The organism is Breznakiella homolactica (genome assembly GCF_016616095.2).
GTDB lineage: Bacteria > Spirochaetota > Spirochaetia > Treponematales > Breznakiellaceae > Breznakiella > Breznakiella homolactica.
Window position 1 is genome coordinate 2,129,042 of record NZ_CP067089.2, and the last position, 57,671, is coordinate 2,186,712.

Here is a 57,671-nt window from a genome sequence, read left to right on the forward strand (position 1 = left end):
CAGACCCTTTACGACCACAACCCCATACACCACATGGAATCCCGGATTAAATCACCCCGGAGCATACTGGAAAAACTCAACCGGAGAAATATTCCCGTTACCATGGAGAATATGAAACGTGAAATTCTCGACATCGCGGGAATCCGGGTGGTGTGCAATTATACGGAGGATATCTTCAAGCTCGCGGAACTCCTCATTGCCCAGGAGGATATTGAGCTCGTATACGTCCATAACTATATCAATGAACCGAAGGAATGCGGCTACCGGAGTTTCCATCTGGTGGTAAAAGTACCGGTGTTTCTTTCCGTCGGGGCGGAACGTGTCCCCGTGGAAGTACAGATCCGCACCATTGCCATGGATATGTGGGCCAGCCTGGAACACGAAATACGGTACAAAGCGACCAAGGAAGTTTCGCCGGAGGCGGAAAAACGGCTCAAGCTGTGCGCCGACATCCTCGCCCGGACCGACATGGAGATGCAGGAAATTTACAAGGAATGCGTTAAGCGGGAAGAAGACGCCTCCGCGGAGCGGAAGTCTGAGGTATCCGCGGTGACGGGCCTTCACTGAGCGGCGGCCCGTTCGCAGGATACTTAGTAATACAGTCCGGGTTAAACCGGGCTTTTAAATAAATGACGCGTGCCGGAACCGGCACGCGTTTCTTTTTACTTCTTTCCGATATTCTCAAATCCGCAGTAGGGTACCAGGGCTTTGGGAATACGGACCGTACCGTCGGGCTGCTGGAAATTTTCCAGGATTGCCACCAGGGCCCGGGAGATCGCGATGGCGGTGCCGTTGAGCATATGGACGTAACGGTTTTTCCCGTCGCCGTCCTTGTACTTTATATTAAGCCTCCGGGCCTGGAAGTCCGTGCAGTTTGACGTGGAGGTAACTTCGCCCCATTCCCCGCCGTTCCTGCCGGGCATCCACGCCTCAAGATCCCACTTGCGGTAGGCCGGGGCGCCGAGATCGCCGGTGCAGGTGTCCACCACCCGGAAGGGTATTTCCAGACCGGAGAAAATCTCTTCTTCTACGGCACGGAGTTCGTCGTGGAACGCATCGGATTCCTCCGGCAGGCAGTACACGAACATTTCCAGTTTTGTGAACTGGTGCACCCGGTAGAGGCCTTTGGAAAACTGCCCCGAGGCGCCCGCTTCCCTGCGGAAGCAGTGGGAAAGCCCCGCCATCCTGAGGGGGAGTTTTTCCTTCGGGATGATAACATTGGAGTAATAGCCCCCCAGGGTTATCTCCGCGGTGCCCACCAGGCAGGTGCCTTCGTCTTCAATAGTGTATACATTGGACTCGGCTCCCCGGGGATTAAACCCGATGCCTTCGAGGATTTCCTCCCGGGCAATATCCGGGGTAATAAACGGAGTGAATCCCTTTTTCTGGAGCTTATCCAGGGCGTAGCGGATGAGCCCCAGTTCGAGAAAAACCGCTTCGTTTTTCAGATAATAAAATTTTGTCCCGGAAACCTTGGTCGCGGAATCGAAGTCAATGATATCGAGATCCTGACCGAGGGCGACATGGTCCTGGGGTTCGAAATCGAATTTGGTCGGTTCCCCTACCCGCTTTACCTCAAGGTTGTCCTTGTCCTCTTTGCCGATGGGCGCGTCGGGATGGGCCATGTTGGGAATGCGCCGGCCTTCGGCGTCGAGTTCCGCTTCCACCCGGGAGAGCTCCGCCTCGGAGGCCGCTATATCCTCCTTCAGCTTTTTGCCCTCTTCAATTAGCTTATTCCGTTCATCCGCTTCAAGCTTCCCCTTCATAGCCGCCGCGTTGGCGTTCCGCTGCTGCTGAAGGGACTGGAGGGCGGTGGAAAGTTCGGTCCGCCGGCTGAAAAGCCGGACCACCAGATCCGCGTCGGCGTTCATACTGCGGTTTACAATATTCTGTTTAACCGCGTCGAGATTCTCTGCAATAAAACGGTAATCTAACATGATAAACCCAGTGTACCCGGGCGCGCGGGAATGGACAAGAGGTATGAGGGGGAGCACAGAGACTGACAATCCGGAAAGCACCCAGGGAGTACCGGTGCCGCGGGGCCCGTCAGATAAAAAAGGGTATGGCTCCGTGTCGGCCTTCGGCCTCGAAAGTCGTTCTGTCCAGGGACCCGGCGTTACCATCACGGCCGGGTGCTTTCCGGCTTAACCGGCTCGGCGCTGCCCGGTCAGGGGGGCTGCTCCCCCTCGCTGCAGCCTTGCCGAACCGGCTGTGGAGTTTTGCGGAGCAAAACTCCTAAAAGACTTGACGCCCCAGGCGGCAAGTCTTACGCTACCCCCACTCCGGGTTCCTCGGTATCAATATACCTTAAGTTCGCCGGTGATGAATGAGATGGGTTCGGTTCCGCCCTGGGGGATGATGCGGATTTCACCCTCCGGACCGATACCGGCCAGAATCCCCTGTACGAGTTCCTCTGACCCGGCGGCGCCGGGGATAAAGGCGACAGATTCGCCTCTGCGGTAGAGCCGTTCCTCAAGCCCGGAACGCCAGGTTTCCCCGGCATCGGGGGAGAGGACTTCAGCCAGCCGGAAGAGTATCCGTTCCAGAAGGGCAAAGCGGCTTTCCGGGGAAGGCGGTTCATGGGAACCGCTCCCCAGACCGGCCATGGCGGCGCGCAGGCTTGTGGCCTTGTCCGCCAGCTCTCCGGAAAATTCTTCCTGGCAGACATTCACCCCTATGCCGATAAAGACGTGCCTGCCGTCCCCTTCGACGAGAATACCGGTTGTTTTTTTTGAACCGGCCATCACGTCGTTGGGCCATTTGACGGACACCAGACTGCCGAGCGCCGGGAAGACATCAACGATAGCCCGGGAAACCGCGAAGCCGGTCCTGAGGCTCAGGGCCTTCGGAATGGCGTCCAGTCCGGGGTATTCGAGAAATAGGGTAAAGAGAAGGTTTTCCCCGCTCCGGGATTTCCAGGAACGGCCCGGGGTCCGGCCCCGGCCCGCGTCCTGGAAATCGGCTGTCACCGCCGTCCCCGGGGGAGCCCCCCGGGACGCCAGGCCGCGGCTTTCCGTCATGGTCGAGGAAGTCCGCTCCAGATGGTATACCGGAGCGCCGAATGCATTGGGAACCGCGATCTTCTTCACTAAGGAACCGCTATTTCAGGGAATATACGACCTGGACGGAGGAGCGTATTTCCGCTTCCCCCGGGGAAACCGTGCCGTTGTCCGCGGCATAGGCCGCGCTCCGCGCGCTCATAAGCATCATCGGCGCAGGAGAATAACCGTCGGTTTCGGCGATGGAAACCACCGCGCCCAGCTTCCGTCCTGCGGCGCCCGCCAGGGTAGCGGCTTTTGCCTCGGCGTTTTTGATTGCCTGTTCCCGGGCTTCCTGCTCGGCTGCCGAGGAATCGGAGACATAAAAACTCACCCCCCAAAGCTGGTTGGCCCCCGCCTCCACCGCCGCTCCGATCAGGGAACCGATGGATTCACTGTTTCTGACCGTCACGGAAATACCGTTGCTTACCCGGTAGAATCCTTCACGCTTGGTCTGGGGATCCGCGGAATAGGGTTCTTCATAAAAAACCGAATAATTTACCGTGCTGATATCACTTTCCTTAATACCGAAACCGAGGACCACCGACCGGAGATTAACCATGGTTTCCCTGTTTTGGGCAAAGGCATCCTTGACCGAAGGGGAACGGGTCTCGATTCCCAGCTGGACCACCGCCGTATCGGGAACCGCCGTAACAATCCCCTGGGCAAACACGGTAATCGTGTCGGCCCCTTTCTCCGACGAGCCGCCGGCGAAAACCGGCATGGCAATACATACCGCTAAGGCGGCAAAAACAAACACAGATAATTTCTTCATAACAACCTCACAGTCGGATCGCCTCCCGCCGTTTGACGGCGGGCTTGCGGTTCCATTTTGTATTCTACAAAAGAAACCTCCGAAGAGGAAGAAGTGTTACACTTGGGCAGCATCTTTTTAAGCGGCATCCCTGTCAGAGAGGAAGGCACCGGGATACGGAAGAAATCCGTATTCCGGTGCCCTTTGCAGGAATGGATCATCTTTTTTTAACTTTTCTTAAGAATATACTGGCAGTCCGGGAATCCATCTATCACCATTTTCCGACTATTTGTAGTTTTTTACACCCGAGTGCTGAAAAGCACCTCCGCCAGAAGCTGCGAAGCGGTAAGATATTCCGCGATAACCAGGTATTCCCCGGTACTGTGGATTTCATGCATTCCAACCCCAAATACCACGGTACTGATTCCCTGGGCGTTAAGATTGTTCGCATCCCCGCCGCCGGCGGACCGGATCAGCTCCGGCTCGATATTTTTCGCTCCGCAGGCGGTGCGGAAACGCCGCACAACGGGCGCCTCCGGCGGGACATCGTAACCGTCGTACAGGTGTTCCCAGATAAGTTCTGCGGAATATCCTTCATCGGATTCCGGCGGCGTGCAGATGCCGCCGATGAGATTTTTCATTTCATTAAAATGACCTTCCGAAAAACTCCGGAGTTCCCCGGTAAAAGAAGCTTTGTCGGGAACCACATTGGTCTGGCCTCCGCCGCTGATGCTGCCGATGTTCATGGTGGTTTCCCCGTCGACCCGTCCCTGGGGAAGCGCCAGGATAAGCTGAGCGGCGTACCGTATGGCGTTCCTGCCGAGCTCCGGTTCCAGGGCCGCGTGGGACGACCGGCCGCGGACGTCGCAGGAGAAACGGTCCTTGTATGGCGCCGCGGTAATGATGGACCCCGGCGGGGTTTCGCCATCCAGGTTGTAGCATGTCTTCGACCGCAGCTCCGGGAACCCGTGGTCACGGGACCCAAGGCAGCCGATTTCTTCCTGAACGGTAAACAGAATCTCCAGGGACGGCCGTGCTTCCGCGGGCAGAGCCAGGCAGAGATCAATCATTTCCAAGGCCAGGGCAATACCGGCACGGTCGTCACCGCCCAGGATAGTGGTTCCGTCGGAACGGAGCACACCGTCTTTTTCGAGGACAGCGATGGATTCGGTTTCCCTGACCGGGACCGTATCCATATGGGCGCAGAGAAGAAGCGGCTCCGTATTGCCGGGGATGGTCATGAGGATATTCGCCGTGTCTCCGTCTCCGGGGATGGCGGCTGATTCCTTCCAGGTCAGGCCGGAGTCCCGGCGCTGGCTCCAGTATGCGTGTACGTAATCACGGACAGGCCGTTCCCGGCGGGAGGGAGCCCTTATGGCGCAGAGCTCCTTAAGCCGGGTTACAAGCCGTTGGGTGTCAATCGCTGAAGCCATCAGAATTCGTGTGCTCCCTGCTGGTACAGTTTATACATCGCCTCCAGGGCTGTTCTGATCGTATGGGACTCGCCCTGGCGGTAGAGGATTTCCTTTTCCTCAATCGTGGGCTGGTTCTCCAGCCAGATATTGGAATCCGTGGAAACCACCGCGCCGGTTTTAACTCCCCGTTTGCTGCCGATGATGTATAAAATAGCGGCTTCCTGTTCCGCGGCCATAACGCCGGCCTCGGTGAGCAGGGCGTTGAGATTCTGGTCCTGCACGTAATAGGCGTCCCTACAGTATCCGACCCCGGCCCGGTAGGGAGTACCGCTTTCCTTAAGTACGGCTATCATGGCATTGGTCACATCCAGATCCGCCACGGCGGGGAATTCCGCCGGGAGATACACCTTGGAGGTACCTTCACCCCTGAAACTCGCGGTGATGACCACCGGTGTGCCGATGGGAATATCCTTCTGCCTGCCGCCGGCGGAACCGACCCGGATGAAGACCTTAGCCCCCAGCATGATGAGTTCCTCAAAGGCGATTGAACAGGCGGGCCCGCCGATTCCGTGGGAACAGACCGTAATGGGTGTACCTTTGTAGGTTCCGGTATACACCGTGTACTCACGGTTTTCCGCGATGAACTCCGCGCTGTCCATGTGCTCCACTATCCGCTTAACCCTGGCGGGATCTCCCGGGGTAATAACGTAGGGAGCAACATCCCCCATTTTACACCGGATATGTTTGAGTATTTCGTTTCCCTTCAGTTCACGTGCTTTTCCCATCTGATTATATCTCCCGTTCAACAATTAACTTTTCCGGAACAATGCTGAATACCGTCCGGTCCGCTCCTTCGGCCAGGGGTTTTCCCTGGACCACCGCCCGCAGGGAATAGTCCCCGGTGTGCAGGGCGTACTGGGTGGTGTTGCCCTGGTAGTTCGAAAAATCGATGGAAGCTTCCAGGGCGTTCTGGCCGGGCTTTTCATTTACCTGTGTATCATCGGGACGGAAGAAGAGGGAAACCTTTTTCCCCACGTCGCTCTGGTCGATATGGGGCGACGGCCGGCGGCTGATGAACTCGGTACCATTTACGTCGATGGCGGCCTGCTGGTCCGTCAGCTTCACCAGGGTTCCGTCCAGTTTATTGTCGAATCCCACGAACCTGGCCACAAAGGGCGTGGCGGGGTATTCGTAGATTTCCTCCGGTGTCCCCGACTGTTCGATTTTTCCCAGGTTCATAACGATGATCCGGGAGGAGAGGCTCATGGCCTCGATCTGGTCGTGGGTGACGTAGATCATGGTGATCCCCAGCTGGTGCTGGAGCCGGCTCAGTTCCGCCCGCATCTCGTCCCGGAGTTTGGCGTCCAGGTTTGAAAGGGGCTCGTCCAGGAGCAGCAGCTCCGGCCGGATGACGATGGACCGTGCCAATGCGACCCGCTGGCGCTGGCCCCCGGAGAGGTTCGCCGGGACCCGGTCCTCAAACCCCGTGAGGGACACGAGCTTGAGGATGTCCATGACCCGTTCCTTGATCTCGTTCTTCGGTACGTGCCGGCGGCGCAGGCCGTAGGCCACGTTGTCGAAGACCGAGAGGTGGGGAAACAGGGCGTAGGTCTGGAAGACCAGGCCGATGTTGCGTTTGTTCGGCGGCAGGTTGGAATAATCCTTGCCGCCGACGAAGACCTTGCCTTTCTCGGCCATAATAAAACCAGCGATGGTTCTGAGGGTGGTGGTTTTTCCGCACCCCGAAGGCCCGAGCAGGGAGACCAGTTCCCCCTGCTCCACCGTAAGATTAAAATCCTTGAGAATCGGCTTGCCCTTTTCGTAGCCCGCGTCAATTCCCTGCAGTTCAATAAATGCCATGGCGCCGTTCTCCTTTAAACGTATTTCGAAATTCCGAGCAGCTTCTCGGCGGTCTGCACAATCACGATGGTGATGACAATGATCACCGTGGACAGCGCCGATATGGTCGGGTCGTAGTATTGTTCCATATAAACCAGCATCTGGATCGGGAGGGTCGCCACCCCCGGCCCGGTGAGGAACAGCGATACCGGCACATTGTTGAAGGACGTGATGAAGGCCAGGATAAAGGCCGCCACCAGCCCGGACTGGATATTCGGGAGGACCACCGAGAAGAACGACAGGAACCGGGACGCCCCGAGGCTCACCGCCGCTTCCTCCACATCGACGCTGAAGTTCCGGAGGCTCGACGATACGACCCGTACGGTATACGGGAACAGTATCGCCGTATGCCCAAGGTACAGGCCGATGATGATGGGCATGTCCGACACGTATACAAAAAACCTGAGCAGGGCGAAGCCGATGATCATCCCTGGCACGATGGCGGGGGAAGAGAACAGCAGGTCCACCAGGGGCTTGGCTTTATATTTGTACCGGATATTGGCGTAGGCCACGGGCACCCCCAGAATGAGGGCCGTGGCGGTGGCGGCGATGCCGGTCTGGAAACTGACCCAGAAGGTGGTCCGGAACATCCTGATACTCAGGGCCTTCTTAAACCAGTCCAGGGTAAATCCCTTGGGGGGGAACCGCATGATCTGGTCGGTGCTGAAGGCGGTGAGGAAGATCATGATAAACGGCCCGATCAGGAACACGAAGACCATGATGGTGATAAGGATGATTACCTTTGAATTCTTTTTCATGCTTGATTCCTCGGTCTGAACCGGCGCAGCACCGACTGCAGCACCACCGTGGTAATAACCATCACCACCGCGATAACCGTGGCGCCCTCCCAGTTCATCAGAACCAGGGACTGCTGCCGCATCAGGGTTGCCAGGGTAAGGTTGGTACCCCCCAGAACCGCCGGGGTCACGTAGGCGGTAACGCAGCCGGTGAACACCAGGGTTACCCCCATGACCAAGCCGTCAAAGGACAGCGGCACAATGACCCGGAAGAAGGTCCCCAGCCGGTTCGAACCCAGGCTCAGGGCCGCCTCCTCCACTTCGGAGGGCACGTTTTCCAGGGCGCTGGTGAGGTTGAGGATCATCACCGGCAGGAACAGCTGGAGCAGCCCCACCACGATGGCACCTTCGGTATAAAGCAGCCGCATGGGTTCGCTGATCAGTCCCAGCCCGGAAACGGCCTGGTTCACGATACCGTGGCGGCCCAGGATGACGATCCAGGCGTAGGTCCGCGCCACGGGGCTCGTCATCAGGGGCAATATAACCAGGGACGTGAGGATGCCCTTGGCGGTGGGCTTGAGGCGCATCATCAGGTACGCCGTGGGGTATCCCATCAGGGCCGCCAGGGGTGTCACAATAAGGGAAATCTTGAGGGTCCGCAGGTAGGCGTTGATGAACTGGCGGTCCGTCAGCTGTTCAATGTAGCGGGAAAAGGTGAATCTTCCGTCGGTGCCGATAAAACTTTCGGCGAGAACAAAAATCAGGGGGATCAGGAAGAATACAATCAGGAAGACTGCCCCCGCGCCGAGGAGCATGATAAGAGCTTTCGTCTGGGTTCTGCGACCCATAGGCGTCTCCTTCCATTGCCGCCGGGGATTATCCCCGGGACCGGATTACCGGAAAATGGACATGCCGGCCGAATATCAGCCGGCATGCGGAATTACAAAGGATTACGTTGGCCGGATATGCTTACTTTGAGAAGATCCGGTTCCACCGGGCAACCCAGTCGGCCTTGTTTTTCGCCACATCTTCTTCATTATAGAAGAAAAGGTTGGAAATGAGTTCATCGCCGTAGGTCAGCTTGGCCGCGATGTCCGCGGGCAGCTTGACGTCGGTCCGCACCGGGGAATCCACCAGGTCCATGGCTTCGGAGTACTGGACGTCGTAGGAAAGGAGGTGATCGATAAAGAGGTGGGCCAGCTCAACGTTGGGGGAGCCTTTGACGATGCTCACCACGCTGAAGGAACCCACCAGGCCTTCCTCGGGGATGGCGCTGGCCACAGGCAGTCCGGAGGCTTCAATCTGCCCCCAGGAGAAACTGGTATAGGGCGCCGCGTAGACCTCTTCCTGGATGATCAGGGAGTTGAGTTCCGACGACGTATTGTAGGCGGTCACCAGGGACGGGGCCAGTTCGGCCACTTTTGCCCAGCCCACCTCAGTGTTGTTGACGTCGCCGCCCCAGGCCTTGCTGAGCATATAGATGAGCCCGGGGCCGTAGGTAGTGGTGATTCCGGGAATCGAGAGGAAACCCTTAAGTTCCGCCCGGGAAAGATCTTTCCATGAAGTTATGGGCGCGGTCTTGTCGGACCGGTAGAAAAGGCCCATGTGGGAAAGGGAATATCCCACGGCGTAGCGGCCGCCCAGGGGATCCACCGCGGAGGGAATAATTTCCTTTAAGTTGGGGATCTTGGCGGGATCGTAGGGCTGGAGCAGATCCTGCTTCATGGCGTCATAGGCGAAGTTGCCGGCAAAATACGCCACATCCACAATGGGCTTGTCCTTCCGGGCAACGAGTTTCGTCAGGCGGTCCGCGTTGTTCCCGGTTTCGGAAACGATGGTAACGCCGTATTTTTCCTCAAAGGGCCTGATATAGTTTTTTTCCAGGAGATCCATGTTGTATCCCCACATGGACAGCGTCAGGGTCTGTCCTTTGTAGGGTGATTCGGCATCTCCGGTTTTTTTGTCCGAATCTTTTGAACATCCCACAGACAGCAGAACAATCACTGCAGCCACCGCGGCAAATAAAACGCTTCTTTTTTTCATCAACTTTCCTCCAATTTTTGGCTCATCCGCGCCAGGGATCCGGCAAGGATTCAATGAGTTAAAAACTACTATAGGGTGAAGCCCAAAGCATGTCAAGAATAGTTAGGATAGTGAACCTGCATAATATTAATTAGTAATTAACAACGAAACATAAGATAATTGGCCAAGGGGTCCTGCCAGGGGATATGGGGTATGGCGGCGCGTCGGCCTGCGGCCTCGAAAGCCGCTCATACCCCATATCCCCTGGCACCCCGTGTTACCATTATGAACCATGTTTCGTTGCCTTTTTACTGTATATTATGCAGGCTCCCTGTCTTGGAGGGGTTGCTGGGAGGTGAGAGATATTTCGTTATACCCCAGGAACCAGAAGTGGGGGTGGCGTAAGACTTGCCGCCAAGAACGTCAGGTCTTTACATAATGCGGCAAGGCTGAAGCCAGGGGGAGCCGCCCGCCAGAAAAGACAAAACCCGGCAAGTAGAGGCAGCAAGCATTTAGGTGTAAGGGTAACGCCGGGTGTCTGATGAAAATGGGAATGAGCGACTTTCGAGGCCGCAGGCCGACGAGGAGCCATTTTCATTTTTATCAGACAGGACCCGCAGATACAGTTTTCCTGTATGCTTGCTGCATATACAGCACTGTGCTTCCCCTACTACCGCTCTCCATGGTATGGTTCGGCTTGAGGAGTTACTATGAGGATTGTGTGTCTCGACCTGGAAGGGGTTCTCGTTCCCGAAATATGGATCGCCTTTGCCGATGCTACGGGAATTCCCGAACTGCGCAGGACCACCCGGGATGAACCGGATTACGACAAGCTGATGCGGTTCCGCCTGGATCTGCTCCGGGAGAAGGGGCTTAAACTCGGGGATATCCAGCGGGTCATCGGAACCATGGAACCCCTGGAAGGCGCGAAGGCCTTTGCCAACGCGGTGCGGGAAAAGACCCAGCTCATTATCCTGTCGGATACCTTTGAGCAGTTCGCGAAGCCTCTGATGGCGAAACTGGGCTACCCCACCCTGTTCTGCAACAGCCTCACGGCCGAAGCCGATGGGACGGTTTCGGGGTATACCCTGCGCCAGAAGGACGGCAAGAAACACGCGGTTTTGGCGTTTAAATCCATCAACATGGAAATCTTCGCCGCCGGGGATTCATTCAATGATCTTTCCATGATACAGGAAGCGGACAGAGGATGCCTGTTCAGGGCACCCGATTCCATCAGGGCGCAGTGCGGGGATATTCCCTGGGAAGACAGCTATACCGGCCTGCTGAACCGGATAGACGATTTCTTGAACCAATAGCCGCGGGCGGACCTGCGCCGGCCCCCGGAACATGCGGTACCATACTCCTGTGCCGAACAGTAATAATACTCAGAGCACCCGCAGTATACAGAACTATAGAAAAGGACCGATATTGATCGGTTTTTCCCTATAGGATAGTAATATCCCCAACTGCAGGCCCCGCACCATACCAGACATGGTCTCGTATACCCAGCACCTTCTCACAGCAGGGCCTGCGCAGTAGTACGATAGCAGATACAGGAGTATGGGGTAATCAAGGCTGCGCGGGGTGTCGGATGAAAAGAAATAACCGCATGCGGATATTTTTTTCATTCGACGGGTCCCCCGGAACATGCGGTACCATACTCCTGTGCCGAACAGTAATAATACTGCGCGTGCCCTGGCGGCTACCGGTCCACCAGGCGCCGGAGCAGTCCGTCGTTGTGCCGCCAGTCCCGGGACGTTTTAACCCGCAGGTCCAGATCGATTTTCCATTCAAAAATACTGTCCAGGTCTTTCTGGGCGGCCACACGGATGGCTTTGATCATCCGGCCGTCCTTACCCACGACCATCCCCTTCTGGGATTCCCGCTCCACAATTATGAACGCCCGTACCCAGAGCCGGGTATCGTTATCCTTAAGTTCCGCGTCGGCCACATCCACATACAGCGAGTGAGGCAGCTCCTGCCGCAGACGGTTAATGGCTTTTTCCCGGATGATTTCGGCGATCCGGAACCGGACATCCTGGTCGGTGTAGTATTCGTCGGGATACAGGGCGTCCCCCTGGGGGGCCATGGAGAAAAGCAGGGACAGGAGTTCTTCGGCGCCGGTTTTTTCCAGGGCGGAAACCGTAACACAGCGTTCCGGCGGCAGGGACGGCAGCGTCCGGGTCAGGTAGTCCCTGGTCCCGGCAACATCCGCTCCGGGAAGATCCGCCTTGTTGACCGCCGCGGCGGTACGCTCGGCCATGGGGGCAAGTACCGCGGCGATGGCGTCCTCCTCCGGTCCCGGCAGCCGGGACGCGTCCAGTACATACAAAATGAGATCCGATTCCCCGATAGCCCGGTCCCCGACTTCAATAAGTTTTTTGTTCAGTTTTTTTTCCGAAGCGTGGCGCCCGGGGGTATCGACAAAAACGAGCTGGCCTTCGGGCCGGTTCACTATTCCCCGGATAGCGTTCCGGGTTGTCTGGGGCACCGCGCTTACAATGGCGACTTTCTGGCCGCAGAGAAGGTTGACCAGGGTTGATTTGCCCACCGATGGCCTGCCGATAACGGCGACAAAGGCGGCTTTTTTGAGCGTATCCATACGCTTCAGTATAACAGAATAAATAAACTTTGACTCGCCATAAAAAGGGATTTATACTGGATCCGGCGCCGTTCCGGCGGAACCCGCACGGGAAACGGCGGCCTGACAGGACGGCTTATGGGATATCCTGATGAAGATGAAAAAAACGACGGACCGTACTTCACAAAACCGCGCACGCCCTTCCGGCGGATTGTATATTTTCCTGGTTTTTCCGCGGTCCTTGTGTTTGTTTTTGGTCTTGTCTGCGGTATTCTCGCTGCCGGTTTTTTCTTTGCCGCAGGAACCCGCCGGGAACGGGACGAACTCCGGGAACGAGCTCTCGCGGCTTATCGGGATATCGACGAGGCTCAGCGAGCTCAACGAGACGCTCAGGAACGAGCTCGAAGACTCCAGGAAGAGCTCGGCCGAATTGCTGAATACGCTCGGGAAATCGAAGGAGGAGCTCGACGGACTGAGGAACGAGCTGGAATCCTTGCGGGTTACCTCGACGGAGCTATTGAACAGAGCGGAGACCTCCAGTCGGGAATCGGCAGAGCTCAGGGAAGCATTGAGGAAAGCCGAAATCTCCTTGGCGAGCTTGGAACAATCCTTTGGAGCCTACAGGATAGCGGCGGAAGCCAGGATTGAATCCCTGGACCGGTCCCGGCGTTTCCTCAAAACCGCATGCATTGCCGCCGCCGCTTTTGCCTTGGGAGGCTGGGTCGCTTTCGGGATCGCCGTAAACTGATACGAAGACTCCCGGGAACGGTACCTCCAGTTTCTGCGTCTGACTCCTTTCCGCCGCGGCTCTGCTATTCCTTCACCACCATTACCTTACGGATCTCGTCGATATCGGGGCCTACTACCCGGATAAAGTACATCCCCCGGGCAACCGCCCGGCCTCCGCGGTTTCTGCCATCCCAGGAATCTATATAGGTTCCCGCGGAACGGCTTCCCCGGTGCAGGATCTGGACCAGGGTACCGTCCATGGTGAACACCTGGATCGTAACCCGTCCGCTCTTGGTCAGGGTGGTATTGAGATAGGTTTTTTCTCCCTTTGTCGGGTCTATCACATTGTTGAGGATCGTCACGCCGCTTCGCTGCTCAGTGATATCCTTGACATCAAAACCAAAGGGTTTTACCTTCCGGTACCAGTTGGAAGGAATAGCCCCGCCCGCCGGCATGTCCAGGTAGCCGATGCTGAGATCCGACGGGGAACCGGTAAGTTTAAAGAAAAATTCCAGGGAAGCCTGATCCGCGTAATTGCTTTTTAATAGAGCAAAATCGAAAAGCCCGCTTCCCACTGAAGTTCCCGTCACCGGACCGGTCACCGGCGCCGCCTTGGGAACCAGATTAAGGCCTTCCGGAAGCCACAGATCCTCGGAGCCGTTCCGCTCTGAAGCCCGGTAGGAACTGGAGATTCCGCTTCCCAGAACAGCGGACGGAATCATGGCGGCGCTGTAAATATCGGAATTAACCTTAGCTTCCAGGGTTATATCGGTATACCTGAGCCGTTTCGTTCCGTTAAAATCACGGATGGTTCCGACCTCATCCCCGCCGCCGACCAGATAGCTGCTCTGGTCCCGGGCCCATACGGGCCATACAAAATACCGGGTGTCGCTGCTGCTGGAAGGCGGGATTGAGACGAGGACATCGGTTATGCGGTGGGCCGCCGCCGATACGGGTACGGCCTTATCGAGATAGTTGGTTCCATTGCTAATATAGGTGCCATAGGTCTCATCCACGGGAAATTCCGGAGGATCGTAGTCGAGGTCAATGAAAGCAAACTCCCCCCGCCTGTCATAAACCAAACCCGGAGCATTCAGCTGGAAACCGCCGGTTCCCACTGATAAAACATGAGGCGAAAGCCCCTGGTCAAGCCGGAGGATGAATTCCCTGATCCTGCCGCTTTCGGAGCTTACCGGGGTCATGGAAATTACCGATGGCGTAACTCCGGTGATATTGAAATCAGCGGCACCCGTAAGGCCGCTTACGGGTTCGGTCATCTGTACGAATACTTCCCGGTGGCTTTCATCGGGGAGCATCAGGCTGTAGCTGATCCGCGGCCATACCGTATCCGCCGGAATCATGGACGCTTCATCGTAGGTTTTGAGCAGGGTCGTTCCGGGATTATAATCCGTCAGGGTGGTATTGGATACTATCCGCCATTCAGGCGTCGCGTCCCCGTCGGGGTAGCCCTTTTCTTCAAGAAGAATATAGATGATATGGTAATCCGTGGTGTGCCGCTGATACCCCTTAACGGTGTACCCGTCCACTTCCGCCGTAAACCCGGAGAAATTATTCCCGACCTCGGTGGAAGCCTGCACCCGGATACGGTCAATTCTGCCGTTGCCGGTGGTATCCTCGGTAAAGCTGTAAGTAAAGAGAATACCGTCAATCCACCGGAGGTTGAAATGGGAGTTGGCCGGATACCCGGGATCGTAATACGGAATGGCGTCGACCCCACTCCGCACCGGAATGGTACGGCCTATGGCGTGGGAATAAGTAACTCTGACATTGGATAATTCCGCGTAGGCGCTGCTGCTCAGATTGAGATCCCAGAAAAGGTAAGCTTCGCCCGGCAGGGACGGACGGGGAGTGCTGGGATCGCCATTCGCCGTAAGTTTCGTCAGAAGTATCGGCTGCGCCGATGATGATGAAACGACCCTGAAACTGTGGGCCACCGAATGGCTTGCGGGGTTGTTGGCAAATCTGATGGTGGCCCCATTCCGTTCAGCCACAAAATCGTACCACGTAGTGGACCCGCGTATCTCCACCGCGAGACCGGTAAAGGTGACAGTCCCCTGCCGGGCCTGAAAGGTTCCTCCGGTTTGGTCCCAGTTACCGCCCAGGGTAATGGGATAATTGCTGGTATTATCCACATCCAAGGTTGCGCCGGCATTAACAGCGACATTATTTTTTACGGTAAGATCAAACCCCAGGGTCGCCGAACCGCTGCCGTTAACCGTGAGGCTGCCGATTTCGCGGACAACGTACAGGGTCCCGGAACCGTTCATAACAAAGGTTACGGCATCCAGCGCGCCGGTGGTGCTGTCGTCAATGGTTATATTGCCCGACGCGGTTACCGTTGGGGTCCCGGTAGCCGTTACGGTAAAGGTGCTTTCCGTAATAAAGTTGCCCCCGCTGATGCTTCCGTCATTCTGCATGACCAGGGTATTGAGGACGCCCCTGAACCCCGAAGTATAGGTCCCCGAACTATCCATGAGCCAGCCGAGGCTGCCGAGGTTGAGGCCGCCCTGGCGTATTATTAAAAAATTACCCCGCTGGGCGACGGAATTTCCGGTGAGGGAGACCGAAGTCCCTCCGGTATGGCTGACGAGAACATTATATATTTCGTTACTGCCGGGATTAAAGGTTTGATTTACACTTCCCAGAAAAACAAGCCAGCCGTTGTTATGGGTATACGTGCCAAGTGCCGCCGACAGGCCGCCGAACCCTATAAGGGTATTGGCGGTGTTCCCGGCCAGGGTTCCGGATCCGCTGTATGCGCCGCCGAAATAGACCGCGCAGTTAGACGCGGCGGGGTCACTCCCCGCAGGGTTGAAGGTTACCGACGGCCCCGCGGTGATGGTTCCGTTGTTTACCGTGCCGCCGCTGACGGAAAACCGGCCCTGAGCCTGGATAGCCTTTCCAACGGCAAGAGCCAGGTTACCATTGGCGTTGGTGACGGTTATAGTCGTATCGGAGTATATACTTTCATTGGCGTTGACTGCCGTTCCGGAGGCGGTGCCCGTCAGTGCAACGGCGCCGGAGGTATGGATTTCACCGTTCAACGTTATAATGCTGCCGGTAACCGTGAGGGAACTGAGCTTGGCGGCATTCGTCCCTATCCCGGCGAGGCTGGCAGTCCCTGTCCCGGCGCTTACGGTAAGGGCTCGCCCTGTACCGCTTACGGCTTTGGAAAGGGTGACCGCCCCGGCGCCGGTACCGCTGTTCAGGGTAACGTTGTTGGAAATAGTTACTTCGCCGGCAAAGGAAATAGCGTAGTTTGAGGCGGTTATATTTCCGCCGATGGTACTGACCCCATCGGCGCCGCTTTGGGTAAAGCCGCGGGATGCGGTAATGGTACTGGCGGAAGTAAAGCTGCCTCCGGTTGTAAGGGTTACAGTCAGGCTTCCGGAAAGGGAAACCGTACCGGATACCGTTACCGCACCGGCCCCGGAATTCAAGATCAGACTTCTGTTGGTATTGGTGGAAGAAACAGCGGCGGACAATATGATGGGCCCCCCACCCCCGGAACTGTTAAAGGTGACCGTACCGTTATTTGCTGTGGTAATGGTTACCCCAGTGGCGAAGCTGATAGCCGTTCCTGAGGTCGTCGTAATACTCTGCCCGACACTGCTGGGTCCGGCGCCGTTCTGTTCAAAACCGCCATCCGACGAAACGACCCCGGTGGTTCCTTTCGTAAAAGTCCCAGTGTTGGTGACGGTAATTTTTCCGCCAGCATCAAGCGCGCCATTAATATTGAGATTCTGCCCGGTAAAATTAAAAGCGCCGGAATAGGTCTGGCTGCCCGAGAACGTTGTGATCTGGCTGGCGACGGTTCCGGCGGCAGTGGTCTGGGTAAAACTCGCGGCGTTTACGGTTCCGGTAAAGGAAACACCCCTGGCGGAGCTTACGGTTATGGCGCCCAAAGCCGTACCGCTCCCAACATTCCCGCTTATAGTAATATCCGCCGACCCCGCGTCCAGAATCAGATCATGCGATCCTGAGCCGGAAGCGGAGATCCCCGAGCTGCCGATGGTTATTCCGCCGGTGGCGGTGATGGTTCCCGTGGTAAGGTCGTTCAGGGTGAAAGGGCCGCTCACCGTAAAAGCGGCGGTTCCGATATTAACCGCCGCGGTGCTGCCGTTGCCATCGAGGACGACCCCGCCGCTGCCCGAATTGAGAATCAGCCTTTTATTGGCGGATACGTAGCTTTCCTTTATATATATAGCCGCGGTGCCGCTGTTGATCACCGTAAGCTCATATTCGATGGCTGTGCCTGATCCGATATCTCTGACGGTAATATCCGCCTGATGGGATGTATGGCCTATGGTGAAGGATCCGGCATAAATCCTGCTCCAGCCGGAATTATACCAGACATCCGCGATTGAAGTATCCGAGGGACTGAATTCAATCGTCTGGGTATTGGTATGGGGAACCAGCTGTACATCCCCGCCGGTGTTTTGCGAAGGGCCGGCGAGGACCGTATTGTTGTTGGTGCTTAAATCGAGCCCATCCACCCGGAGCAGGATGTCTCCGGAAACGGCCGACGTGTCCAGGGAAACATTCGAACCAAGAATGAGCCTCTCGGTGTCCACCGACAGGGCGTACCCGGTTTTCGGACTGTATCCCGTAGTAACATTGCCGTTAAACGTAACGGTACCGGTCCCATGGGTTGTTACGGAAAAATTCTTGGAACCCGTCACCGCCCCGTTAAAAACAATATTTCCGTTATTGGCGTTTGTCTCGATTCCTGTACCTGTCCCGGCTCCCGCCAGGGCAACCGTATCGGCTGTCGTCGTCCCGAACTGGATATTCCTTCCGCTGGTAATCGCGGAAGTCCCCGAGGGCACATTGATAGTAACGCTGCCGGAAAGAACCGTAGAGGTGTCACCCGCCCCGATGGTCACCGTGTTGTTAAAAACCGTGTTCCCCGAAACCGTGATCCCGCTGCTGGTACCCAGGGTACTGCCGAAGGTTGTGGTTCCGGTGGTGCCCGTGACCGCGATCGCCGCCCCGGTGCCGGTTCCCACGGAGCTGACCGCCCCGGTAAACGTTACGGTCCCGGTTCCCGCGGTTACGGTAAGATTCTGCGCGCCCGTCAGGGTCCGCTGAAAAACGATATTTCCCGCGCCCGTCCCGGAACTTACGGTTATACCCGCCGGGACTGTACTGAGAGCAGCAGGACTCTGGAAAACCACCGCGTCCCCGGAACTTACATTTATCGCGGAAATATTGTTGGCCAGGGTCACCGTGAGGGTTCCTGAAGAACCGGCCCTTAAACTGACCGGGCCGCCGTCAGCAGAAACACCGGTGGCGGCGGTGCCCGCGGTAAAGGCGGTGCTGTTGACGTATTCAATCGATTTTGGATCCACCGTACCGGTAACGAGAATGCCCGCGGCGTTGGAAGTATTCGTCAGGGTATACTCCGCGCCGGTTCCCCCCAGGGAAAGGGTTCCCGCGGTTCCCGGGGCGGAAATTACGGCAGCCGCGTCGGGTTGGATAACTACCCCCTGGGCGGACAGGGTAATGGTCTTATCGGAAGCGGTCGTTGTTATGCCGTTGACCCCTTCAATGGAGGATATGGTGAATCCGCCGCCGCCTTTCGCAACCGAAATATCATCGTCGCTTTCTATGGCCAGGTTCGAAATCGAAGACTGGAGTGAAAGGGTTACACCGCTGGCGGCCTGGACGGCGAGATTGTTGACGTCGGCACTTCCGACGCCGCCGATATTGTCCGCACCGGTGACACCCGCCCCGGTGCGGAGAACCAGGGTTTTAATCGCGGTATTTGTGCTCAAACTGCTGTTCACGGTGATAGTTCCGGTAACCTGGTACGTACCGGTGGTTTTGCTTCCCACATCCACCACCACAGCGTTCATCCGCTGGAGTTCGTCGTTTGATATATCGCCGGTTCCGCCGATCGAAATGGCCGCGTTCGCGGTTCTGTTTTTAAGCAGAATTTTACTGCCCGTCCCGGTCCCGGCGCTGAAATTTATGCCAAAGCCTCCGCCTGCGAAATTCATCTGGTCAGCAATCACTGTAATACTGTTGTTAGTGGTCTCCACGGCATTGTCCGCCGCCGATACCGCCGACGCGATTATCCCCCCCGTAAGGGTAACGGTCCCGCCGGTTGACTTGATAGTGTTACTGCCGCTGTTGAGGTCTATACCGTAATCGCCGTTCATCGTAATATTGCCGGCACCGGAAAGAAAGGATCTCCCATTCAGATCAATGATATAGCCGGCGGTAAACTCAATGGTTCCGCCGCCGGTGCTGATGTCCTGGGCTGACCCCGAAATATTTATTTCATTTGACGCATTCAGGGTTATATTCCCGGCGCCGGACGCCGCGGTGGAACGCAGGTAGGAATTACCAGCCAGATTTATATTAGAGCCGGCGGCTGCCGCTGTAAGACTGATAGTACCGGTTGTTGTTACCATTGACGATGAAGTGTTCGCTGTTATATTCGCGCCGGAATTTACGGTAATACCGCCGCTTCCGGTTTGGATCGCGGCAGTGTTGTTTAGTGTTATGGTACCGCTGTTTGTTTCAAGAGTAACGGAACCGCCGGTTGTTGTAATACCGGTATTGTTGTTCAGAGTTATGGTACCGCTGTTTGCTTCAAGATTAACAGAACCGCCGGTTGTTGTAATACCGGTGTTGTTGTTCAAAGTTATGGTCGTATCCGCGTCAATAGTTACCGTTCCGTTCTGAGCCTGAATCACCGTAGTGGTACCGGAACTGGTGAACGGCCCGTTGGTTACATTCAGATTGATCGCGCCGTTGCCGGATTTTATTGTGGTATTATCGTTCAAGGTTGTGGCGCTGGTTGCGTTAAACGTTATTGTACCGGTACCGCCGGTGGCGTCTACGGTGGAAGTTCCATGGGTATCTACCCCAACACCGCCGGTGATTGTAATATTGCCGCCGGCGGATGTTATTGCCGTGGTATTGCCTGAGGTACCGATATACACAGAACTGCTTGAAGAAACGGAAACAGCTCCGCCGCTGGACTGTATCCCCGCGATTCCGATCGTAACGTCGGTGGCAACGTTATTTTCTATTGTTACGGCCTGGTTTGCGGCATTATTCTGAGCGGTTACGGCGAGGGGATTACCCAGTGTTTTTTTGTAGACAAGACCGCCGGCGGTGGAATTAAACAGATGGATGTTCCTGATACCGTTTGTCCCGGAAAGGTTGATTCCGTTTGCGGCATTGATTGTTACAAGACTAGTGGCGCTGTTCAGGGTGCCTGCGGTCTGATTGATATAACCGGAGGCGGCGATTGTAAAGGCAAGGTCACTCACCGGACTGAAGGTTCCGCCGGACTGAATGAAATTCCGTCCCACGGAAACAGTATTCAGTATGACACTGTTTTGGACATTAACGGTCCCACTGGTCTGGGTGTAATCGTAATTAACCGAAAGCCCGCCGGCGATGGAATAAATGCCGCTGGCGCTCATGGTAAGGCTCCCGAAGGCCTTGCCGCCGGTGGTAATGGTCCCGGCGGTTCCGTTGAATAGGACCGTGGCGGTATTCGCGGTAAAGTTCGCGGAGCTGTCTACCGTCCAGTTCCTGCCGATGGTAAACTGGGCCGCATTCCCCGTTGTTAAGGATGCCCCGGAAGCAACGGTAAAATCGCTGCCCACTGAAAGCTGAAGGCTGCTATTCAGGGTAAGGGCGCCGTTTACCGTGAGGTTGTTTCCCACGGTATATGCCGTACCGCCCGACAGGATTGAGTAATTCGCGGATCCATTGATTGTCAGATTGTAAAAGTTGTAACCCGTATACATCCGGATGGTACCGCTGCCGGTAAAGGCAACCGTTGAAGTATTGGCGGTAAAGTTTGCCACGTCCCAGTTTCCGTTTACCGTCAGGGTATTCGTACCGGTTATTATAAGATTACCTGAGCTGCTTCCGTTTACGTTGGCATTGATAGTCGTATTACTATCCGGGGTGAATGAACCACCGGTAATGGAAACGGCGGCAGCGGTGATGGAGCTTCCCGCCGGAGAGGAATGGCTTCCGCCGCTGACAATCAGATCGCGGCCGATGGAAGTACTGGCAGGAAGAGTTCTGGAACCGCTCCGCAGTTCAGCATCGTTAAAAACCGTTATCCCCGCAAGGGTCGTCCCGGTACCGGAAAAAACCACCGATCCCGTTCCGGCTGTATGGTTCAGCGCCGTTCCAACCACAGGATCATCGGTGATACGGAGTTCCCCGTTGTTATTGAACGCCGCGGGAGGTCCCGCCACAGGCGCCGCTATGGAAACAACATCCAGGGCGGCTCCGGCGCTGATCGCCAGGGTACCCGTAACGGCTATCGCAGCGCCGAGGGTACTCGTTCCGCCGCTGATGGTCAGGTTGTTGAATGCGGTTAATCCCGCCAACCCGGTATTGGTAGCGGTGAATTGGACAGTGCCGCCGGCTCCGTTAAATGAAGTCAGGGGAGTAAGCGTCTCGCCGCCGTTGAGCCGCAGGGTTCCGGCATTGGTAAAACTTCCCGTCAAGGTAATATTGTTGCCGGCCATACTCAGTACCGTACCCGTTCCGGATATTACCAGATCACCGGCTACGGATATACCATTATTGGCGGTGCTCGTCCCGGCACTGAAGGTAAGATTGTTAAACGCCGTTATCCCCGCAAGCCCGGTATTGGTCCCGGAAAAATTGACGGTTCCGCCGGTGAGGCTCGCTCCGAAAACCGAACCGCCCGAGGGAAGTACCAGGGTGCCGGCGGTCATCGAAAGGGTACCGGTCACAGTCAGGGAACCCGCCGCCGTATGGATTGCGGTGCTGCTGATGGTCAGATTGGCAAAGGTGCTGATCCCGGCGAGATTTGTCGCGGCGGTCCCGGAGAATTCCACCGTCCCGCCGGTGAGGCTCGTTCCGGCAACCGAACCGCCCGAGGGAAGCACCAGGGTGCCGGCGGCCATCGACAGGGTGCCGGTCACGGACAGGGCTCCCGGCGCCGTGTGGGTACCGCCGGTGTTTATGGTAAGGTTGCTGAACGTTCTTATCCCGGCGAGATTCGTCACGGCGGTCCCGGAGAATACCGCGGTACCCCCCAGGGAAGTAATTGTCCCCAGGGTCTCGGTGCCGGTGAACTGAACAGTCCCCAGATTACTTACGGTGGTTACAGAGGCGACAGAACTGCCGTTCAGGTTGAGGGCCGCCCCCGCGGAAACAGACAGAGTACCGGTTACGGTTATCGGTCCCCCAAGCGGCCTTATTCCGCCGCTGATGGTTAAATTAGCAAAGCTGGTTAAGGCCGGAAACCCCGTTCCGCCATTGTATAACACCACGGTCCCGCCGGAGGCCGTTACTCCGGTAAGGGTTTCACCGCCCTGCAGCCGCAGGGTGCCGGAATTGGTGAGGCTTCCCAGGGTTATACCGTAACCTCTGAGATCCAGGGTCGATCCCGTGCCGATGCTCACCGAATCCGCGGAAGCCACCGCGGAGAGGTTTACCGTAAAGGCCCCCGCCGGAATAACCGCGTCATCACCCACACCGGGGACCGTTCCGTCATCGAGGTCCCAGTTCCCCGGCTCGGCCCAGTCGCTGTCGATGCTTCCGGTCCATGTATACGTTGCTCCCCAGACAAATTGAGCGCAGACCAGGAGTATTCCTATTATTGTCCAGGTTTTCTTCATTAATATCTCCATCACACAGGGCGGCGGCACGGATCAGCCGCGGAAAATTCACCTACACCTTAAAATATATCATTTTTTTCGCATTTCCCAAGCCCGGCAGCAATTATAGCCCGGAATCGGAACGGAGGTCATTATAGTATCGGCGGGTTTGCCCGGGGAGTTCTGCAATTCCGCTTGTTTGGCGGCGGAATCTTTTCTATATTTAAAGAAACACAAAAGAAACAAGGAATAGGTATGATTCCGCAAAAAGTACTGGATTATCTGCTTTATTTTGCCCTGATGTCCTTTGTGGGCTGGATTCTGGAAACGTGTTTCCGTTCGTTTAAGGAAAAACATTTCGTCAACGCGGGCTTTCTTTCGGGCCCCTTTGTACCGATTTACGGCTTCGGCGCGGTGATTATCACCATGATCAGCGTGGAAGCCCGGACCCTGCCGCCGGTTCTGGGCTGGATCGTGATGCTCCTCTCCCCCACGGTGCTGGAATACGTCACATCCTGGGCCATGGAAAAGCTTTTCGGCCTTAAATTGTGGGACTATTCCCATAATAAATTCAATATTAACGGCCGGATATCCCTCAAATTCTCAATCTGCTGGGCAGCCCTGGCGGTAGTTCTGGTGGCTGTAATCCAGCCGGCGGTGTTTACCCGGATCAATCTCCTGGGCCCGTACCTTTCCCATTTCCTGGCCGGGGCCTTCCTGGCGTATTTCGTCACCGATGTAATCCAGTCGGTCAAATCGGTGTACAACTTCAAACAGTTCCAGGCTGACCTGGCTAAGCTCATCGAAAAAGGCAGGGAATTCAAGCCTTCCTTCGATATCCCCCGCCGGGAAGGCAAAAAGCAGAAGCTTCCCCCGGAAATCCGCCGCATCATGAAGCCCCTGTCGGCCTTCCCGGCCCTGCGGAAAAACTTCAAACCCAAGTTTTCGGCCTTTCCCGACTGGATCAGGGAACGCCTGGAGGAACGGTTCGGCAAAGACACGGACGATACCAAGAAACCGGACTAAAAAACGCCGTCAAACCCCGGGAAAAACACTCCCGCGGTTTGACCGGCCGCCGGTGCATCCATCCGGTTACGGCGTTTTTCCTTCAATATTTTGTTATCTCTGAATATACGATACCTCAAATACGCGTCTCCGCCGGTTTTTCATTATTACTTTAATAATCAAATTTGGAGAAATTAACGAAATTTAACAACCGGAGGTGAGAAAGCCGGGAAAAAAGGACGAAAATTATAAAAGGCATTGCGCACCATTTGTATCGGTCATACAAACATTATTAAAAAACAGGAATTATATATGGAAGCACAGATATCGCAGAAGCCGGAACCCATTGACTGGACCCAGGAACTTTCCATGGGGGTGCGGAAAATCGATGATCAGCATAAAAAACTGGTGTCCCTGGCCAACGACCTTATAACCCATAACCCGGGGGATGAGGCCTCGGAGAAAGAGTATTTAAAAAAGATTCTGAAAGAACTGGTGGATTACGTAAAAATCCACTTTTCCACGGAAGAAGAGCTCATGGCGAAAACGAAATTCAAGGGCCTGGATGAACACAAGATACAGCATGAAACCTTTGTGCTGAAGGTCACCGGCAAGGTCAGGGATTTTACCGAAGGCCAGCCCTTTGACCGGGAGAATTTCACCGTATTTCTCAAGAACTGGATTACCAACCACATTGCCAAAACCGACAAACTCTATTCGGTGTACTTCAAAGAGATCGCCACCCGGAAGTCCGACGGACGGCTGACGGTGACCGAGACTGACGTAGCGAAAATGTAAATCCCGCCGGGAGGTTACTTCCGGCCCAGAGCCTGGTTCCCGGTTTTCGAGTATACCACGGTTTCCGGCGGCACCGACTTGGTAAGCCAGACATTGCCGCCGATGGTACTGCCCCGTCCGATAACGGTTTCTCCGCCCAGAATGGTAGCCCCTGCGTATATGGTGACATCCTGCTCAATAGTTGGATGGCGTTTGGTATTGGCTTCCTCTTTTCTCACCGACAATGCGCCCAGGGTCACGCCCTGGTAGATTTTCACGTTTTCCCCGATCACCGTGGTTTCGCCGATGACCACACCGGTGCCGTGGTCAATGAAAAATGACTCACCAATGGCCGCGCCGGGATGGATATCGATACCGGTTCTGCTGTGGGCTATTTCGCTCATAATCCGGGGAATCAGGGGAACCTGCCGGCTCCAGAAAAAATGGGCCAGCCGGTGAACCGTGATGGCATCCATACCGGGATAGGACAGGATAACTTCCTCGATGCTCTTTGCCGCAGGATCACCCTTAAAAGCCGCCTGTACATCCGCGGCCAGGGTCTTCCGTATCATGGGAAGTTCGTCGAAAAAATCATCCACAATGAGTTCCGCCACCGCGTGGCAGCCGCCGTGGCCGCAGGAAAAGAATCCGCTCCTGGAGGAAAAGGATATACTTTTCTCAACCTCGGTTATCAGTTTCCGGGCGGTCCGGTAAATCCGTTCCGCGGCGATGAGTTTCAGCTTATCGTGTTCCAGGTTTTCCTTTTCCCGGAACCCGGGATAGATCACCTCATCGAGATCGGAAAGAATATCCGCGATACCTTCCCGGCTTGGGAGATTGGCCCCGCCGGTATAGTTGACCAGTCCGTATTCTCCGTAACTCGAAACCAGGGCGTTTATGCTTCGGTCCAGCCTATGCAAACAATCCCTCCTTACCGGAATCCGCCGCGGGTTCGGTGCTGCAGATTCCGCATTCCCGGTATTTGGCCCGGGCAAAATACGCGCCGATACCGGACCCGAAAAAGGCGTTTACCGCTTTCCGGTTCTCCTGCACCGCCTGCGCTCCAAGGTCGATTATTGATTGTATCCGTGAAAAGGAAAAGGGGGTCTCGTCGCCCGACGCGCGGATTGTCAGGTCCGCCCGGGGTTCTTCGGTATGCCGTATATTATGCAGGGCCACTTCCATGGACCGGTATATGATTTTCGGACCGGTCTTCATGCTTTCCATCGGGAGGATCTGGAATCCGCCGACATCCACCGCGAGGACCCGGGGGATTCCTTCCAGCCTGGGAATAAAAACAGGCATATTGTTGGCCAGGCCGCCGTCCACCAGGTAGTCGTCCCCTTCCTGAAAGGGTTCGAAGAACGCGGGAAAGGAAATGGACGCCCGGATAGCCCGGGCCACGGAACCGGTTTTGAGCACCACTTCCCGGCCGGTGATAAGGTCCACCGCGTTGCACCGGAAGGGAATCCGGGTGTCATCAAAGGTTTTGCCGCCGGTAAGTTTTTCCAGGAGCTGCAGAATCATCTGGCCCGAATCGATTCCCGGCCGGGTCGCCAGGTTGCCGATGATCTGGCCGGTCTGGAAAACCCGGCCCACGATACCGTTGATCTTGAATACGAAACTGTCGAGGTGTTCCTCTAATTTGAATTCCTCCAGGGCGAAGCGGTTTATTTCTTCCGGGCTCATGCCGCAGGCGTACAGGCCGCCCACGATGGCCCCCATGGAAGTACCGATAATCATGGACGGTTCCGGAAATCCCATTTCCGAAAACGTTTTGAGCACCCCAATATGGGCAAAGCCCTTCGCGCCGCCGCCGGACAGCACCAGCGCCCATTTCAATTTTTTATTAATTTTCATCTATCTTAAATATACTAGCGGGACCCGCCGCCGGGCAACAGCAGAGTTGTTCGATAACCCGGTTGGTTATTTCACAGCTCCTGTAAAAAACCCGCCCCATTGGGGCGGGTCTGTTTATAAGAAATCAGAACAATCAGCAGCCGCTGCAGCCGTCACATCCGGAAGAACAGCCTCCCCCGGAGACGGAACCCACCAATTCCTTTTTGGATCCGCCGTCGGCCTCATTAAAGCCGGCCTCTTCTGCCGAAAGGGGGACACCGGCTACGGGTTTGCCGCCGGAACTCCCGTTCCCGCCGTCGCCGAAGTTGGCGTTGTGGCTTCCCGCCTTGTCGATGAGGCTCGAAAGGTCGTTCCCGCCTTTGAAGCGGAGCACATTCACCATAAAGATGTTGAGCTTGTTGACGATGTTCGGGGGCAGCAGGTTACCGTCAACCTCCACCGAAAGGATCGGGTAATTGCGTTCCCGGGCCCAGGGAGTAAAGAGGCCTTCGATAACCCGGCCGATGAGGCAGGCGAAGGGCGAAATGTTGACGATGCCTGAATAGCCGTGTTCCATGGCCGTGGCCGCCACTCCGGAGGATACGGCGATTTCCGAGTTGAGCTCCAGGTTGACAAAGTGTTCCTGGGTCTTCTCCATGATTTCGTGCATATCGTGGGGTGTCTCGGGGATAAGCCCGGTGGGGCCGAGGATGGAGATAACCTTCTTTTCGATAGAATGCTTCCACCATTCTTCAATCCCGAGTTTCTTGAGATCCCAATAGGGCTTGGAGAACAGCCGTTTCGCCGGCTTTTCCAGCTTGATAAGTTTTTTGAGGGCGTATTCCCGGACAAAGTCCAGGTAGTGGATCCATTCGGAAATACCCGACACCTTAACCACGATGCCCCGCTCGCTCATGAGGTCGATAAGCTCGCCCACGGCGAAGTCGTCCCGGCGTACGTAGATTTCACCCACGATGAGAACCCGGGGACAGTCGGCGACTTTTTTCTTGAGGGGTATGGTTTTGGCGAAATCGGCGACCTTCTGCAGCTCGTTCCAGAGTTCCTTCGGATTCTTCTCAACCGCGTCCATCACGGGCCGCCAGGATTTGTTGAAGTCCTCCACGGCCTTTTCGGGGTTTACCGCCACCGCCTTGAGGGAGGTCTGCATATCCTTGATGTAGTCCGAAACCACTAAGCCCTTCCACATTTCCTTTGCAAAGTTGGGGCCGAGTTCGGTGTAGGAGTTGTCCGCTGACAGAATAAACACCACCACGTTTTCCAGCCTGAGATCCCGGAAGAGGTTCTCGTAGTACACAAAGTACTGACCGGTCCGGCAGGGGCCGGTGGTGATGGGAACGAAGAGCATGTACAGCTCGTCCTTCCGGTATTTGTCGCTGGCGAAGAACTGAAGGGCGCTTCCCAGAACGAGGTGGCTGGGCACGCATTCCTTGCCCGATGCGTGAGCACGGGCGACCTGGAGGGTCTTGCTGGTGGCCACCGGCAGGGATTCGGCGTTGATTCCGAGGCTCCGGACGGCCGCGCCCATGTATTCCGTGGCCACGGCGCCCATATTGGAAAGCAGAATTTTAACCCGCTTGTTGTTGCGGATCTCCGCTTTTTCTCCGGTCTTGCCGTTGAACAGGTGCAGGTCATCCGGACCGTTGTTCACGAACTTCCAGCCGTTGTCGTAGCGCTCCGCTTCGATTTCGGTTTTCTTTGACCGGTAGCCGTCGATGATGTCCAGGAAGGCTTCCACCCGGGTATCCACCCCGGCGTCGGCGGAGTGGGAGTCCAGCTCCAGCACGAGGAAGGGCTTCTGGCCCATCACCCATTTGAGGTAGTGCAGGATAAAGGAGTCCGGCGCGCAGGAGAAGTTGGTGATAAAGGTTACGTAGATGTTATCTTCGTTCTTGAGCAGATTTGACGCCTTCATGTCCTGCTGCCCGTAGTACCAGTACATATTGGGGAATATCTTCTGGTCCTCAAAGGGCAGGATGTCGAAGGGAACAATCGAGTAACCCCGGGTGGTGAATTTCCGGGGGATGCCCATGTTGGCTTCCGGGGTAAAGGCGTTGTAGGGCCGGCCCAAAATGGCGATCACCGGCCGGTCCGCCTTGCGGGCGTCAGCCAGGGCTTCCTCGCCGAGCTTGCGGGCGGCGGCGAAATAGTCCTTCTGCTTGTTCAGGGCCTTCTCAAAGGCGGCCTTGGTTTCCGCTTCGCCGATGCCGAGCCGTTCGGTCATCACCGTAAAGAGTTCCAGGGCTTTCTTGTCCCCGAACTTGAAACTCACCACCAGCGGCAGCAGCCGCTTCTTGTCAACATCCGGGAACGCCTTTTCGATATAATACGGAAGGCTCTGGGTGATGGGGCAGAAGTTGGCGTGCACGTCCTCCTCATAGGAGGGCATGTCCCGGAAGTGGGGAAGCAAGATGTAGTCGGCGCCTTTGTCCAGACAGTCCTGGACAGCGCCGTGGGCAATTTCAGCGGGGAAGCAGTAGGTGCTTTCCGCCCGGGCAACCCCTTCGTGGGCAACCTCGGTGGAAAGCAGGGTTTTGATTCCCAGTTCATGGAAGAACCACGAATAGAGGGGATACAGCGTATGGGTGGAGAACGCCCGGGGGATACCCACGGTATAGTCACGCTTCGGTTTGAACTCCGCCGCGGGGGCGGCGTAATCCTCAAAGAGCAGTTTCTGCCGTTTTTCCACGTAATCGAATACGGGAACGTCCTTGACGGATTTCCGCATGTTTGTGTACTTGTTGCACCGGCCGCCGAACATGTACTTGTGTCCGTTGACGTTGAGTACCTGGATGGGGCAGTAGTTGTCGCAGGACTGGCAGGTAAAGACCCGCTCGTATCCGATTTCCCGGGTCAGGAGTTCGTCGATATCCACAACCTGTTCGTCCAGGAGGCCGTCGGCCTGCTTGCGCTTGGCCAGGAGGGCGACCCCGAAACAGCCCATGAGTTCCGGTGAGGGGGGAACCAGGATTTCCTTGTCCAGCATCATGGCGAACGCCAAAGGGACCGCCACGTTTTTGGCGACCCCGCCCTGGAGGAAGACCTTGCCGCCGATGGTCCGGTTGCCGACAACCCGGTTGAGGTAGTTGGCAACGATGGAGCAGACGATGCCGGCGGTGATGTTTTCCTTGGTGGCGCCCTGCTGGACCGCCTTGCGGATATCCGAGTTGATAAACGCCGAACAATGTTCCCCGAACTTGAGGGGCGCGTCGGCGTTGAGCGCGATGGGACCGATGTCCTTGGCGCTGTGTATTGAAAGGTCCCCGGAGGCGGACTCTTCCAGGAACGAACCGGTCCCGGCGGAACAGGCTTCGTTCATGGCGTAATCGATGGGAACCCCGTTTTTAAGGAGTACGTATTTGGCGTCCTGGCCGCCGATCTCGAAGATGGTTTCCACTTCGGGATCAAAGAAGGTGGTACCCACGGAGTGGGCGATGATTTCGTTGTAGACACCGGGAGTTTCCAGGAACACCCCGAGGATTTCCCGGGATGAACCGGTGGTGGAGACCAGCCGGATGTCCACCTTCGTGTCCCCGGTATCTTCCTTCACCTTATCCTGGACAATCTTGAGGCATTCCTTAAGGGCCTTCACGGGATCGCCGTGGGTCCGGCCGTAGTGGCTGGCCACGATCTCGTCGGTTTCCATATCCACCAGGGCAACCTTGGTGGTGGTGGAACCGCCGTCAACACCGAGGATGTATTTTCTTCCGGCTACGACTTTGCCGTCGGGTTTGTCAAAGGTCTTTACCTTGCCCGCCCAGTCCTTGAGGGCGCCCAGCGTCCCGAAGCGGATCTCATTGGGCTTAAGGAGTTTATCCGCCGACGGAAGGGGGCTTCCTGTCTCCGGCGCAAGAATCGCCGCACCGAAGGCTTCAAAAACCGGGGCGGTCTCGGGAATGATGAATTCAATCTGGGGAGCCTTTTCCCGGATAAAGCGGATAATATGGCGGTTGAGGGTAATACCGCCGGTGAGCACCACCCGGCCGGAGGTGACCTTGGCCCGCTTGAGGAAGTCGATAACCTTGACGGCCATTACATCCGACAGGGACAGAACGATATCGTTTTTGGTAGCCTCCCGCTTGTTGAGCCGGTGGGTACAGTCGCTCTTCATAAATACCGAACAGCGGGTTGAAAGGGAGTATACCTTGGCGTCGTCCGGCACTTTGTCGATGTCCGCCAGGGTCATGTCCATACGGGCAAGCTGCTGCTTGAGGAATTCCCCGGTGCCCGAGGCGCATTTGTTGCCTGAAAAGTTGTTGATGATTTTTCCGGTTTTATCCAGGGAATACACCACCAGGTCTTCACCGCCCATGGAAACCACGGCGTTCGCGGAAAGGCCCAGGGCCTTGAGGGCGGATTCCACGCAGAGAGGTTCCAGGGTTCCGGCGGCGTCAAACATAAACCGGCCTTCGTTGCCCGTAACCAGCGTAGGGGTTCCTTCGGGAATATTTCCTTCCGCCAGGAGCTTCCGGACGACCGCGCCGAAATCGCCCTCATGGGGAAGAACGGCGCTCCAGACAGGGACTTTGTCCTCTGCCAGAACCATTTTTAAACTGGTTGATCCAATATTGATTCCTAATGATTTCATAGTACCTCTCAAATCATGAAAACTTCATATAAAATATATTATATATAGCTAATACAATATTATTGCAACAGGCAGCCCTTTTCAGGGAACCCGTCAGTACCCCCTATCATACCAGGTGCCTATAAACCTTTCAACAGGACAGAATCAAACTATGAGTATTTCAACAAAAACGCAATATCCGCGAAAGAAGCAGGAATGGTATACTCGGCAGGTTTTAATCTTGAATTCTGCAATGATTCCGAATTATCTCCCGTAATGAATAAAATACTAAAAAATGAAAATAAAGGGAAGGCTGGTCTGCGGGGCGGCGATAATAAAAAAATGAGATCATACTGCTTTGGACAATGTATTAATAAGCTTTGCAGAATAGCGGAATTGGACGCAGAAATTTTTATTTATGAAATCCATGGAAAAACAAACTGGCCCGGAACGGATGAATCGACGTAATATTCCGGCCAGCCGCAGGGGCAGCTCTTTCAAAATAAAAATTTTGAAAGAGCCGCGGCTTAGCAACTACTTATTTGGAATAGGCCGTTGTCTTATTAAAAACAAAGTACCATTTTGTTACGGAGAAGACCTGCTTGCCCGCAGCTTCGGCAGCTTTCACCGCAGCGTCATAATCGGCATACCCTGAGTCAACAATGCCCAAAATAACCATGTATGATCCTAACTCAGTGGCGCCATCAATTGTATTGGAAGTGGCGCTGTTCCCCGTAAACAAACCATGGGGATCGCTGGTTCCGCCGATTGAGCTTCCGGTCGCGCAGCTAGCAAGTGAAAAACCGATTACCGCCACCAAAGCGATAATCCCGAGAATTTTAGTAAAGTTCCTCATAAAGAACTCCTTTTAAGTGATTTCCCGTTTGGCAGGAAATCATATATTCAGCCGTCCATATAACGGCTTATTACCCGGCAATCAATTTTGCGCCAACCCTTTCGGCCCGGACAAAATTTCTCATTCCAAAAAACAAAATTGCCATGCGCGCGGAAAATGCAAAAAATTACACTTAACGGCACCGCAATACCAGAGATAAAACAATCAGTTCGGGAAAAGAACGGCAGCCGTTTGTTTCCGGGGCATACTTCACCTGCCGCTACTTAAATCCATATCACAGAAAACGCAATAAAACCAATAAAATTGAAAAAAAGACATTCAGAACTTTACAAAAACATTTTTCCGCCAGATAGCCGCCCGATCCAGGCTGCCGCCAGCGTCTTTTCTCCTGGTATTATCACCGGTGTCCGGAATAAAGATATGGGGAATGCCTGAAATCCCGGATAAAGGAACCAGGCACGGGCAACAATACCATACTTACGGACCAGCTGCTAGGGGAAATACCGAAAAAGCACGGCAAAAAATGAGCGGGCCGCAGTACGGCGCCGCCGGTAATGCAGCGCCAATCTTCCTGCCGGTCCATATTTTCGCGTCTGCGCTTTTTTTAATATCTCCAAAAAAATTTATATGGTATTAATGTGAAAAACAATAAATATGATATATTACGTTTGTGACACACCGGCGGCGATAAACAGCGAATTTTCAATATCCGCGGAGGAATGTATGAAAAGCACCTATCAATTAATCGGCGCGGGGCTGGTGTTATTGCTGATGGCCGTGACGGCCTGTTCATCTCCTGCCAATTCGGATCCTGATCCAGGCACACAAAAGCCCGGATCACCGGCGGCTCCGGTGATTGGGAGCGTTACCCCCGGAGAGCGGCAGCTTACGGTCGCATGGTCCGCGGTTGAAAACGCCGGGTCCTATTCAGTCTGGTACAGCAGAACGGATAATTCCGCGGGGGCAGTCAGGGCGGCGGATGGGATTACCGGAACCCGGGCGGTTGTTTCCGGTCTTAAGGATATCACCGAGTATTACGTATGGGTCAGGGCGAGAAACAATGCCGGAGACGGCGGCTTCAGTGCGTCCATGCGGGAAACAACCTTTTCGGCGTCCGCCCTATACCGCGCCGATGGCGGAAACAAGACGCGGGTTGATGTCCCCGGAGACCGGAGGAGCGCAAGCGGACTATTCGAATTATTTATGGATGAAGCCCGGGACGGTGATGAGTTTATACTGGAACTGGGCTCCGCCGGAGATGACGACCCGATCCCTGCCGGCTGTGACCTGAGGCTGCCGGCGGGAGTGGCAGCTTCCATAAAGCTTACCGGAAAAGACGGGACCGCCGTGCTGCAGACAGGCAGCGGCGGCGGATATGCGTTTTTTCTGTGGAAGGGAGTAACCCTCACCCTTGGGCAGGGGATTACGGTAAAGGGAACGCAATCAAATGGAACGTCCTTGGTGCATGTGTATGAAAACAGCACGCTTATTATGGAAGCGGGATCAAAAATAACCGGGAATACTACCAATGGAACCAGCGGCGGTGGAGTGAGTGTCGTCAATACCGGAACGTTTATCATGGAAGGCGGCGAAATAAGCGGGAACGGTTCGGCGGATGTGTTCGGCGGCGGCGTATACACCGCCGGCAGCTTTACCATGAACGGGGGGAAAATCAGCGGCAATTCCTCCGCAGACGGCGCCGGGATACATGTCGACGTGACAGGGAATTTTACCCTGAACGGCGGCGAGATCACCGGCAACCGGGCGGCGTCAGCGGCGGCGGGTTTTTCGTTTACCGCCGGAGGCGGTGTCAGTACCAGTGGGACCTTCACCATGACGGGAGGAACCATCAGCGGCAACACAGCTCCGGGCAGCGGCAATACTATTCCGGGTTACGGCGGCGGCGTATTTATCGGCCCCGGAGGGACCTTTTCCATTGAGGCGGGAACTATCGGAAACAATTCCGCTTCCAGCTACGGCGGCGATATATTTGTCTGGGGCAGTCTCAATCTCCGGGGAGCGGCGCCCGATACTATCGGAATCGCGCTCGTAAAGGATACGTATATAAACCTCACCGGGCCCCTGGGGGGGACCGGAACGGCGGCCATTGTTCTCCCCGGAATTTTTAACAGCATTCCTTTTTCTCTGGATCTTGAAGAGGCAAAGGATAAACCGGTTCTTGCAAACGGAGGGATCGGCGGCGGATTCACTGCCGCCGTGAGCCGTTTTGGACTGCACGGGGATGCCGCGGGATATACCGTCGACAGCAGCGGCATTCTGCGGAAGCTTCCTTAAGACAGCGGAGATAAAACTGAATTCCGGCCCCGATAACCGCTGCCGGAATTCAGCGGCCGGTCATACTCCGGAGATCCGGTCTTCCGACCGCGCCGCTTCTTCTTCCAGAAAAATGGACCGGAAAATCTCCGCCGACCGGCGGTAGGCAGCGTCGGCCTCGGTACTGTTATTCATTTTTGCGTATACATCCCCCAGAGCCCGCCAGTCCATCCCCAGGCCATGGGAATTTTCCGCCCGCCGGTCGTACCGGACGGCTTCCCGGAGGGCTTCCAGCGCGCTGGAATAATTGCCCGCCACCGAACGGATTGATGCGATGAGGTACCAGTCGTAGGCGGCCTGTTCCAGGTAATTATCCTTCCCGTGGATATCCAGGGCTTTTTTCACCGACGCTTCCGCGTCCGGATAGCGGCCCATGGCCTTCTGGGCCATCCCGGCCACGGTCCATCCCAAAGCGGTGTACTGCCGGTTTTTTATCCGGCCCATGGCTTTTTCCACTACGGTAAGGGTATCCCCGGCGGATGCCGCGCTGAGCCCGGCGGAAAGCAGCCGGGAACGGGCAACGTAAATTTCAGTAAGCGCCGCGAGTTCGTCCTGGTCTTCCCGGAGAGCCTCCGCTCCGGCGGCGTTCCACGCGGCGGCGGCGGCGTCATGCTGCCCAAGATAAAACAGCACGTTCCCCAGGGAAAGGTTTACCCTGATCCGCAGGGCCGGATCATCGGTGGCTGCTCCCAGCCGCTGGACATCCCCCAGAATTCCCAGGGCGCCTTCGTAATTCCCCCGGTCGGCTTCCCGGTTTGCCTGCTCAAGCTGGGTGTCCGCCATGTTCCGCACCGTAAAAACCTCCGCCGGGCGTTTCGGGGCGGAGGAACAGGCGGCCAGGGAAAAGGCGGCAAAAAGCAGGAACCCGATTGTTTGTATTCTGCACGGTTTCTTTTTCATTCTTCCCCCACCCTAAAATGAAAGATCCCGGGGATTGGTTCCGCTTGAACCGCTGTGAACCCGGTCGGGAATCCCCTTCCTGAGCAGAGGATTGTTCGTCAGGGCAATGAGTACATCCTCGGCGCTCTGCAGGGCCGTCCGGACCTCGCTGATCAGGCCGGGCACCTGTGAGGGAAGTATCGCGGTGGTTTTATCCAGATTATTGAGAATCGCCGAAATCGACGCGAGGGAATCCTCCAGGCTGGTATACAAAGTGCCGTCCCCGTCCACAACGGTGGACAGGATACCGTCTTCGTTTATCCGGACCATGAGGGTATTCGCTTCGTCGAGAATACTCAGCAGGGATTCTTCCAGCGGGCCGGTAATCCCGTTTACATCGGCGATGGTCTGCTCCACTCCCCCGAGGATGCGGCCCAGGGCGGTCTGGTCCGTGCCGGCAAAGCCCTGCTGCACCTGCACCAGCACCGCGTCGAGGTCATCCAGGAGGGTGCTGACCTTCCCGAGAAGTTTCGCGATGCTGTCCTCATCCCCGCTGAGGGTTGAGAGGCCCATATCCATGAGGGCGAGACCTTCCGGGGATCCCACCGAAGGGATAAAGGCGTTTTCGTACAGCTGCATGGTCCCGCGGCCGGGATGGAAAAGCAGCTGGTTCCCCAAGCCTATGGGACTTACCACCAATTCTATCAGGGACCCTTCCCGGGCCCGGTCGTTGTAGGTGTCGTAAATAAAAAAATCCACCATCACCCGGTCGTCAACGGTGAGCTCCACGGATTTTACCTTTCCAATGGGAAAGCCCTTGTAGTTTAAAGCCATGTTGCTGCTCAGGCCCACCCCTGAATCGAAAAATGTCTGGTAGTTGTACTTCCGGGAAAACCACTGCTGCCGGTTCCCCAGCATAATTATCACGAAGATAACGATTAAAACGGCGAGAACAACGAAAAACCCGACAATATAATCGGCGAACCGGATTTTAAATTTCATGAAGATATACCCTTTTCCACTATTTTCGCAACATTCCTGTCGGCTTCCATTTCTTCCCCCGTGACCTGCAGGGAGAGCCGCCCGTCAATGACCATTACCACATATTCCGCAAGTTCCTTGATTATTTCCAGATCGTGGCTGATAAAAAGAATCGTATTGTTATCCGCCTTCCGCCGCCGGACGATTCCGACAAGCCGCCGGGCGGCTTCGTCATCCAGGGATTCGGTCCATTCATCCAGAAACAGTATCGAAGGATTGCAGAGCAGTGCCCGGGCGAATGAGATAAGTTTCTGCTCGCCCATGGACAGGAGCGCCGGCCTGATATGGAGCGCCCGCTTGTACCCGACCGCCGCGGTTACCTCGGCAATACGCGATTCCCGTTCATCCTTATCCATATCGGGATAATGGATTTTCAGCGGAAGTTCCAGAGTCTGGAACAGAGTCTGGTTGGCCCAAAGGGCGGAATCCTGGAAAACCACGGCGCTTTCCCGGCGGAACGCGAGGGTCTGGGGCCTTCCCATGGCCGAAATATCCTGTCCCCGGAACAGGACTTTCCCGGATGTGGGCAGCAGAAGGCCCGCCGCGAGTTTAAGGACCGTGCTCTTTCCGCCGCCGGAGGGTCCCACCAGGGCGGTGGTTTTGCCCCCCTCAAAGTCGTAGGAAATATTGCGGACCACGTCCATATTCTGCGCCGAGAAGGATACATCTTTCAATTCTATCACAGGCTCTGCCATGGCGTTCCTATACTAAAGACGTATAATACAAAACCGAAAGAACTATATCCACCACGATACACCACGCGAAGGCCGAGCTGACCGCCCGGAGCCCCGCCACGGGAATCTCGGTGCTGGCCCGTTCCACGGAAAAACCCTGGATCACGGCCACGGTGGAGATAATCATACCAAAACTGATGCTTTTGACAATAGAAATAAGGATATCCGACAAAGTCAGCGCCTGGAGCAGGTTGTCAAAATAGACCGATGCCGACATGGTATAAAAAAACTGCATTACCCCGAAGGAACCCGCCAGCCCGAACACGGAGAAATAGATATTCAGGAGAAACATGGAAATGGTAACCCCCAGAAACCGGGGTACCGCCAGATGTTCGATGGGATCAACCCCCACGGATATGTACGCCTCTACCTCATGGGAAATCACCATGCCGGCGATTTCCGTGGCAATCGCCGTGGCCGACCGGGCTATGATAATAAAAGCCGTGAGCAGCGGTCCGAGTTCCCGGGTAATAATAATGATCAGAAGCGGATAAATGAAGGATTCCTGGGAAATACTCGACAGAAAGGGTATGCCCACACTGTTTACCACCGCGCCGATTCCCAGGGCCAGAAGGGTCGAAAGCCCCAGGGCTTCCACAAAGGTAAACAGAATCTGCATGATCAGGATTTTATACGAGGCTTTGCCCCGGGTTATAAACGCGAAGGACCCTTTCAGAAGCCGGGCAAAAAATCCCAGTCCGTACATGAGGGAGTCAATTTTTGTCTTAAGACCGGTCAGAATTACGTTCGGCATACAACATCCGTACCGCAGTACAGCCTACAGTATAATATAAAATACGGTTACCGGACAGGGCAATCAAAAAGGTTGAGTTTTTTTACGGGCCCTCAGGATTTTCCCTCAAAGGCTTTCAGGACTTCCCCTCCGTGGCCTTCGGGCTTTACCTTGGGAAACACCTTTTTGATGATTCCGTCGGCGCCCACGGCAAAGGTCGAACGGAGAATTCCCATATAGGTTTTCCCGAACATCTTTTTCTCACCCAAAGCACCGAACGCCTTTATAACCTCCTTATCCGGATCGGAGAGGAGTATAATGGAAAGCTTGTTCTTCCGGGCAAAATTCTCATGGGAAGCAACCGTATCGGCGCTGATACCGATTACCGTGATACCCCGCTTTTTGTAATCCGCGTATACATCCCTGAAGGAGCAGGCTTCTTTCGTGCAGCCGGGAGTGCTGTCCCTGGGATAAAAATAAACCACCAGGGGTTTCCCCTTAAACTTCGAAGATTTTATTATGTCGCCGTTTTGATCCGGAAGCGCAAATTTCGGCATTTTATCGCCTTCCCGTAACATAGGACCTCCATATCTACGGACTGATTCCGTATTTTCAATAATAAAAAACCGCTGCTGTCAGATGGTAAAACTGCCTACGGTTTTATCCATCCCGGAAATAGTCTCCTTATTTGTCTCCGCCAGGGAGGAAACCCGGTTCGCCTCGCCGCTGACCGCGGTTATACCTTTGGCCATTTCCTCCATGCCGCCGTAAATTTCCTTGGCGGAATTTTCAAGCTGGCCCATTTCATTGACCACGGTGGTGCTGCCGGCGTTCATTTCCCGGGATCCCGACCGGACATTCGATGTGGTATCGTTCATGATACGGAGGGCTTCCAGGATCTGATCCGCCCCTTCCTTCTGCTCCCTGATGGCATTCTGGACTTCCAGCACCAGGGGCTCGGTTTCGTTTATTTTTTCCGAGACCCGGTTGAATGCCTGTTCCGACGCCTGCGCTCCGGAAACAATGGAGTCAATGGTTTTTTCCACTTCCTTGAGTTCGGTTTTTATGGATCCCGATTCCACAGCGGATGTTTCCGCCAGACGGCGGATTTCATCGGCCACCACGGAGAACCCCCTGCCCGCCTCGCCGGCGTGGGCCGCCTCAATGGCGGCGTTCATGGCCAGAAGGTTTGTCTGGGCCGCTATGGTGGCGATAATCTTGTTGGCTTCCTGGAGGGACTGGGACCGCTCGGCGATTTCCTTTATCCCCTTGCCGCTTTCCAGCTGGACCGCTACCCCCTGGCGGGCGGCGTCATTCAGATCATTAAACTGGCCGGCCATTTTGTTGACCGCGCCGCTGATAGAACTGATGTTGCCGACCATTTCCTCGATAGAAGCGGAAGCTTCGGTCACGCTGGCCGCCTGATCGCTGATAAGCCGGTCCAGGGATTCAATGTTCCGGGTAATCTGCTGAACCGCGCCGGAGGCTCCCGCCACACTGTTCAGCTGGGCCTTCGTTTTTTCCCGGACCTGGTCGATGCCGCCGCTTATTCCCGAAAGCGAACCGGCCATGCCGGCGGAGCTCTGTTCAAGCTCATCCCCGGATGCCGAAAGCAGGGTCTGCCCTTTTTTAAGGTCCTGCATACCGCCCCTGAGGTTTTCGCAGAAACTGTTGACCATACCGGCCATGGTTCCTATTTCATCCACCGAACACAGGGAGATCCGCTGGGTCAGGTCCTTCCGGGCCGAGGAAAGGCTTTCCAGCTGATTAACCACGGTATCGAAGATCCGGCCGGTATTCATCTTCAGGACATAGCTGAGACACTGGCTGGCAAAGTAAAATCCCGCCAGAAGGCCTATGGCCAGACCCCAGCTCCGGCCGTTCATGGAGTCCAGGGTTCCCCCGGCATTGCTCAGAACAAGGAATGAAAGGGAAAACGCGAAGAGCAGGGACATGAGCGCCACCGCCAGGGGATATACAAAAACCTTGACGCTCTGGCGCTTTGACCTGAGATCCCTGGGGTATTGGGTAAGGTTGTATTCCTTGAGGGATTTTGAAACGAGACCGTCGGTGAGGATGTAAATCAGGTTGGCGTTGAGCATTCCCGTGGCGAGATTTTCAAGAAACAGGGGAAGCACCAGCCCCGGCCGGATCCCCAGGGCGCTGCCCTGGAGAAAAACAGCCAGGAGAAAGAGACACTTCGTCAAAACGAAAAGAGCCATAGCCTTCATGGGAAGGCCGCCGATGTTTTTTAACGCCGCGGCGTAGCCGTCCCCCGCGGCGTTGAAATTTTCCGGGCTGAACAATTTCGCGAAGCTGCCCAGGAGGAAAACATTAACGCAGATAAAGGCTATACCCGCGGCCCCGATACGGACCAGAACCTGGCCGAAGGAAACGCCGGTAACACCGAATACGTTAAACAAAAGGAGGCTTATGCATACCGAAATGATACTTCCCAGGAGGAGAATCCCGCGGAATAAAACACCGTTATTTTTCACTTGCTATGCTCCAAATTATAAAATATTGTTATTACTTCAATATACTATGAAGGTACCAGATAAGAGCAACATAATCAGCACTATAACGCCGGTCACGGCTTACGAAACCCCGATGGCTTCATCGAGTGTACCGGCTCCCTGGCTGTTTTATGCACAAGGCCGTTTACCTGCCCGAAGGATGAGACAATCTGGTCCGAGTACCCCGATAGACTCCGTGTCTGGGTCTGAACCTGGCCGCTGGTGTCCCCAAGATTAATGAAGGTTTTTTCTTTTGCATTTCCTTTCCTGGCGGATACGCCGGCGGTCAATGTCAGAGACGTCGGAGAGGCATCGGGACATGGCATTTCCTTTTTTACATAATCGAGCTGTTCTTAAACCGGCTCCCCGGAAGGCGCCGGTTTAGGTATATTTTTTCTATAAATAAAGCATTAACCATAGAAGTTGGGTTGTCAAATCCGTTTCCGGACCTCCGTCCGGAGGGCCGCGATCTGCCGGCGGACTTCTTCCGGCGCGGGGCCGCCGGGAAGATTCCTTGCGGCGACACAGGCCGCCGGTGTAATCGCGCCGAAGAGGTCCGCTTCAAAATACTCCGACCGCTTTTTGAGTTCCGCCAGGGTCCGCTCTCCGATACTGCGCTGTCCCGCGTCGACGCAGTCCCGTACTACCAGGGCCGCTGCTTCATGGGCCTTCCTGAAGGGGAGCCCTTTCTTTACGAGATACTCCGCGGCATCGGTGGCCTCCAGGAACCCGCCGGTACAGGCCGCTTCCATAATATCGGTATTGAATTTCGCGGAAGCCATCATGCCCCGGAACATCCGCAGGCATGAGTACACCGTGTCGAGGCTGTCGAAAAGGGCTTCCTTGTCTTCCTGGAGGTCCTTGTCGTAGGCGTAGGGTATTCCCTTCATAACCGTCAGGAGGGTTACCAGGTTCCCCGCGGAACGGCCGGATTTGCCCCGGATAAGCTCGGCGAAATCGGGGTTTTTCTTCTGGGGCATGATGGATGATCCCGTACTCCAGCTTTCGGCGAGGTTGATGAATTTGAATTCCTCACTGGCCCAGATCACCACATCCTCACAGAACCGGGAAAGGTGGCTCATAAGTATGGCCGCGGCCGCGGCGAGCTCCAGAGCAAAATCCCGGTCCGCCACGGCATCCATAGAATTGAGGGACGGCCGGGAAAAGCCGAGATCCCGGGCGGTTTTTTCCCGGTCCAGAGGAAGCCCCGATCCAGCCAGGGCACCCGCCCCCAGGGGGCATTCATCGAGCCGGACCAGGGCGTCGCTGAACCGGCCGAGGTCCCGCACCAGGGCGGCGCACCAGGCGCAGAACTGATGGCCCAGACTCACGGGCTGGGCCCGCTGCAGGTGGGTATAGCCGGGCATAATCGTCCCGGCGTGTTCCTCCGCCCGGTCCAGAAGCGCCTCCGCGGCCAGTCTGATTTCATCACAGACCTCGGGGACCCGGCGCTTAAGATACAGGCGGAAATCCGTGGCCACTTGATCGTTCCGGCTCCGGCCGGCGTGGACCATGCGTCCGGCGTCGCCCAGGCGTTCGGTGAGAATTCCTTCTATAAACGAATGGATATCCTCGGCCTCGGGATCTATTTCCAGGGAACCGGATTCCAGCTCCCGGGCGATTTCTTCAAGCGCCCGGTCAAGCTGTTCCGCGGTCTCGCCGGGGATAATTCCCTGTTTGCCCAGCATGGCCGCGTGGGCCCGGCTGCCCCGGATGTCGTCCAGGGCGAGCCGGCGGTCAACGGAAATCGATGCCTGGAAGGCAAAGGCTTCGGCTTCGGGTTTTTCCTCCAGACGTCCGGACCAAAGAACCTTTGCCATCTCAGCCCGCCACACCGGCGGACTTCGCGTCCGCGCCGTCAATGTGCTGTTTTTCCTTCACATACCCCTGTTCCATCAGGGCCTTTACCAGTATGGGAAGCCCATAGAGCCGGATAAAGCCCTTGGCATCGGCATGGTTGTAGAGTTCCCCGGTTTCAAAACTGGCGATGCTGGCGTTGTACAGCGAATAGGGGGAACTGGCACCGGCGGCGCTGATGGCGCCCTTGTAGAGCTTGAGCTTTACCGTGCCGGTGACGGTCTTCTGGGTTTCATCGACAAAGGCCGAAAGGGCTTCCCTGAGGGGGGTAAACCAGAGGCCGCCGTAAATCACCTCGCCCAGCTTCTGGCCCACGGTCTGTTTAAAGGCGTAGGTCTGGCGGTCGAGGCACAGATGTTCCAGTTCCTGATGGGCGTAATACAGAATACTTCCGCCGGGAGTTTCGTAGACCCCGCGGCTCTTCATACCCACCACCCGGTTTTCGACCAGATCCACAATACCCACCCCGTGGGTGCCTCCGATCTGGTTGAGGGTTTTTATCAGATCCACGCCGTTCATTTTTTTGCCGTTCACCGCCGAGGGAATTCCTTTTTCAAACTGGATTTCCACGTATTCTGCCTCATCCGGCGCCTGCTCGGGGGCGACACCCATCTTAAGCATGCCTTTGAGGGAAGGTTCGTTGGCGGGGTCTTCCAGCTCCAGGCCTTCGTGGGACATGTGCCACAGGTTGTCGTCCCGGCTGTAGGAATCGCTCTTTTTCATGGGAACGGGGATGTTCCGTTTTTCCAGATATTCAATTTCTTCTTCCCGGCTCTTGATATCCCAGGTCCGCCAGGGGGCGATGATTTCGAGATCCGGGGCAAAGGCCATTATTCCCAGATCGAACCGGACCTGGTCGTTGCCTTTTCCCGTGGCGCCGTGGGCAATGGCGACGGCTTTTTCCTTGCGGGCGTAATCCACGAGAACCTTTGCGATGAGGGGCCGGGCGGTGGCGGTTCCCAGGAGGTACTTATCCTCATAGAGGGCGTTGGCCTTGAGCGCGGGCCATACGTAGTCTTCCACGTATTCCTGCTTTACATCCGCCACGTGGCACGAAACGGCCCCGGTATCCAGAGCCCGCTGTTTGATGGTTTTCCAGTCCGCTTCCTGGCCCACATCCACACAGACCGCCACAATGTCGCAGTCGTAATTTTCCTTGAGCCAGGGAATAATCACCGTGGTATCCAGTCCGCCGGAATAAGCCAGTACAATTCTCTTCTTCATTGCCTTCTCCTTAATTATTACAGTGCGTCCAGCACGGATCGTATTATTTCCAGGCCTTCCTGAATTTCCGCATCGGTGATGATGTACGGCGGAAGGAGGCGCAGGGTCTGCGGCCCGGCGCTGAGGAGGAGCAGTCCCTTGGAAAGGGCCGCTTCCAGAACGGGCCAGGCGTCGGCGTCAATATCGATACCGGTCATGAGGCCCCGGCCCCGGACATCCCGGACTTTCGGGTGGGACCAGGACCGGACGGTTTCAACAATCACATTCCCCTTCCGGGTTATGTCGGCGAGAAAGGCCGGATCATCGACGATTCCGAGAACCGCCAGCCCCGCGGCGGCGGCCAGAGGGTTGCCTCCGAAGGTGCTGCCGTGGTCGCCGTTCCCGAACACATCCGCGGTTTTGCCGCCCCCCAGCACCGCTCCCACGGGAACACCGCCGGCGAGCCCCTTCGCCAGGGTCACAATATCGGGCTGTATACCGTAGGCTTCGCAGGCCAGGAACGTCCCGGTGCGCCCGACTCCGGATTGTATCTCATCAAACATGAGAAGTATATCCCGCTCCGCGCAGAGCCGGGCCGCTTCCCTGAGATAGCCCTCATCCTGAGGCCGGATGCCGCTTTCTCCCTGGATAGGCTCAATCAGCAGTCCGCAGACAGAACTGTCCAGAGCCCGGTCCAGGGCGCCGATGTCCCCGGAGGGGATGTAGACGAAACCTTCGGTAAAGGGCCCGAAGTCTTTGTGGAATTTATCCTGCCCCGTGGCCGCAAGGGTGGTGATGGTCCTGCCGTGGAAGCTTCCCTTGAGGGTGACGATCCGGTGGCGGCCGGGACCGTGTTTGAGGAGGGAATACTTCCGGGCGATCTTGCAGGCCCCCTCGTTGGCCTCCGCCCCGGAATTGCCGAGAAAGACCTTCCGGAGTCCCGCGGCGCCGCAGGCTTCAATCAGTTTTTCCGCGAAGGCCAGGGCCGTATCACTCTGGAAGTAGTTTGAAGTATGGATAAGTTTCGCCGCCTGTGAGGAAATTGCTTCCACCAGCGCGGGGTGGCCGTGGCCGAGGCAGCTGACGGCGATACCCGAGGTAAAGTCCAGGTAGGTCTTCCCGCCGGTGTCCGTAAGCCGGACTCCGTTTCCCTTGGAGAATACCGCCGGAAGCCGGTGGTAGGTATTCATAAAAACGTCGTTTCCGTTTGTTTCTTTCATTATATATCCTTTATAGGTTCATCAATCCTTAATCATCGTACCGATGCCCTCATCGGTGAACAGTTCGATCAGCAGTGTATGGGGAACCCGGCCGTCGATAATGTGGGCCCGGTTTACCCCGCCGTCCAGGGCGGTACGGCAGCAGTCAACTTTGGGAATCATCCCTTTGCTGACAATGCCCTCCCGTTTGAGGCCGTCCAGTTCGGCCCTGGAAATTTCCTTGATAAGCGAATCAGGGTCATCTACGTTCCGGAGGATACCCCGTACATCGGTCATGAGAACGAGTTTTTCCGCGTGCATGGCGGCGGCGATCTGCGCCGCCGCGGTGTCGGCGTTCACATTGAGAGCCTGGCCGGCATCATCCCCGGTACCCAGGGCAACGGTGGAAACCACCGGAACGTAGCCCCGGTCCAGGGCGGTATCGAGCACTTCCGTATTGATCCGGGTTATCTCCCCCACCAGACCGAGATCCTCTCCGCCGGAACTGTAGCGCCGGCCCTGGAGCAGACCGCCGTCGATGCCGCAGAGCCCCAGGGCTTTTCCGCCGGCCTGCTGGATAAGGGATACAATATCCTTGTTCACCTTTCCGGCGAGGACCATCTGGACAATTTCCATGGTTTCCGCATCGGTGTACCGGAGCCCCTGGACGAAGCGGCTTTCCTTCCCGGTTTTTTTCAGCATTGCTTCTATCTCGGGACCGCCGCCGTGGACGAGCACCGTCCTGATCCCGACGCAGGCCATAAGCACCACATCCTGGATAACCGCGGCTTTGAGTTCACCATTAATCATGGCATTGCCGCCGTACTTTACCACCATGGTTTTTCCCATGTATTTCTGAATATACGGCAGGGCGTGGATAAGGGTCTCCGCCCGGTCATGGTTGTTTATCCGTGATTCATGCATCCGCTACACTCCTTACCGCCGCATCAGGACCGGTAGTCCCCGTTTATCTTAACGTAATCGTAGGTCAGATCGCAGCCCCAGACCGTACACCGGCCTTTATGACCCTCCGGCGCGCGGATATCGGCGATTATTTCAATTTCCTCTTCCGAAAGAATCCGCTTGGCCTCTTCTTCGGAGAAGGGCACCGACGCGCCGTTCCTGCATACCAGGATTTCCCCGGCGGAACTGGCGAACCGGACATCCACAGTGTCGGGATCGAATTCTATTCCGGAGTACCCCATGGCGCAGAGAACCCTGCCCCAGTTGGCGTCCGCCCCGAAACAGGCGGTCTTTACCAGGCTGGATCCGGCGATCGACTTGGCCAGAACTTCCGCGGCGGTCTCGTTTTCCGCTCCGGATACGGTGCAGGCAAGGAGCTTGGTAGCGCCCTCCCCGTCCCGGGCCATGGCTTTAGCCAGTTTTACGCACAGGAAGCCCAGGGCTTCCGCGAATATTTCATATCCCGTGTCTTCAGACTCGATGGGACTGTTGCCGGCCTGGCCGTTGGCCAAAACCAAGACCATATCGTTGGTGGAAGTATCCCCGTCCACGGTGACCCGGTTGAAGGACCCGTTCACCGCTTTCCGCAGGGCCCTGTCCAGCAGGTCCCGGCTGATGACCGCGTCGGTGGTGATAAAGCACAGCATGGTGGCCATATTGGGATGGATCATCCCGGAGCCTTTTACCATAGCGCCGAGCCGTACCGGAACCCCGGCGATTTCTATTTCCAGGGACACGTCTTTTTTCCGTGTGTCCGTAGTCATGATCGCTTCCAGGGCTGCCTCATGGCCTGCTGCGTCGGAGCGGAGGGAATCCGCCAAAGTACCCATGGCAGCTTCTATTTTGTCTATCGGCAGAGGCACCCCGATTACCCCGGTGGAGGCCACCGCCAGGCTGTTCGGCTCAACCATGAATTCCTCCGCGGCGAGCTGGGCCATACGGCGGGCGTGGGCCAATCCGGCTGCTCCGGTACAGGCGTTGGCGTTCCCGGAATTGGCGATCACCCCGTGGCACCGGCCCGACGCCAGATTGATCTGGCTCACCAGAATACTGGCGGCTTTTACCCGGTTTCTGGTATACATGGCCGAAGCGGTACAGGGTTTTTCGGAATAAATCAAAGCCAGATCGCGTTTTGACTGGGATGCCTTGATGCCGCACCAAATGCCCCCCGCCCGGAATCCCTTTGGCGCGCACACGCCGCCGCTGATCTCTTTCATACCCGTCTCCTAAATTTAATTTCTCAATTAAAACAATGAAGGGATTCCGCTGATTCCGGCGTCCTCGTCAAACCCCATGATAATATTCATATTCTGAATAGCCTGCCCCGCGGCGCCCTTTACCATATTGTCGATGGCGGTCACCGCCACCAGGGTGGATCCGCTGTGGTCAATATGCAGAGAAATATCGCAGAAATTCGACTGCCGCACGGACCCGCTCCGGGCGATTCCTCCCGCGGGCAGAACCCGCACAAAGGGTTCATCTTTATAGAACCCGGCGTAGCGTTCCCGGATTTCGGCGGTTTTATCCGTGATTTCCTTTGCCGGCGGCCGGGGCGCCGCGGCGGCGGCTTTGGTCCGGTGTGTTTCCGCCAGAGGAATGTACACCGTGCTGAGGATTCCCCGGTTCATGGGCGCCAGATGAGGGGTGAATATCACCGGGAGTTCCCGGCCGCACATTTTCATGAGGTTCCGGCTGATCTCCGGAGTATGGCGGTGGGCCCCGATTTTGTAGGGGGCAATGGAATCGGCGCATTCCGGGTAGTGGGTGCTCCTGCCGGGTTCCCGGCCGGCGCCGGTAACTCCGGAAGCGGCGTCGATGATGATGGTCCCTTCGCCGTACAGGCCTTCTTTAAGGGCCGGGTATATCCCCAGGGACGCGCCGGTGGGATAACATCCTGGATTCCCGATAATCACCGGCCCCCGGGCGGCAAGATCCCGGATTTCCGCCCGGTTGAGCTCAGGGAGTCCGTAAACAGCCTGTTTTCGCAGTTCCGGATGGAGAAACGCCTTGCCGTACCACGCGGTATAGGTCGCTTCATCCTCGTCGAACCGGAAATCCGCGGACAAATCGATAAAGGAAATCCCTTTTTCCATACAGCGCTTCGCGTAGGGTTCTCCCACGCCATGGGGAAGGGCCGCAAAAACCACATCCGACGCGGCGATAACATCCTCCGCCGTTCCCAGGGGAGCGCTGAAGCTTCCCCAGAAATTGGGATACACGTTTTCGATGGCATCCCCTTCGTAGGTGGTGGAAGAAAGCATGAGCTTGTCCACCTGAGGGTGGCCCGCCAGAAGCCTGACCAATTCAGCACCGGCGTACCCGGTGGCGCCGATAATACCAGCAGTCATTCAGGAAACCTCCTTACCAGCGGCCCTTTACGATTATTGGGAGGACCATGCCGGTCCGGCCGCATAGCTATATTCCGGAAACAGAACCTGCTCCGGATATCAATACGTATATGGAATCTGTTGCAGGGAATATTAAAAGGTACGACGGAGGCGACGGACAAAAAGGCGGGATACAGGAGCGGTATTGCCGGAAAAAGGCAAAGCCGGGAGAAAAAATGAATAATTATGTAAATTATATCCGTTCATATAAATAAATATGCACGAATATGGTTTTTTGTCAACCGAGGAGCGGTAAAAACACCGGCGGTTTCAACGGGACCCGCTAAAAAAACAAAAAATTATGTTTAAATACAAAAAAATGGGGTAAAATAGAGAATATACGTTCCAGAACACGCCACCCGGTCCAATCAGAAGCACAGGAGTCCCAGGGTGAATCGGACAGCGCTATTGAAAAAATATACAAAATCAACGCATCGGGAGTTTATACGCCCTGAACCGGAAGAAAACCAGGATACCCGCAGCGTACTTAGTATCCAGCACCGAATCACGGCGATTCTTTTTCGGGGATCCGCCGTATGAACAAGAAGCCCGCGGCCCCAGTACTTCCGGGTGCTTTCCGGCTTGGAAGGTCCGGCGGTACCTTGTTTTTACGGCTCTATCGTGGTATAGAATCCTATGCGAATTTTTAAATTAGCGTGTATCGCACTGCTCGCTGCCTGTATCATAGGCTGCGCCTCAGGTCCGGTGGAAGTTCCGGCGGATATGTCCCCCGCAAAGATTATCCAGCAGGCGCAGGAAGCCTCGGACCGGAACAAATTCGACCAGGCTATCCAGTATTACGAAATCCTTCGGGAACGGTACCCCAATGATATTGAACATGTGGTCACCGCGGAATACGAGATAGCGTTCCTCCATTACAAACAGAAAAAGTATGACCAGGCACAAGGTGAGCTCCAGGAACTTCTGAGCCGTTACGATTCACCGGACGCCGTGCTCCTGCCGCCGCAGTATAAAATACTGGCGGAAACGGTTCTTACTACTATAGAAACGAAACTGGCGGAAAAATAAATCCGAGGCCGCCGCCTAAAACAGCCGCTGCCGGCAAAACCGGCGGCTGCTGTTTACTGAGGCAGTATGATGGCGTTGACCTTTAACCCCCGCTCAGCCACCGCATCATCCACCATTTCTTTGGTAATTTTTCCCCGCGGCCGCGGATGGGGCGGAGCGTCGCCGATAAGGATTATCACCTGCTCTTCCGCTTCCCAGGGGAATTTTACCGCAGCCTGGTACAGCGCTTCGTAGACCGCCTCGGGGATATCCCTGCCGCCGGAAACGGTAATGGCGTTGAGATTCCGCTGGAACACGGTAAAGTCCTCGGTAAAGGGAAATACCTTGTTGAGGTAATCGTCGTAATAATCCTTGTACAGAACCATACCGATGCGGAAACGGTCGTATTTCCCGACCATTTCCTCAAGCATGGGAATGAGCATCCGCCGCACAGGATCAATATCATCCTTCATGCTGGCGGTGGTGTCCAGACAGAGAACCAGATCAAGGGTTTTCCCGTTTATCGTATCCAGAATAGTTTTAATCTTGTCCACCAGATCATCAGGCCCCATGGACCAGACCAATTCTCCCTGGCCGGCGGCGGCGATCTCGGTAAAGGCATCCACCGTATCCTTCATGAAGTTGCCCTCCGGCGGCCCTTCCTGGGGCCGCTGAACCACCTGGACCGTAAAGGGATTATCCGCGAAGGATCCGCGGTAGTCCCCGTAGGGAAGCTGGAAAGCCCGGATATTGAGATAGGTGCCGTCCACCACGTAGACCTCACCGTGCCGGGACCAGGAATACCCGTATTCCAGAATATTGGGAATATATATATGGAAGGCTTCGCCGAACTGCGGATCAGGCTCCGGTGTTGAGTCGATGAGGGACCAAATTCCGCTGTCCCGTGAAAGGGGTTCCCCGTTGAGCAGCCGGATTTCATCTCCGTTGACAGGGTTCCACTCCTGGGTACGGTAGGCGTAATTGTCGGCGCTGCGGTTGGGATCACGGGTGGACTCGGTGATCAGTACCGAGGCGATTCCCGGTTTCTTTCTGATAAAAAGATGAAACCCGCCGTCCACCCGCTGTTCAATCCTGAGATCCGCCGGACCAATGGTAAGGTCCTGCGCCTCCAGGACGCCGAGGGAGAGAAAAAATACGGCAAAAAACGGAATCAGACTTTTTTTATTCATATTATAACTATCGGATATATTCTTCCCGCACTTAGCCTTTTGCCTGCGGCTTTAAATTATGCTATAGTGAAGTGTATCACAGAAAAAAGAGGAAATTATGTACGATACCATTATCATCGGCGGCGGTCCCGGGGGATATCTCGCCGCGGAACGGCTTGGCCATTTTGAGAAAAAAGTCTTATTAATAGAAGAAAACTACCTGGGCGGTACCTGTCTCAACGTGGGCTGCATACCGACCAAAACACTTATCAATTCGGCTAAACAGTACGCCCATGCCCAGGATGCCCGTAAATTCGGGATCACCATCCCGGAGGTGGCCTTTGACTGGGGGGCCATACAAAGCTGGAAGAACGAAGTCGTCGATAAGCTGAAAAGCGGCGTGGCGGCCCAGATGAAGCGGTTTTCCGTGGAAGTCATGGATGGCCGGGGAGAAATCGCCGCGGCCCCGTCCGGAACAGCCCCCGGCAAAGTCCGCGTCACCGCTCCGGACGGATCGGTTTCGGAAGCCGAAGGCAGAACCATCCTTATCGCGGCGGGCTCGGCGCCGGTGATGCCGCCCATTCCCGGCACAGCGGGGAATCCCCTGGTAATGGATTCGTCGGCCCTCCTTTCAATCAAGTCGGTGCCGGAAAAACTCGTTATCATCGGCGGCGGGGTCATCGGCGTGGAATTTGCCAGCCTTTTCTCCGCCCTGGGTTCCCAGGTGACGGTTATCGAAATGATGGACGACATCATTCCCTTCATGGACCGGGAACAGACACCCCTGCTCCGCAGGGCCATGCGGAAGGTCGATTTTAAACTGGGATGCAAGGTCGAAAAGATTGAAAACAGTACCGTGCATTTTACCGGTAAGGACGGAACCCCCGGAACCGCCGACGGGGACGCGATACTCATGGCCGTGGGCCGGAAGCCCGTAATCACCGGCTGGGGGGCGGAAAACGCCGGCGTATCAGCGGGGCCCAAGGGTGTCACCGTGGATGAATTCATGCGTACCGGGGCTGAAGGTATCTGGGCCGCCGGGGACGTAACCGGCAGGAGCCTCCTGGCCCATACGGCGTACCGCATGGCGGAAGTCGCCGTCACGGATATAGTCAGGTTCCTGGACAGCAATTCCGGCCTCCAGCCCGACGCCATGAACTATGCCGCCATTCCCTGGGCCGTGTACGGCCTTACCGAAGCGGCGGGTATCGGCATGACCGAACAGGACGCGGAAAAACAGGGAATTACCGTACGCAAGGCGTCGGTGCCCATGCGCTTTTCCGGCCGGTTCGCCGCGGAAAACACCTTTGCCGGCCAGGGAGCCGTCAAGGTGATCGCCGACGCGAAAACGGAAAAAATCATCGGCATCCACGCGGTAGGAGCCTACGCTTCGGAATTCATCTGGGGCGGCGCGCCGATTATCGAAGGCGGCCTCACCATCAGCGGCGTCAAAAAATTCATCTTCCCCCACCCCACGGTATGCGAACTGATCCGGGACGCCCTCTGGGAGCTTCCCGGGTAACCCCGGTATACGGGTACCGCCAAAGAAGCATGGGGATACCGGGTCCGGGGGTCCTGTCTGATGAGAGGGTGTATGGCACGTGTCCTTTGGACACGACGCGTCGGCCTGCGGCCTCGAAAGCCGCTCATACCCCCTCTCATCAGACACCCCGCGTTACCGGTAAGCACCATGCTTCTTTGCCGGCTCTGCGGGATATACCGGGGCTGCCCGAGTGGTAAAAGTTTTGGGTATGTGAGAATGGGTTTGGGTTATGGTATTGCCATTGCCCGTGAAAGCAACCCTTCCCCGGGAACCCGAAGTGGGGGTAGCGTAAGACTTGCCGCCTGCGGCGCCAAGTCTGGAGCGAGGGGGAGCAGCCCTCTTGGCCGGGCAGTACCGAGCCGGTTAAGCCGGAAAGTACCCGGCCGTAATGGTAACGCCGGGTGTCATAGAAGAATGGGTTTGAGCGACTTTCGAGGCCGAAGGCCGACGAGGAGCCAAACCCATTCTTCTATGACAGGCCCCGCGGAACCGGTTTCCTCCGGGTGCTTGCCGGATTGTCAGACTCGATGCTCCCCCATATCCTGGATTTTATTACGAAAAAACCGTACTTTTATACTATGAGATCACCAAAAGAAGTATCATTGGATAACAAAATCATCAGCGCGGTTTCCCAGTTTTCCCTCACCGGAAAAGCCGAGGAAGCGGCGAAGCTCATCCTTGGGGATGACGAAATCCAGGCCATGCAGGAATACGCCAACGTGGTTTCCATCAAGCGCCTGAATTACAATGACCATGGACCGGTCCATATGCGGACCGTTGCGCTCAACTGCGTCATCATGTCGGGGCTCCTGAAAAAAGCCGGAATCACCACAAGCCTGGAGCGGGAGGAATGCGGAACCTTTGAGGACAGCCTCGTGGCTATGCTGCTTTCAGCATCCCTCCATGACCTGGGTATGACCATCGGCAGGCAGGACCACGAACTCCACAGCGCCTATCTTTCGTACCCCATAATCGACCGGATTCTCAGGGAAGTATACCCCGACGATATTCAGATGCGGGTCATTGTCCGCTCCCTGGCAATCGAGGGAATCGCCGGACACATGGGCGGCAGGACCGTACATTCCCTGGAAGCGGGGGTCATCCTGATCGCCGACGGCTGCGACATGAAGAAAGGCCGCGCCCGGATTCCCATGGCTATCGCCAACGGGCCCAAGGTCGGGGATATCCATAAATATTCCGCCAATTCCATTGAGGACGTACTGCTGTCCGAAGGAAAGGAAAAACCTATCCGCATTGAAGTGCTCATGTCCAGCGAAGTGGGCCTGTTCCAGGTGGAAGAGGTGCTCCTGGGCAAAATCGCCGCCAGCACCGTAAAAAACTACGTGGAACTCTACGCGGTGGTGGAAAACGGAGCGCCCAAGCGGTATATGTAAAAAATACATTGAAATAATTTAATGCACATGACAAATGTCACTTTTTATGATATAAAAATATATCTTTTTTGATATAAGAGGAGGCATTTGCATGAAACTTTCTAAGAAAATTTGTTTAACGGTATTGGTCCTGCTGGCAGCCCTGGTATTTTTCGCCTGTGACAACCCGTCCAACAGCAAGCCGGATATCAGTGAAGGATTGGATGGGACAAAATGGGAATGTAAATTCTCAGAGGGCGGTTTTAATTTGATAGAAATTCTTGAATTTTCAACAAATACAGTAAATGATATACTTATGGCAGACATACCTGGTTATGGTAAAGAAAAGATTTCTGAAGATACATACAATTATTCATACTCCCCTGCTACGAGAACGGGTACAATTAATGAAATAATTCCTATTACAATTACCGACAATGAGATACTGAAAGCCACAGGCAGCACCAGAGAATTTACATTAGTATATTAGTTCTAAAGTTTTTTATCAAATCTTTATAAACCGCCGGACTAATCATCCGGCGGTTTTTTATTGTCATTGACAAACTATTTTCTTTTTAATAAATTAGTTAAGTAGATTTAATTAAATACGCTTAATTATTATTTGAGAAGACCTATGAACCTGTTCCGAACCATCAGTGATTTTTACTATGATATCACGCTCCATGAACTGCGGCTGATGAACCGCAACACCCTGTACCCGGATATCACCTACAACAGCCTGCTGTACCTGGATATTATCGCGTACAAAAAGAAAACCACCGTCAGTGAACTCTCCGGGACGCTCCACGTGTCAAAATCCGCGGTCACCATCAAGGTGAACGAACTCGTAAAACAGGGGCTGGTCGAAAAGGTCCAAAGCCCCGATGACCGCCGGGTTCACTATATTTCGGTAAAACCGGAAGTACAGAAGGATTACGAACTGTACAACCGTAATCTCAGCAATGCCGTCAAAGCCCTGCAGGACCGGTACCCGGAAAAGGATATTACCCTTTTCTGTGAAATGCTCGGCCTGGTCAGGACCCATTATATTCAGGAACCGTAGTATGAACGCCCTTTCCCAGAATTTTTCCTTCCCCTCGCTCCTCAGGTTTGCCCTCCCCACCATAATCATGATGGTATTCATGTCCCTGTATACCATGGTGGACGGTGTATTTGTGTCCCGGCTCATCGGCACCAAAGCACTGTCCGCGGTAAATATTGTGTACCCCCTGATAAACTTTGTGGTTGCCGTGGGGATCATGCTCGCCTCCGGCGGAAGCGCCATCATCGCCAAACAGATGGGGGAAGGCCGCGCCAGGGAAGCGAATGAGAATTTTTCCTTTATCACCGTTGTGGGTATCCTCATGGGTGCCGTACTCAGCATCCTGGGGTTTATTTTTATTGAACCCCTCCTGCGGCTGCTCGGCGCCAATGACGCTATTTACGGGTACTGCTACGACTATACCCGGATGCTGCTCTTTTTCATCGTGCCATCCATTATGCAGATGCTCTTCCAGTTCTTTTTTGTTGCCGCAGGAAAACCGAATACCGGACTGCTCGTTACCGTAGCAGGCGGAGTGGCCAACATAATCCTGGACTACGTTTTTATTGCCCTGGCCGGTATGGGGATCCGGGGAGCGGCGTTGGCAACGGGAATCGGCTATTCGATTCCCGGTCTGTTCGGGCTGATTTATTTCACCGCCAAACGGAAGGGAACCCTGTATTTTGTAAAACCCAGGTTCCGGCCGGCGGTGCTGTTAAAAACCTGCACCAACGGCGCCTCGGAAATGGTAACCAATATTTCAACCGCGGTGGTTACGTTTTTATTCAATATAATTATGATGAACTACCTGGGCGAAGACGGCGTGGCGGCGATAACAATTGTACTGTACGCCCAGTTCCTCCTGACCTCCCTCTATATGGGATATTCCTCAGGGGTGGCCCCGGTGATCAGCTATAACTACGGCAAGAACAACCACCGGCAGCTTAAGAAGCTCTTCAGGATAAGTATGGTATTCCTGAGCGTCAGCTCCGTCCTTATGTACGTCCTGGCGCTGCTCCTTGAGAACAGTATAATCACCATCTTTACCGCCCCCGGAACCGAAGTTTTTGCCATCGCGGAGAACGGGTTCCGTCTTTTCGCGTTCGCGTATCTCTTTATGGGGATCAATATTTTCGCTTCATCCCTTTTCACCGCCCTTTCCAACGGGAAAGTATCGGCCATTCTCTCATTTCTCAGAACCTTCGTATTCATAGTCCTGGCCATAGGTATCCTTCCGCGGGTAATCGGCATAAACGGGGTATGGCTCGCGGTTCCGGCGGCGGAAGTCCTGGCGATTGCTGTTTCATTGTTTTATATCCATACATTAAGAGGCCGGTACAAGTACGCCTAGAAATGAAAAATATCTTACCCTGAAGGCGGGTCAGCGGTGTCCGCGTCCGCTGCTGCGGGATGCAAAGGCAGGCCCCGCAGAGAAAATCCCGCGCGCCTCCCGCGGGGCTTTTTAACTCCGCAGAACCGTTAATTAACCGGCAGCCGCGATTACGCAGAAAACATACAAAACAATTTTTTCGTGTAATTTCTCCAAAAGGTGCTATTAATATGATTATGGCATTCTTTCAGGATCCCATGGATGGATTCTATTCGTGGGAAAAAGCATACCGCGGGGGAAACTATGAAAGGAAAACTGATATCTATTGGGCTTTTGGGTATTGTCCTGGTAATTATTCCGGTGCTGGTCAGCTGCGACACAGGAACCTCACCAAGCACGGAACATAAAACGGAACTCCAAGGGGTGATTGAGACTGCCAATACCGCAAAAAACGGAGTAACTGCCAGCGCCGACGGGAATGATGTGGAAGATACTGATTATTGGGTAACACCGCAGGAAGCTGCGGCATTGCAGATAGCTATAACCTACGCAGAAACAGTTTTCGGGAATGAAAGCTCAACACCGGCGGAAATAAATAACGCGAAAACCGTACTGGAAACCGCTCTTGAGCTTTTTAATTCACAGAAAAAGCCGGGAAAGAAAGCTTCACCGAAAGTTTTTACAGGATTGACACTGTCTTATAAGAACAAACTGGAGGCACTGGCCCATACTAATGTTTACTGGGATGACGATAAATCCCTTGCACACGTGGCGGCTGGATATTTTTACCCCAAAACAATCTTCTCAGCACAACCGCAGGACCCGCCGATCGGCTCGGCGCTGCTGGAGAACGCGCTTCGTGGCGGTTCATCCGGGATTACCGTAACAGCAGAATACGATTCTGACACACAGAAAGATTATTATACCTTTGTGAAAACAGACAGCAATATCAGTAACATAACCGCGGTACTTCCGGCTGGGTCCATATCCATAGAGGATCATCCCAGTATTCATGTGTCGGAAGATTTTACGGTCTATTATACATACAGCGGCGCGTGGCGGTACTACGCCGAATAAGGCGTCCCGCTTTGGCTGCCGCGGATAGCGGCAGACGGCCCGGCTTCCGCCGGGCCGCATATCGGAAAAGCTATTTAGCCACCACCCGGGAGTAGCGCTTCTTGCCTGCCCGGAGGATGAGTTCACCGTCGCCGTCAAGCCGGTCCTCGCCGATGGTGTCGGCAACATCTCCGGCGGCGGACAAGGTATCGGTTCCTCCGGCGGCGGAAACAAAGGCGCCGCCCTGCTGCACCAGCCGCCGGGCTTCGCTTTTTGAGGGAGCCAGGCCCGCGTCGGTAAAGAGATCCACCACATTGTACCCCGCCGCGAACCGTGCCCGGGGCAGCTCCGCGGTGGGCATGGCGGACTTGTCGCCGCCTCCGCCGCCGAAAGCCGCCCGCGCGCCGGCCATGGCTTTTTCAGCCTCATCCCTGCCGTGGATAAGGGCGGTAATCTCAAAGGCCAGCCGTTCCTTCGCTTCGTTGGGATTTTTTCCGGGAGCGGAGAGAGCCTCGCATTCCTCAACGGGAAGAAAGGTAAACATCAGCAGGAACTTCTTGACATCCGCGTCCTGGACATTCCGCCAGTACTGGAAGAAATCATAGGGACTGGTAATGGACGGATCCAGAAACAGGGCGCCCTTTTCGGTCTTGCCCATTTTCTTGCCGTCCGCGGTGGTGACCAGAGGGAAGGTCATGCCGAAAACATCCGCCCCTTCGATACGGCGGATGAGCTCGTGGCCCGCCACGATATTGCCCCACTGGTCATCCCCGCCGATCTGGAGGCGGCAGCCGTGGCGGCGGTACAGTTCGAGGTAGTCGTAGCTCTGGAGGAGCTGGTAATTGAATTCAATAAAGGAAAGACCGGTTTCCATCCGCATGCGGTAGGATTCAAAACTGAGCATCCGGTTGACCGAAAAATGGCTCCCGATTTCCCGGAGAAAATCTATGTAATTGAGATCCGCCAGCCAGTCTTTGTTGTTGACCCATTGGGCCGTTTTCCCGTCAAAGCCGATAAACCGGTCGAGCTGGGCGGCGATGGCCGCGGTATTGGCATCGAGCTGTTCATAACTCAGCATCCGGCGCATTTCGGTTTTTCCCGAGGGATCGCCGATGCGGGCGGTTCCGCCGCCGATAAGGGCAAGCCCGTTATGCCCGGCAGCTCTGAGATGGCGCAGGGCAAAAAAGGGAACCATGTGTCCGATATGCAGGCTGGGGCCGGTGGGATCGCAGCCCACATAAAACGTGACGGGACCTTCGTCCATAAGGCGGGACAGTCCTTCCACGTCGGTACACTGCTGGAAGAACCCGCGGCTTTTCAAATTTTCAAGCGCCGAATTCATCATTCCTTCCTTAAAGTACAAAATTGCGAATTTGCTCCCGCAGTATAGCCTGTTGCCGGATGAACCGCAAGGAGGGGGAGCACCGAGCCTGAC

Annotated in this window: 42 protein-coding genes and 1 pseudogene (1 of these 43 cut by a window edge); 13 read left to right on the forward strand and 30 right to left on the reverse strand. The window is 55.6% G+C overall.

Annotated elements, in window-relative coordinates:
• Positions 1-567, forward strand: the 3' portion of a protein-coding gene (locus JFL75_RS09765; RefSeq protein WP_215626495.1) for a GTP pyrophosphokinase. The gene continues 168 nt to the left of window position 1, outside the view; the window shows 567 of its 735 coding nt (coding positions 169-735); the start codon falls outside the window, past its left edge; it ends in the stop codon at positions 565-567.
• Between the two features lie 95 nt (positions 568-662).
• On the opposite strand, the gene serS is transcribed toward JFL75_RS09765, so the two are convergent.
• The 9 genes from serS to JFL75_RS09810 all read right to left on the reverse strand — a co-directional run bounded on the left by serS (position 663) and on the right by JFL75_RS09810 (position 9,886).
• On the reverse strand, positions 663-1,937 hold the full coding sequence (serS, locus tag JFL75_RS09770) for a serine--tRNA ligase (RefSeq protein WP_215626496.1): 1,275 nt from the start codon (positions 1,935-1,937) through the stop codon (positions 663-665).
• A gap of 360 nt (positions 1,938-2,297) precedes the next feature.
• Complete coding sequence (locus tag JFL75_RS09775) at positions 2,298-3,089, reverse strand: biotin--[acetyl-CoA-carboxylase] ligase (RefSeq protein WP_215626497.1); 792 nt, start codon at positions 3,087-3,089, stop codon at positions 2,298-2,300.
• A gap of 10 nt (positions 3,090-3,099) precedes the next feature.
• Positions 3,100-3,813, reverse strand: a complete 714-nt coding sequence (locus JFL75_RS09780; RefSeq protein ID WP_215626498.1) for an SIMPL domain-containing protein — start codon at positions 3,811-3,813, stop codon at positions 3,100-3,102.
• Between the two features lie 278 nt (positions 3,814-4,091).
• Positions 4,092-5,225 (reverse strand): M20/M25/M40 family metallo-hydrolase, encoded by a 1,134-nt coding sequence (locus tag JFL75_RS09785; RefSeq protein ID WP_215626499.1) that lies wholly within the window; start codon positions 5,223-5,225, stop codon positions 4,092-4,094.
• A complete protein-coding gene (locus JFL75_RS09790) occupies positions 5,225-5,992 on the reverse strand; it encodes a nucleoside phosphorylase (protein ID WP_215626500.1) in 768 nt (255 codons plus the stop codon). The genes JFL75_RS09785 and JFL75_RS09790 overlap by 1 nt, the downstream gene beginning before the upstream one ends.
• A gap of 4 nt (positions 5,993-5,996) precedes the next feature.
• The gene (locus JFL75_RS09795) at positions 5,997-7,067 is read right to left on the reverse strand and encodes an ABC transporter ATP-binding protein (RefSeq protein ID WP_215626501.1); all 1,071 of its coding nucleotides are present in this window, start codon (positions 7,065-7,067) and stop codon (positions 5,997-5,999) included.
• A gap of 14 nt (positions 7,068-7,081) precedes the next feature.
• On the reverse strand, positions 7,082-7,864 hold the full coding sequence (locus JFL75_RS09800; RefSeq protein ID WP_215626502.1) for an ABC transporter permease: 783 nt from the start codon (positions 7,862-7,864) through the stop codon (positions 7,082-7,084).
• Entirely contained in the window at positions 7,861-8,691 is an 831-nt protein-coding gene (locus JFL75_RS09805) for an ABC transporter permease (RefSeq protein ID WP_215626503.1), read from the reverse strand. Before JFL75_RS09805 ends, JFL75_RS09800 begins: the two co-directional genes overlap by 4 nt.
• A gap of 121 nt (positions 8,692-8,812) precedes the next feature.
• The gene (locus JFL75_RS09810; RefSeq protein WP_215626504.1) at positions 8,813-9,886 is read right to left on the reverse strand and encodes an ABC transporter substrate-binding protein; all 1,074 of its coding nucleotides are present in this window, start codon (positions 9,884-9,886) and stop codon (positions 8,813-8,815) included.
• A gap of 689 nt (positions 9,887-10,575) precedes the next feature.
• On the opposite strand from JFL75_RS09810, the gene thrH reads away from it, so the two are divergent.
• On the forward strand, positions 10,576-11,181 hold the full coding sequence (gene thrH / locus JFL75_RS09815) for a bifunctional phosphoserine phosphatase/homoserine phosphotransferase ThrH (RefSeq protein WP_215626505.1): 606 nt from the start codon (positions 10,576-10,578) through the stop codon (positions 11,179-11,181).
• 386 nt (positions 11,182-11,567) lie between these two features.
• Here the strand turns inward: thrH and era are convergent, their stop codons facing one another.
• The gene (gene era / locus JFL75_RS09820) at positions 11,568-12,467 is read right to left on the reverse strand and encodes a GTPase Era (protein WP_215626506.1); all 900 of its coding nucleotides are present in this window, start codon (positions 12,465-12,467) and stop codon (positions 11,568-11,570) included.
• 130 nt (positions 12,468-12,597) lie between these two features.
• On the opposite strand from era, the gene JFL75_RS09825 reads away from it, so the two are divergent.
• Positions 12,598-13,194, forward strand: coding sequence for a hypothetical protein (locus tag JFL75_RS09825; RefSeq protein WP_215626507.1), 597 nt, complete (start codon positions 12,598-12,600; stop codon positions 13,192-13,194).
• A 64-nt stretch (positions 13,195-13,258) separates the two neighbouring features.
• Here the strand turns inward: JFL75_RS09825 and JFL75_RS09830 are convergent, their stop codons facing one another.
• Positions 13,259-22,828 (reverse strand): hypothetical protein, encoded by a 9,570-nt coding sequence (locus JFL75_RS09830; protein WP_215626508.1) that lies wholly within the window; start codon positions 22,826-22,828, stop codon positions 13,259-13,261.
• Positions 22,829-23,062: 234 nt separating this feature from the next.
• Between JFL75_RS09830 and JFL75_RS09835 the strand changes: the two genes are divergently transcribed.
• Both JFL75_RS09835 and JFL75_RS09840 read left to right on the forward strand, forming a co-directional pair.
• Positions 23,063-23,833 (forward strand): putative ABC transporter permease, encoded by a 771-nt coding sequence (locus tag JFL75_RS09835; RefSeq protein ID WP_215626509.1) that lies wholly within the window; start codon positions 23,063-23,065, stop codon positions 23,831-23,833.
• A gap of 291 nt (positions 23,834-24,124) precedes the next feature.
• The gene (locus JFL75_RS09840) at positions 24,125-24,610 is read left to right on the forward strand and encodes a bacteriohemerythrin (RefSeq protein WP_215626510.1); all 486 of its coding nucleotides are present in this window, start codon (positions 24,125-24,127) and stop codon (positions 24,608-24,610) included.
• Between the two features lie 14 nt (positions 24,611-24,624).
• On the opposite strand, the gene epsC is transcribed toward JFL75_RS09840, so the two are convergent.
• The 5 genes and pseudogenes from epsC to JFL75_RS09860 all read right to left on the reverse strand — a co-directional run bounded on the left by epsC (position 24,625) and on the right by JFL75_RS09860 (position 31,869).
• Positions 24,625-25,509, reverse strand: coding sequence for a serine O-acetyltransferase EpsC (gene epsC, locus JFL75_RS09845; RefSeq protein WP_215626511.1), 885 nt, complete (start codon positions 25,507-25,509; stop codon positions 24,625-24,627).
• On the reverse strand, positions 25,502-26,449 hold the full coding sequence (locus tag JFL75_RS09850; RefSeq protein WP_215626512.1) for a patatin-like phospholipase family protein: 948 nt from the start codon (positions 26,447-26,449) through the stop codon (positions 25,502-25,504). Before JFL75_RS09850 ends, epsC begins: the two co-directional genes overlap by 8 nt.
• Before the next feature lie 133 nt (positions 26,450-26,582).
• Positions 26,583-29,390, reverse strand: a complete 2,808-nt coding sequence (locus JFL75_RS20970; RefSeq protein WP_432756664.1) for an acyl-CoA dehydratase activase-related protein — start codon at positions 29,388-29,390, stop codon at positions 26,583-26,585.
• A pseudogene (locus tag JFL75_RS20975) lies at positions 29,373-31,034 on the reverse strand (acyl-CoA dehydratase activase); the annotation flags it as partial. The pseudogene JFL75_RS20975 and the gene JFL75_RS20970, both read right to left, overlap by 18 nt.
• Before the next feature lie 517 nt (positions 31,035-31,551).
• Positions 31,552-31,869, reverse strand: coding sequence for a hypothetical protein (locus tag JFL75_RS09860; RefSeq protein WP_215626514.1), 318 nt, complete (start codon positions 31,867-31,869; stop codon positions 31,552-31,554).
• A gap of 723 nt (positions 31,870-32,592) precedes the next feature.
• Between JFL75_RS09860 and JFL75_RS09865 the strand changes: the two genes are divergently transcribed.
• Entirely contained in the window at positions 32,593-34,164 is a 1,572-nt protein-coding gene (locus JFL75_RS09865) for a fibronectin type III domain-containing protein (RefSeq protein ID WP_215626515.1), read from the forward strand.
• Positions 34,165-34,224: 60 nt separating this feature from the next.
• Here JFL75_RS09865 and JFL75_RS09870 read toward each other — a convergent pair whose 3' ends face one another.
• The 12 genes from JFL75_RS09870 to argC form a co-directional block, all read right to left on the reverse strand.
• Positions 34,225-35,103 carry a tetratricopeptide repeat protein gene (locus JFL75_RS09870; protein WP_215626516.1) on the reverse strand — a complete coding sequence of 293 codons (879 nt, stop codon included), beginning with the start codon at positions 35,101-35,103 and terminating at the stop codon, positions 34,225-34,227.
• Positions 35,104-35,115: 12 nt separating this feature from the next.
• Entirely contained in the window at positions 35,116-36,084 is a 969-nt protein-coding gene (locus JFL75_RS09875) for an MlaD family protein (RefSeq protein ID WP_215626517.1), read from the reverse strand.
• Complete coding sequence (locus JFL75_RS09880) at positions 36,081-36,806, reverse strand: ATP-binding cassette domain-containing protein (RefSeq protein ID WP_223292816.1); 726 nt, start codon at positions 36,804-36,806, stop codon at positions 36,081-36,083. The genes JFL75_RS09875 and JFL75_RS09880 overlap by 4 nt, the downstream gene beginning before the upstream one ends.
• Before the next feature lie 19 nt (positions 36,807-36,825).
• Positions 36,826-37,611, reverse strand: coding sequence for an ABC transporter permease (locus tag JFL75_RS09885; RefSeq protein WP_215626519.1), 786 nt, complete (start codon positions 37,609-37,611; stop codon positions 36,826-36,828).
• A 92-nt stretch (positions 37,612-37,703) separates the two neighbouring features.
• Entirely contained in the window at positions 37,704-38,168 is a 465-nt protein-coding gene (bcp, locus tag JFL75_RS09890; protein ID WP_215626520.1) for a thioredoxin-dependent thiol peroxidase, read from the reverse strand.
• A gap of 57 nt (positions 38,169-38,225) precedes the next feature.
• The gene (locus JFL75_RS09895; RefSeq protein WP_215626521.1) at positions 38,226-40,088 is read right to left on the reverse strand and encodes a methyl-accepting chemotaxis protein; all 1,863 of its coding nucleotides are present in this window, start codon (positions 40,086-40,088) and stop codon (positions 38,226-38,228) included.
• Between the two features lie 449 nt (positions 40,089-40,537).
• Complete coding sequence (gene argH, locus JFL75_RS09900; RefSeq protein WP_215626522.1) at positions 40,538-41,926, reverse strand: argininosuccinate lyase; 1,389 nt, start codon at positions 41,924-41,926, stop codon at positions 40,538-40,540.
• 1 nt (position 41,927) lies between these two features.
• A complete protein-coding gene (locus tag JFL75_RS09905) occupies positions 41,928-43,187 on the reverse strand; it encodes an argininosuccinate synthase (RefSeq protein ID WP_215626523.1) in 1,260 nt (419 codons plus the stop codon).
• 17 nt (positions 43,188-43,204) lie between these two features.
• Positions 43,205-44,386, reverse strand: coding sequence for an aspartate aminotransferase family protein (locus JFL75_RS09910; RefSeq protein ID WP_215626524.1), 1,182 nt, complete (start codon positions 44,384-44,386; stop codon positions 43,205-43,207).
• Between the two features lie 21 nt (positions 44,387-44,407).
• Positions 44,408-45,289: an acetylglutamate kinase gene (argB, locus tag JFL75_RS09915; protein WP_215626525.1), complete on the reverse strand. Its 882-nt coding sequence runs from the start codon at positions 45,287-45,289 to the stop codon at positions 44,408-44,410.
• A 23-nt stretch (positions 45,290-45,312) separates the two neighbouring features.
• Positions 45,313-46,545 (reverse strand): bifunctional glutamate N-acetyltransferase/amino-acid acetyltransferase ArgJ, encoded by a 1,233-nt coding sequence (gene argJ / locus JFL75_RS09920; protein WP_215626526.1) that lies wholly within the window; start codon positions 46,543-46,545, stop codon positions 45,313-45,315.
• A 27-nt stretch (positions 46,546-46,572) separates the two neighbouring features.
• Complete coding sequence (gene argC, locus JFL75_RS09925) at positions 46,573-47,676, reverse strand: N-acetyl-gamma-glutamyl-phosphate reductase (RefSeq protein WP_215626527.1); 1,104 nt, start codon at positions 47,674-47,676, stop codon at positions 46,573-46,575.
• Positions 47,677-48,351: 675 nt separating this feature from the next.
• Between argC and JFL75_RS09930 the strand changes: the two genes are divergently transcribed.
• On the forward strand, positions 48,352-48,744 hold the full coding sequence (locus JFL75_RS09930) for a tetratricopeptide repeat protein (RefSeq protein ID WP_215626528.1): 393 nt from the start codon (positions 48,352-48,354) through the stop codon (positions 48,742-48,744).
• Between the two features lie 53 nt (positions 48,745-48,797).
• Here the strand turns inward: JFL75_RS09930 and JFL75_RS09935 are convergent, their stop codons facing one another.
• Positions 48,798-49,913, reverse strand: coding sequence for a vWA domain-containing protein (locus JFL75_RS09935; RefSeq protein ID WP_215626529.1), 1,116 nt, complete (start codon positions 49,911-49,913; stop codon positions 48,798-48,800).
• 97 nt (positions 49,914-50,010) lie between these two features.
• On the opposite strand from JFL75_RS09935, the gene lpdA reads away from it, so the two are divergent.
• From lpdA to JFL75_RS09965, 6 genes are all read left to right on the forward strand, one after another.
• Positions 50,011-51,414 (forward strand): dihydrolipoyl dehydrogenase, encoded by a 1,404-nt coding sequence (gene lpdA / locus JFL75_RS09940; protein WP_215626530.1) that lies wholly within the window; start codon positions 50,011-50,013, stop codon positions 51,412-51,414.
• Positions 51,415-52,037: 623 nt separating this feature from the next.
• A complete protein-coding gene (locus JFL75_RS09945) occupies positions 52,038-52,829 on the forward strand; it encodes a phosphohydrolase (protein ID WP_490337723.1) in 792 nt (263 codons plus the stop codon).
• Positions 52,830-52,920: 91 nt separating this feature from the next.
• Positions 52,921-53,298 carry a hypothetical protein gene (locus JFL75_RS09950; RefSeq protein ID WP_215626532.1) on the forward strand — a complete coding sequence of 126 codons (378 nt, stop codon included), beginning with the start codon at positions 52,921-52,923 and terminating at the stop codon, positions 53,296-53,298.
• 144 nt (positions 53,299-53,442) lie between these two features.
• Positions 53,443-53,871 (forward strand): MarR family winged helix-turn-helix transcriptional regulator, encoded by a 429-nt coding sequence (locus tag JFL75_RS09955; RefSeq protein ID WP_215626533.1) that lies wholly within the window; start codon positions 53,443-53,445, stop codon positions 53,869-53,871.
• A gap of 1 nt (position 53,872) precedes the next feature.
• A complete protein-coding gene (locus JFL75_RS09960; RefSeq protein ID WP_215626534.1) occupies positions 53,873-55,201 on the forward strand; it encodes an MATE family efflux transporter in 1,329 nt (442 codons plus the stop codon).
• Between the two features lie 462 nt (positions 55,202-55,663).
• A complete protein-coding gene (locus tag JFL75_RS09965) occupies positions 55,664-56,257 on the forward strand; it encodes a hypothetical protein (RefSeq protein ID WP_215626535.1) in 594 nt (197 codons plus the stop codon).
• A 70-nt stretch (positions 56,258-56,327) separates the two neighbouring features.
• Here JFL75_RS09965 and tyrS read toward each other — a convergent pair whose 3' ends face one another.
• The gene (gene tyrS / locus JFL75_RS09970) at positions 56,328-57,578 is read right to left on the reverse strand and encodes a tyrosine--tRNA ligase (RefSeq protein WP_215628756.1); all 1,251 of its coding nucleotides are present in this window, start codon (positions 57,576-57,578) and stop codon (positions 56,328-56,330) included.
• Positions 57,579-57,671: the final 93 nt, after the last annotated feature.

Coding starts and splice junctions, on each gene's coding strand:
- JFL75_RS09795 (WP_215626501.1), bottom strand. CDS start 7,067: ATGGCATTTATTGAACTGCAGGGAATTGACGCGGGCTACGAAAAGGGC.
- JFL75_RS09960 (WP_215626534.1), top strand. CDS start 53,873: ATGAACGCCCTTTCCCAGAATTTTTCCTTCCCCTCGCTCCTCAGGTTT.
- JFL75_RS09810 (WP_215626504.1), bottom strand. CDS start 9,886: ATGAAAAAAAGAAGCGTTTTATTTGCCGCGGTGGCTGCAGTGATTGTT.
- JFL75_RS09830 (WP_215626508.1), bottom strand. CDS start 22,828: ATGAAGAAAACCTGGACAATAATAGGAATACTCCTGGTCTGCGCTCAA.
- JFL75_RS09785 (WP_215626499.1), bottom strand. CDS start 5,225: ATGGCTTCAGCGATTGACACCCAACGGCTTGTAACCCGGCTTAAGGAG.
- JFL75_RS09950 (WP_215626532.1), top strand. CDS start 52,921: ATGAAACTTTCTAAGAAAATTTGTTTAACGGTATTGGTCCTGCTGGCA.
- JFL75_RS09905 (WP_215626523.1), bottom strand. CDS start 43,187: ATGAAGAAGAGAATTGTACTGGCTTATTCCGGCGGACTGGATACCACG.
- argH (WP_215626522.1), bottom strand. CDS start 41,926: ATGGCAAAGGTTCTTTGGTCCGGACGTCTGGAGGAAAAACCCGAAGCC.
- tyrS (WP_215628756.1), bottom strand. CDS start 57,578: ATGAATTCGGCGCTTGAAAATTTGAAAAGCCGCGGGTTCTTCCAGCAG.
- JFL75_RS09800 (WP_215626502.1), bottom strand. CDS start 7,864: ATGAAAAAGAATTCAAAGGTAATCATCCTTATCACCATCATGGTCTTC.
- argC (WP_215626527.1), bottom strand. CDS start 47,676: ATGACTGCTGGTATTATCGGCGCCACCGGGTACGCCGGTGCTGAATTG.
- lpdA (WP_215626530.1), top strand. CDS start 50,011: ATGTACGATACCATTATCATCGGCGGCGGTCCCGGGGGATATCTCGCC.
- JFL75_RS09790 (WP_215626500.1), bottom strand. CDS start 5,992: ATGGGAAAAGCACGTGAACTGAAGGGAAACGAAATACTCAAACATATC.
- JFL75_RS09805 (WP_215626503.1), bottom strand. CDS start 8,691: ATGGGTCGCAGAACCCAGACGAAAGCTCTTATCATGCTCCTCGGCGCG.
- serS (WP_215626496.1), bottom strand. CDS start 1,937: ATGTTAGATTACCGTTTTATTGCAGAGAATCTCGACGCGGTTAAACAG.
- thrH (WP_215626505.1), top strand. CDS start 10,576: ATGAGGATTGTGTGTCTCGACCTGGAAGGGGTTCTCGTTCCCGAAATA.
- JFL75_RS09930 (WP_215626528.1), top strand. CDS start 48,352: ATGCGAATTTTTAAATTAGCGTGTATCGCACTGCTCGCTGCCTGTATC.
- JFL75_RS20970 (WP_432756664.1), bottom strand. CDS start 29,390: ATGGGCTGTTTCGGGGTCGCCCTCCTGGCCAAGCGCAAGCAGGCCGAC.
- JFL75_RS09935 (WP_215626529.1), bottom strand. CDS start 49,913: ATGAATAAAAAAAGTCTGATTCCGTTTTTTGCCGTATTTTTTCTCTCC.
- argJ (WP_215626526.1), bottom strand. CDS start 46,545: ATGAAAGAGATCAGCGGCGGCGTGTGCGCGCCAAAGGGATTCCGGGCG.
- JFL75_RS09835 (WP_215626509.1), top strand. CDS start 23,063: ATGATTCCGCAAAAAGTACTGGATTATCTGCTTTATTTTGCCCTGATG.
- JFL75_RS09870 (WP_215626516.1), bottom strand. CDS start 35,103: ATGAAAAAGAAACCGTGCAGAATACAAACAATCGGGTTCCTGCTTTTT.
- JFL75_RS09825 (WP_215626507.1), top strand. CDS start 12,598: ATGAAGATGAAAAAAACGACGGACCGTACTTCACAAAACCGCGCACGC.
- JFL75_RS09780 (WP_215626498.1), bottom strand. CDS start 3,813: ATGAAGAAATTATCTGTGTTTGTTTTTGCCGCCTTAGCGGTATGTATT.
- JFL75_RS09860 (WP_215626514.1), bottom strand. CDS start 31,869: ATGAGGAACTTTACTAAAATTCTCGGGATTATCGCTTTGGTGGCGGTA.
- JFL75_RS09955 (WP_215626533.1), top strand. CDS start 53,443: ATGAACCTGTTCCGAACCATCAGTGATTTTTACTATGATATCACGCTC.
- JFL75_RS09850 (WP_215626512.1), bottom strand. CDS start 26,449: ATGAAAATTAATAAAAAATTGAAATGGGCGCTGGTGCTGTCCGGCGGC.
- bcp (WP_215626520.1), bottom strand. CDS start 38,168: ATGTTACGGGAAGGCGATAAAATGCCGAAATTTGCGCTTCCGGATCAA.
- era (WP_215626506.1), bottom strand. CDS start 12,467: ATGGATACGCTCAAAAAAGCCGCCTTTGTCGCCGTTATCGGCAGGCCA.
- JFL75_RS09875 (WP_215626517.1), bottom strand. CDS start 36,084: ATGAAATTTAAAATCCGGTTCGCCGATTATATTGTCGGGTTTTTCGTT.
- argB (WP_215626525.1), bottom strand. CDS start 45,289: ATGCATGAATCACGGATAAACAACCATGACCGGGCGGAGACCCTTATC.
- JFL75_RS09910 (WP_215626524.1), bottom strand. CDS start 44,386: ATGAAAGAAACAAACGGAAACGACGTTTTTATGAATACCTACCACCGG.
- JFL75_RS09865 (WP_215626515.1), top strand. CDS start 32,593: ATGAAAAGCACCTATCAATTAATCGGCGCGGGGCTGGTGTTATTGCTG.
- JFL75_RS09840 (WP_215626510.1), top strand. CDS start 24,125: ATGGAAGCACAGATATCGCAGAAGCCGGAACCCATTGACTGGACCCAG.
- JFL75_RS09885 (WP_215626519.1), bottom strand. CDS start 37,611: ATGCCGAACGTAATTCTGACCGGTCTTAAGACAAAAATTGACTCCCTC.